The organism is Prescottella soli (genome assembly GCF_040024445.1).
In the GTDB taxonomy this organism is placed as follows: Bacteria; Actinomycetota; Actinomycetes; order Mycobacteriales; family Mycobacteriaceae; genus Prescottella; species Prescottella soli.
This window is the reverse complement of the sequence record NZ_CP157276.1, coordinates 1826142-1883228: the sequence shown is the minus strand read 5'-3', so window position 1 is coordinate 1883228 and position 57087 is coordinate 1826142. Positions and strand designations below refer to the sequence as shown.

Below are 57087 nucleotides of genomic sequence, written 5' to 3'. Positions count from 1 at the left end.
GACGATTCGGATTCGGATTCGGATGCAGGGAACGATATCCCCGGGTCGCACGAGGCAATCGAACTGGAACCCGTCACGCACGCATACACCGACAACGAAGCACCCGCCGAATCGGTCCGGACGCAAGGATTCTCGATGCAACGCAATCTGTCGGCGCGGGCGATGATTGCGCTCGGTATCGCGGGCGTGACCGCCCTCGGCGCCTCGACGGTCGGCACAGCCGCGGCCTTCACCGATGGCGCCACTGCTGCAAGCTCGTTCAAATCGGCAGCGAATTTCTTTCCGACGCCGCTGGTGTCCAGTGTCTCGTGCTCAACCTCGGGTTCAATCGGACTCCGAAAAGCGAACCTCTCCTGGAGTGGCTTGGGCAACTCCCCATTGGGCATTCCGTATACGTATCGGGTAGTTGTTCGCCGTGATAACAACCCGTCGGAAGTCATCCAGTCGACGAACCAGGCGGGTACATCGATACAGATCAATGCGGGCACAACCGGCAGGGGCTACATCGTCGAGGTCCACACGGTTAACGGGCCCACAGGTAGCCCGAACGCTGTGTCGACTGGCTGGAAGGGGCAGGGCATCTGGTCCGGTGCCGCACTGGATACGTACTGCTCGGGCGGTGCGAACAACCAGGACAATCCGCCCTTCGAGAACGATATCTATGGTGGCATGGGCGCGGCGAGTGCAGGGATCGATGCCTTGGGCGTCGATGCTCGTGGTGTTCCATCTGCGGAGACTCTTGCGACGAACGAGTCGTCTGTGACGCCCACGACGACCACCACGATGACTCCGAGTCTGACAACCACGACTACGGCTCCGACGACCACGACCACGACCACGACTACGAGCCCGACGACCACGATTACGAGCCCGACGACCACGACGGCTCCGCAGTCGACGACCAGCGCGACGAACCCGACCACGACCACCGCCACGACGTCAGCGACGTCGACTACGGCGGAGGCAACCACCGCCACAACGACGACTACGACCGCACCGCGGCCGGCAAGTGCGCAGGAGTCGCCCTCGGGGACTTATGTCGCAGGGAAGTCCGGGACGAACGCTGTTGTCCAGGATTCGTCCGGTGAAGTCGTGTTCTCCAGGCCGGTCTCGGAAGATGCCACCGTGCAGTGGGATTCGTCGGGCGACACACTGTGGATCGTGGACGGCCAGACGATCTACCGAGTTACATCGGGTACGTGGAGCGCTGTTCCCGTCGACCCGATCTCGGCGACCGTGCCGGCCAAGATCGCCGCACTGATCAAGTAGACGAGCCTCGAAGCGGGGCACGATCGACACAGAGTCGATCGTGCCCCGCTTCTCTTTGTGCAGAAGCTCGCGATCAATGCATCGTCGTTCGACTGTGGCGCTCCGCCCCGGGTTCATGTCGAACCGATCGAGGTAATGTGGCGTGTTCCGTCCGCAGCGTCTGGTCGAACTCTGTCGGGCCCCTTCACTGTTCGTGACACCTGCGCGGCCACTGAGAACGTAGAGCGCCAGACCGGAAGTCCGCGACGAGGCTGGAGGGGCCGTGGCATCACAGCCCGGAAACAGCGGCGCTCCCCGGTCTCGAGGCGAGACCGGGGAGCGAACGTGAATCAAGTCAGGGCCACCGGCGGGAGGGGGGACCGGCGGTGGCCCTGAGGCTGGGGGGAGTTAGGAAATGACCTGCTCGAGATGCACGCCGATGCTCTGGAAATTCGCCGTATCGGACTGTCCGACAGTGCCGGCCGTCTGCGGGTCGAAGGCGAACTTCGCCGTCACCTCGACGGTCGCACCGTCCTGGGCGGTCGTGACGATGTTGCCCGCGGGGAGGGGGAGACCATTGATCGTGGCGCTCACCTGAGGCTGCAACTTGGCCTTGAGCTGACCACCACCGGCGAAGGTGACGTTGTCGGTGGTGAGGCGCGCCTTCAGGTTGGTGCCCTGGAGAGTGATCTTGAAGGTGCCGCGGTAGGTGAGCACGTCGCCCGGGACGATCCGCATGGTCGTGATGTCGATGGGGCCGTTCTGATCGCTCCACGTGGGCTGCGACAGGGCAGTGAGTGCCAATGAGCCGGAACCGTTTCCGCCACCACCGATGGTGGTGGTGGGCGGCGCGGTGGTGGTCGGAGCCGTCGTAGTGGTGCCGCCGCCCGAGCTGCCGGCGCTGCCGGTGCCGATCGGATCGCAGGCAGTGAGCAGCATGGCGGCGCACAGCGTGGCTGCTGCGACAATGCCCTTGGTCCGTGTCTTCATCGGTCTTTCTCTCATTCCCCTCAGGTCGCGATCATCGGACCCATTCCGTGCCTGCGCTCGTCCTGAAGTGGAAGGGCGCCGGGTGTTGGTGCGGTTACTTCGAAGTGGCCGGCGTGGAGCTGTCGATGTCGATCACCGGGATCTCGACGGTGGCGGCGTCGTCCTCGATCGGTTGTTGCCGACGCTTGCGGGCCTTGTCCCTGCCTGCGCTGACGAACATGGTCACGGCATAGACCAGAAGGCCGCCGACGACCACCATCAGGAGGACCGAACGCTGCTTACCAGTTATGTAGTTGTTGACGTACCCGACGTACGGAACCGAGTACCAAATCTTGCCGCGCACCTGCTCGGGCACAACGGGTCTTGGATCGGGTGCCGAGTTCGCATCACCCTGCGTGGTCAAACGAAGCTCGCCGTTGGACGTGTACTGCACAGCGACGATGCGATGCGTCACGACCTCCGGCTTCCCGGACTCCCATTGGAACGTGATCGCGTCGTCGACTCTCAGCGACGCGGGATCCTGCGGCTTCACGACGATCAGCGTGCCCGGCGGATACGTCGGCTCCATCGAACTCGTGAGAACTGTGTACGGGGTGGCACCCGCAAGCCGCGGAATAACGATAGTCAACGCGAGGACGCTGAGCATCGCGATAAGCAGCAGCCAGGACACGACGGACTTGACCCACCACCAGACGGTGGTGGGTTGCTCCTCGGTCTTGGCCGCGTCGCTCATCCGACTTCAGCAGCGAAGGTGAACGTCGCGGTGGTGCTGGTATTCGGCGCGGCCGACGAGTCCAGGGTGCCGCGCATGCACAGGACCTCGGAGGCGCCTGGGGCGAGCGCGCGCAGCTGTGGCACTTGCGCGCCAACCATTGCGCCGCTGTACAACTGGGTCGCACCCGACGGATTGCCCGTTGCCGGGCACGCGGCCTCATTCGGCACCGTCGACACCGTCAGCGTCAGTGGGACAGCCGGATTCGACTGGTTTGCGTTCTGCAGCCGATACCGCATCGCCACATTGCCCGAGTTGCGCACCGTCAGCGGAGCCTGGGCGAATGCGCCTGGCGTCATACCGGACTTCGCCAGCGCCGTGAAAGGGTAGCTGGCCTGAGTCGTGCCGCCTGCGCCGACAGCGATGTCGAGGGTTCCGGAGGTGATGGATTGACCTTCGGCGATGTTCTCGGTGTCACTCCACAGGGCGCCGGTCTGCTGGGTCGAGAAGAAGATCAGACCCAGGACCGGCACCGCTGCGAGTGCCCACCAACGGTGGTTCTTCGACAACGTTCTACTGCTGCTGCAGCTTGAGTGTCATGTTCGCGAGTGAAGCCGACAGGTTCTGCGTCGTGTTGTCGGCTGCGGAACTGAACGTGAACGAGACCGCGACGTCGACGACATTGCCGTCGTTCGCTTCGGTGATCGTGGTGACCGGGTTGGAACCGATCTTGGCGGTGACGGTCGGGGTGCCAAGAGAGGCTGCGAGCGCGCCCGTGATGCTGGCGGGATCGACCGTCAACGATGCGTTCAGATTCTTGCCCACGGCACCGATCGTGGCCTGTGCGTTGTAGGTCAGGACGTCACCCGGCACAGCCTTGAAGTTTGCCCAGTTGTTAATCACACCGTGCGAGTCCGACCAGGTCGAACCTGTGGCGGTGAGGGTGAGCTTGCCGGAGTTGACGGAGCCGCCGTTGAGGTTGGCCTGGGCATTCCACGTGGCGAATGTGCCGGCACCACCGGCGAGGAGCAGAGCCGCTGCACCGGCGGCGATGGCGCCCTTGGTCTTCTTGTTCATGCGGAGGTTCTCGTTTCTTCTCGCCCCGCGAACGGGGTCGTTGCAAGAGTGGTGCGTCGGCACGAGACACCTCGACCAGTCAAAACTTTGTTTCACGCGAGCATCTGGTCAGCGCTGTGCGGCGCAGTAAAGCTGGTGGAAACGTGCCGCAGCCCCCGTGCTGCGCCGAGTAGTTTGTAGCACTTTCGTGACCTGATTGAAGGCAAAACTGGTCAATCGTCCAAAAGGGAACTGCTACGGGATCGGTTCAGTCGGGGAGGCGCGCTGACTCGAGATCGAAAATGCGCACGTCAGTGTCCCTTGAACGCCTCCGCCAGCCACCATGCGCCGCCGTCGGAGCTGACCTTCGCGTCGATCAGCAGTGGCCGAATCCGCGGGCCCGCCACCCATTCCCGGACGGCGTCGAGATCGCGCACCGACCGTACCGTCACGGCGTCGGCGCCGTAACCCCGGGCTATCGCGGCGATGTCGGTATCGGGGAAGGTGACCGCCGAGTGGTCGGTGCCGGGGGCGTCGAAGTGGTGGACCTCCGCACCGTACGCGCTGTCGTTGTAGACCACCAGCACCATCGGCAGCCCCAGTCGGACGACGGTCTCCAATTCCGAGATCCCCATGAGGAATCCGCCGTCGCCCAGCGCCGCGACCGGCAGCCGGTGCGGCTGGGCCAGTGCCGTCCCGATCGCGGTGGCCAGGCCCAGCCCGATCGACTGGAACGCCTGCGTGAAGCAGAAGCCGAACTCGTCCGGCACCGACAGGTACGCGCTCGGGTAGCCCATGAAGTTGCCGGAGTCCACCGACACCGTCCGCTCGCGGGGCAGGATCGCGTCCAGCTCGCGCGACAGCATCCGCGGGTCGATCGTCGCGTCGGTCGACAGGTCGTCGAAGGCGATGTCGTTCCAACGACCCTGCGCCGCAATGCGAGTCCGCACGTCGTCGGTGCGGTAGCCGATACCCGGCGCGGCCACGGCCTCGAGCGCGACGACCGCGGTCTCGCGGCAGTCGCCCAGCACCCCCAGGTCGATCGGGCGGTTCGCGCCCAGCGCCGCGTCGTCGACGTCCACCTGGACGACGGTCGCGCCGGCGCCGATCAGCGAGCCGTGCCGCATGGTCCACATGTTCAGCGCGCACCCCCAGCCGACGATCAGGTCGGCGTCGGAGATCAGCTCCGCGGCGAGCGGGGACGAGAACCCGCCGGAGATGCCCAGCGAGAACGGGTTTCCCTCGAACAAACCGTTGGCCACCGCCGACGTCGCGACCAGCGCGCCGGTCCGCTCCGCCAGCGCGGCGAGCTGCGGCCCGGCGTCCCGCGCGCCGCGACCGGCGACGAACACCGGTCGCTCCGCCCGTCCCAGCTGCGCCACCAGCGAGGCCAGGGCGTTCGCGTCCGGACGCACCCGCTGCGTCGGCGGCAGCAACGGCACCGCCCACGACTCCGGGGCCGGGTGCTCCTGCACGTCCAGCGGCAGGCTCAGCACCACGGTGCGGCGCTCGCGGACCGCCGTGCGGTACGCGCGGACGGTGTCGGCCACCGCCGACGCCGCCGAATGCACCCGCTCGGCCACCGCGCCGACGCTGCGGGCCAACGCGTCCTGGTCGATCCGGAAGTTCGAGCGCACCGCCGCCCCCGCGGTGTCGGCGGTCAGCACGATCAGCGGGGTGCGGCTCTTCGCCGCCTCCCCGATTCCCGTCAACGCGTTCGTCAGCCCGCACCCCTGATGGGTGGTCACGATCGCCGGGAGGCGCGACATGCGCGAGTAGGCGTCGGCCATCGTGGCCGCGCCGCCCTCGTGCCGGGCCGCGACGAACGGCACGCCCGCCGCGATCAGCGCGCCCGTGACCGCGAAGTTGCCGCTGCCCACCACGCCGAACGCGTGCCCGACGCCGAGGTCGGCGAGCGTGCGGCCGACCAACTGCGCGACGGTGACACTCATGGGTGCTCGACCAGCGCGAACACGCGTGCCGGGCTGCCGGTGCCGCCGACGATGGGCAACGGCGACGCCACCAGCACCGCGCCGAGGGTCGGCAGCCGGTCGACGCCCCGCAGCTGCGTCAGGCCGTACTTGTCGTTGCCGAGCAGGTAGTAGTGCGCCGGGAACATCGGGTCGAAGGTGCCCGCGATGCCGGCGTCGATGCCGACCGTCTCCACGCCCAGGCCGGTGATGGGGCTCTGCTCGGCCAGCCACTTGGCCGCCGCCACCGAGACACCGGGGGTGTGCGGGCCGTCCGCGTCGGCGTTCGCGAACCGCGCCGGATCGGAGCCGCGCTCGGCCCAGCCGGTGCGCAGGATCAGCCACGCGCCGTCCGGCAGCGGGCCGTTCTCCGCCTCCCACGCCTCGATGTGCTCCACCTCGAGCACGAAGTCGGGGTTCCGCTCCACCTCGGCGGTGACGTCGACGACCGCGACCGGGCCGATGAGCCGCTCCGGCGGGATCTGATCGACGCTCGCGCCGTCGCGGCCGGTGATCCAGTGCGTCGGCGCGTCCAGGTGGGTGCCGGTGTGCTCGCCGGTGTGCAGGTTGTTCCACGCCCACATCGGGCCGTCGTCGTCGAAGTTGCTGACCGTCTCGAGTTGCGCCGGGATGGTGTTCGCGAACGGCTCCGGCAGGTGCAGCACCGGCGTCTGCGCGCTCAGCGGGGCGGTGAGGTCGACCACCTCGATGCTCTTGGAGCCGATCTTGGTGAGCAGGTCGGTCAGCGTCGTCACGGTGTGGTCCTCCTGTCGTCGGGATGGTCCAGCACCGGATCGCCGACCATCGCGACCAGTATCGGCTACGGACCGACCGACTGGTCTGTAGACCTCGGACACCGGGAAACGTGGGTGCCGGGCCACCGTTCCGACGGGTACACTCGGGCATTCACGCGTCCCGCACTCCACGTGGGGCGCGTTGTTTTGCATTATCCACGCGCGCGCTCAACGGAGAGCGCGGCAGGCAGATGAGCAGGTGAACGCGGTGCCTACCGGCAAGGTGAAGTGGTACGACGTCGAGAAGGGGTTCGGCTTCCTGTCGCAGGAAGAGGGGGAGGACGTGTACGTGCGCGCGGCCGCGCTGCCCGACGGCGTCGAGGGCCTCAAGGCCGGCCAGCGCGTCGAGTTCGGCATGGCCGCCGGTCGCCGTGGACCGCAGGCGCTGAGCGTCAAGGTGCTCGACCCGGCGCCGTCGGTGCGCCAGGGCGGCGGCGCCCGCCGCGATGCCGCCGTGCCCCGCAAGCACACGCCCGACGAGCTGCACGGCATGGTCGAGGACATGATCACGCTGCTCGAGGCCACGATCCAGCCCGACCTGCGCAAGGGCAAGTACCCGGACCGCAAGACCGCCCAGCGGATCTCCGAGGTGGTGCGCGCCGTCGCCCGCGAACTCGACAGCTGAGTCGCGAACCGCACTGACGAAAAGAGGGAGCCCTCCGGTGAATCACCGGAGGGCTCCCGTCGTTCGTAACGGCGCCGGTTACTGCGCCGGGGCGACCACGCCGCCGCCCGGCAACGGCATCGTCTGGATGGCCCAGATCGGGGCCAGTCCGCCCTTGGCGGGGAGCTGGATGATCGCGCTGATCAGCTGCTCACCCGGGTTGCCGGGGACCGTCACCGCGTACGCCTCACCGGGCTTGTAGTCGCGGTAGCCCTCGAAGATCTCGCCGGTCTTCGGGTTGCCGATCTGGACGTTCAGCCGCCAGTCCGAGTCCGCGACCTCCTTCGGCAGCGACAGCTGCAGCGGGTAGCCCTCGGGCACGTGGAGTTCGACGATCTCGAGCCCCGCACACTGCAGCGACGCGTCGCAGAAACCGGGCTGGAGCTGCGCGGACTCCTGGTGCGCGTACGCGGTGATGGTCGGCAGCTGCTCCGGTGCCTTACCGACGAGGTAGGCAACGACCCCGGCGAGACCTGCCGCGACTACCACCACTACCGCCGCGATCAGCGCAACAATGTTCTTCGTCCGGGGTTGCATCATCGATTCCGTTTCTCGTTCGGTGGATCAGTCGGCACGAGGGCTGTGGCCGACGGCGGTCTCGGGGTTGACGTGCTCCGGGCGCCTGCCGCCCAGCCCCGGGAGCAGGGTCGCTCCGCGGTAGGTCAGGATCGTCTGCACCAGGCCGATCGTAAGCACCACCGACACGACGGTGAAACCGATCCACAGTTCGGTGGGCAGCAGCACACCCAGGGCCCCGCCGATGACCCAGCTGAGCTGGAGGACGGTCTCGGACCGGCCGAAGCCGGACGCGATGGACTCCTCGGGCAGGTCCTGCTGCAGCGACGCGTCCAGCGAGACCTTCGCCAGCGCGCTCGCCCCGGACGCCACGAGCGCCGCGAGCGCCGCCGCGAGCAGGTTGCCGGTGACCGCCACGAGGATCGCCACCACCGTCACCGCGATGGTGCAGCGCAGCACCACCAGCGCCGGGCGACCCAGTTCGAGGCGGGCGCCGGTGGCGTTGCCCGCGAAGTTGCCGATGCCCGCCGCCGCGCCGACCAGACCGAGCGTCGCGGCCTGCATCAGCGCCTCGTGGTTGGTGTTGGCCTTCGCGACGAACGCGATGTACAGCGTCAGGAAGCCGGTCAGGACGCGGATGGTGCCGTTGCCCCACAGGCCCGTGACCACCACGCGCCCGAGCGGTTGCCGCTTGGTCGCCTTGCCTTCGCCCGCCGGGGCGCGTCCCTTCGCGCTCACGTCGATCAGTTCGGTGGGGGAGTCGTCACCGTGGAACGTCAGCGTCGCGGGGACCTCGCCCTCGGTGACCTCGACCCACGCCGGGATCCGCATGCTCAGGTAGGCGCCCAGCGCGGTGATCACCGCGGCCAGCCACAACGCACCCGTCGACCCGGTCACCAGCGCCAGCGCTCCGGCCAGCGCGCCGGCCCCGATGGTGCCGCCGATCAGGCCGAACACCGTCAGCCGCGAATTGACCCGCACGAGGTCTATCTCGGGTGGCAGCACGCGTGGCGTGACCGCGCTCTTGAGCACCGAGAACGACTTGCTGAGCACCATCATCCCCAGCGCGCACGGATACAGCGCCCAGCTGTCGAAGTTGAAGACCAGCACGATCGCCAGCACCGTCCGCAGCGCGAACGACGACGCCAGCGCGATCCGTCGGCCCCGCTGCAGCCGGTCCAGGGCCGGCCCGATGAGGGGTGCGATCACCGCGAACGGCGCGATCGTGATCAGCAGGTACAGCGCAACCTTGGTCTTATCCTCGCCCGTCGCCGCCGAGAAGAACAGCGTGTTGGCCAGTGCGACGGCGATCGCGGCGTCGGTCGCGAAGTTCGCCATCACCGCGTACGTCAGCGCCGTCAGCCCGGACTTGTCGGCGCCGTCGGCGGTCGCGGCGCGGCGGAACGTCGCGATGCCCTTGTTCGTCAGTTCGCGGCTGCGCATCGCCGCGACCCGGGTGACCGTCAGCTTGCGGGGCATCGGCGGCGGCTTCGGGGCGCCGGTGTCGGCGCCGCGGGCCGTCTCGCCCGCGCCCGCGCCCGCGCCTGCGCCGGCGTCCGGTTCGGGCATCGGTCGCGTCGGGGGCGATGCGGGTGAGTCGGGCGTCGGGGGCGTCGGCGGTGCGATGCGCTCGGTGTGCGCCGACCGGTCCACCGGGTGCAGCGGCGGCAGCGGCGCCCGCCGTGCGGCCGGGCGCTGGGACGGCGGGTATCTGTCGTAGCCGGGATGTCGCCGCGGCGCGGGATCACGCGGTTGCTGCCCACGCCTCGAGGCGTCGTGGGGTTCGCGGGGGCCGGTCACCCCTCAATTCTGTCCTAGTCGTCGGACAATGCACGACACGGGCGGTCCGTTCCAGCTCGCCCGGACGTGTCGGACCCAGGTAGCAGCGCTCAGGCGACGAAGCGGACCTCGTACATCCGCGGCCACAGCTTGCCGGTGACGAGGAACCGGTCGGTGCCGGGGATCTGCGCGATTCCGTTGAGGACGTCGATGCCGCCGCGCTCGCCGGCGGGCAGCGCGGCCTTCAGGTTGTCGGCGTCGATCCGCCCCACCACGGCGCCCGTCGCGGGGTCGATCTTCACGATCAGGTCGGTGGTCCACACGTTGGCGTACACGAAACCGTCGCTGCCGCACTCGAGTTCGTTGAGCTGGTCGAGCGGGCGGCCGTCGAGGGTGACGTCGACCGATCCGGTCGCGTCGAACGTCGCCGGATCCCGGAAGGTCAGGGTGTCCGAGCCGTTGCTCATCACCAGCCGGTCAACCTGCGTGCACAGCCCCCAGCCCTCGCCGTCGTACTCGACCTGCCGCCGCTGGGTGAGGGTGTCGCGGTCGCGGGCGATCGCGACCCCGTCCTTCCAGGTGATCTGCCAGACGGTGTCGCCGGCGACGGTGATGCCCTCCCCGAACATCGGCCGCGCCAGGTCGGCGCGGGCCAGCTCGGTGCCGGTGTCGAGCGACGTCGCCCGCACCCACGACTGGCCGACGCGGCCGGTGCTCTCGTAGAGCGTGCCGTCGGAGATCTCCAGGCCCTGGGTGAACGCGCCGGGGTCGTGCGGCAGCTCCCGGACGATCTCCGGCCTCAACTGTGCGGCGATCACCGCACCCTCCGGCGGGGCGGTGGAGGCGCTCGAGGAACAGCCGGCGAGCAGCGCGAGGGCGAGAACGGACACTCCGATTGCAGTGGGTTGCGGGGCGCGACGCCGATTCACGGGACCAGCATGACAGCCCGCACGCGCACACACGGGACCGAGTGCGGCAAGATGGACAACGTGAGTGTTGCGTCGTCTCCAGAGAGCGCCGTCGTGCGCCCGGTCCTCGCTCGAGCCGTCGACCGCGCCCGCGAGGCGCTCGTCGAGCTCCATGAAGGCGGCGTGGGTAAGCATCTCGGCGTCGCCGCGGAGGACTACTGCTCCGCCACACACCGGTTCGAGGCCGACCTGCCCGGCTATCACGGCTGGCAGTGGGCCGTCGTCGTGGCCGCCGCGCCCGAGTCCGATCACGTGACCATCAGCGAGCTCGCGCTGCTGCCTGGTCCGGACGCCCTCGTCGCGCCCGAGTGGTTGCCGTGGGACCAGCGCGTCCGGCCGGGTGACCTGTCGCCGGGCGACCTGCTGGCACCCGCGCCGAACGATCCGCGGCTGGTGCCCGGCTACGTCGCGACCGGTGACCCCGAGATCGACGAGGTCGCGTTCGAGGTGGGCCTGGGCCGCAAGCAGGTCATGAGCCGCGAAGGCCGGGTCGACTGCGCCGAGCGCTGGCACGAGAGCGACTACGGACCCGACTCCGACATGGCGAAGGCCGCGCCGTCGACGTGCGAGCTGTGCGGCTTCTACCTGCCGCTGGCCGGTTCGCTGCACGCCGCGTTCGGCGTGTGCGGCAACGAGATGGCGGCCGACGGGCACGTCGTGACCGCCACCTACGGCTGCGGTGCACACTCCGACACGACGCTGCCGACCGGCGCCGGCACCCCGCGCTACGACGCCTACGACGACGCCGCGATCGAGGTCGTCGAGATCACCGCCGAGGCGCCCACCGATCCCGAGCCCCCGCTGGATCCGGCATCGGACAGCTGACGGATCCCTTCGACACCGCCGCGCTACGCGAGGGGACGCTTCTCGCATGGCGCAGCTCTCCCACGCGTCTGCGGGAGGACGCCGCCGCCGAGGCGGACCTGGTTCGGGCCGGCTACCGTGACCGGCTCCTGACCGAGCTGGCCCAGAACGCGGCCGACGCCGCCGCGAAGGCCGGGGTGCCGGGGACGCTGCGGGTGCAACTGCACGGCGACGTGCTGCGCGTCGCGAACACCGGTGCCCCGCTCGACCGGGACGGTGTGCACGCGCTGACCGCGCTGCGGGCATCCGGGAAGACCGGAAAGTCCTCGGGGGTGGGGCAATTCGGCGTCGGCTTCACCGCCGTCCTGGCGGTGAGCGACGACGTCGAGCTGCGCTCGGCGAGCGGCTCGCTGCAGTTCTCGGCCGACCGGACGCGCGACGCACTCGCCGCGGCCGGGCTCGCGGTGCCCACCGTCGGCGCGCCGGTGCTGCGGCTGGTGTGGGCTACCGACGAGCGTCCGCCCACCGGCTTCGACACCGAGGTGGTGCTGCGGCTGCGCCCCGACGTGCACGGCGCCGGCGCGGTAGCCCTTCTCACCAGGTTCGCCGCCGAGGCCGTCGACCTGCTTCTCGAGCTGCCCGCCCTGAAATCCATCGAGATCGACGGGACGGTGCTGCGCCGCACCGAACGCGACCTCGGGGACGGGCTCGTCGAGATGACCGTCGGCCACACCACGTGGTGGCAGTACGCCACCGAGTCCGCACGCTGGCTGGTGCCCGTGCTGGACGGGCGGGTGCGGCCGGTCACCGGCGACGTGCTGCGGGCGCCCACCCGCTCCGACGAGGAACTGTCGCTCCCGGCGGTCGTGATCGCGGACGTCCCGCTGCAGCCCGACCGACGGCGCATCCTGCCTGGGGCGCCGCTGACCGACGTCGCCCGCGGCTACGCGCGGTTCCTCGCCGCCCTGCCGCGCGACCAGCGCCTCGAACTCGTCCCGCAGCCCGGATTCGCCCGCAGCGAGGTCGACGCCGCGCTCCGCGAGGCGGTGCTGCAGGAACTGCGCACCCAGCCGTGGGTGCCCGCCGCCGACTCCGACGGCGCCGACCTGGTCCCGGCCCGGGCCACGGTCGTCTCCGGTCTCACCCCGGAGCTGGCCGACGCCCTCGCCGACGTCGTGCCCGAACTCGTCGACCCGGAGCTGTCCGGTCCGCTGTTCGCGTCGGCGCTCGCGGCCGTGGACGTGCACCGGATCGGGTTGGCGCGCATCGCCGAACTGCTGGGGGGCCACGACCGGGAACCGTCGTGGTGGCACGCCCTGTACGCCGCGCTCGAGCCGCTCGTCGTGGACGCGCTGGCCGTGGAAGAGCTTGCCGCCGTTCCGGTTCCGCTCGCCGACGGCCGAACCGTCACCGGCCCGCGGACCACCGTCACCGGCACCGACCTGGGGTCCGTGGTCGGCGACGCCGCGTCGGCCCTCGACTGGGTGCGCCTGGTCCACCCCGACGCCGCGCACCCGCTGCTGCACCGGCTCGGTGCCGAGCGCGCGACCGCCGGGGACCTGCTGTCGGATCCGGCGCTGCGGGCGCGGATCGAGGACGTCGACTACGACGATCCCACCGCGGCAACAGAATTGGCGTCCGTCGTGCTCGCGCTCGTCGGCGCGGCCGCGCCCGACGCGCGGCCCGCCTGGCTCGGTGAGCTGCCGCTGCCGGACGCCGACGGCGAACTGGTGCCGGCCGACGAGCTGCTGCTGCCGGGGGCGCCGCTCGCCGGCCTCCTCGACGAGGACTCGCCGTTCGGCACGGTGGACCCGGGACTCGTCGAACGGGTGGGGGAGGAGCCGCTGCGCGCGCTCGGCGTCGGCTGGGGCTTCGCGGTGCTGCGCGCCGAGCTGCCCACCGGTCCCGAGCACGACCTCGACGACGAGGGCGCCTGGTGGGACACCCTCGCCGACGATCCCGAGACGCTGATCGCCGTCCGCGACCTTGACCTGGTCGATCCCGCCCACTGGCCGCAGGCCCTGACGCTGCTGGCGGACGACCCGGACACCGCGGCCGCCCTGGCCGACCGCGACGGCTACACCGCGTGGTGGCTGCGCCGGCACGCCGAGATCGACGGCCGCCGCCTGGGCCTGCTGCGGGCGCACGACGACGACACGTTCGCCGGCCTGCTCGACGTCCTCGACCACCCGGCCGCGCCCGCCCTCGCCGTGGCCATGGCGCCGACGTCGGTCGACGACACTGAACTGGCCGGGGTGCTGCTGGACCGGCTCGCCGACCCGGAGCGCACCGTCACCCCCGACGTGGTCACCCGCACGCACCGGCTGCTGGCCGCGGCCGCCGCCCGCGGGGTGCTCGACCTCGACGAACTCGGGCTGCCCGCGCGCGTCCGCAGCCTCGCCGGCACCGTCACCGAACCGGACGCCGCGCTGGTCCTCGACCGCCCGCACCTCGGGGCCGTCGTCCCGCCCCAGCGGATCGTGCTCGGTGCGTTCGACACCGCCGCCGCCCTCGCCGACCTGCTGGACCTGCCGCTCGCGTCCGCCGCCGTCCAGGCGGAGGTCCTGGGCGACGGCGCCGTCAGCGCGTGGGACCGGGAACCCGACGCGGTGCTCACGTGCACGACGCTCGGGCTGCCGCTGCCCACCGGTCCCGTCGTCGTGCACGACGACCTCGTCGTCCGGCTGCACGGCGCGGTCGACGGCGACGCCGCGGTCCCGTGGTGGGTGGACGACACCGGCCGCACGCACATCCGTCGTCGCCGGATCGGAGGAGGCGCATGACGAGCGTGAACGTCGACCAGTCGGTGCTGCAGTGGATGCTCGACCGGCGCACCCCGTGGCTGACCGACATGTTCACGGTGATCACGCACAGCGGCGGCACCGTCGCGGTGTTCCTGATCGCCACCGCCGTCACGATCGCGCTGCTGTCCCGGCGCCGCACCGCGGAGGCGGTGATGATCGCCGGGTCGATGCTGTCCGGGTGGGCGGCGATGAGCCTGCTCAAACATTTGTTCGCTCGTGAGCGTCCGCCGGTGCCGGACCGGCTGGTGGCTCTGGACTCGTATGCCTTCCCGTCCGGGCACGCCATGATGACCGCGATCCTCGCGTGCGTGCTGGGCGCAGTGGTGGTGCGGACGGTCGGCCCGGGCATCCGCCGGACCGCTCTGCTCGTGCTGCTCGCGTGCTACACCCTCGCGGTCGGGATCTCGCGGGTGTATCTGGCCGCACACTGGCTCACCGACGTCCTCGCCGGATGGGCGTTCGGTGTGGCGTGGGCCGCACTGTGGATCTGGGCGATCAGCCGCCGAAATGCACCGACAACACGCACGAACAGCGTGTGAAATCCCTCACCGGCCGGAACCGGCTGGCGTGACCGGTCGTTTTCCTCAGTCGAGTCCGCGCTGCGCGCCGCGCCTGCCGCGCCTGGCCGCGCGGCGCTGGACGAGGAACAATCCGAATCCCAGGACGCCCAGGGCGGTTCCGGCGTAACAGATCGGCAGCGCGTCGCTCCAGCGGTCGCCCGACAGGAGGACCACGACGGTCGCCACGACCCAGGCCGCGGTGGCCACCACGACCACCGGACGTGGGTCGGACAGACGCTCCACGAGCGTCGGCGTGCTATGGATTTCGGTCACACGATTAAGTTACCCGCGCGTCGGTGGCCTAATCTGCCAGGTGCGAAACCCCACTTCCCGGCGATTGGACCGAAATTCGACATGGCGGTTACCGAAAAGACCCCCGAGCCCACACGGCAGTCGGCGCCCTCGCGGATGCTCGACACCTACTTCAAGATCGCCGAGCGGGGCTCGACCGTCAGCCGAGAGGTCCGCGGCGGCGTGGTCACGTTCGTGGCCATGGCGTACATCGTCGTCCTCAACCCGCTGATCCTCGGTAGCTTCTCCGCCGACGACGCGGCCGCCAAGACCGACGTGCTCGGCAACATCCTGCCGGTCAGCCAGGTGGCCGCCGTCACCGCGCTCGTCGCGGGCCTGATGAGCATCCTCTTCGGCGTCATCGCCAACTACCCGTTCGGCATCGCCGCGGGTCTCGGCATCAACAGCCTGCTGGCGGTGTCGATCGCGCCGCAGGTGACGTGGCCCGAGGCCATGGGTCTGGTCGTCATCGACGGCATCATCATCGTCGTGCTGGCCGCCACCGGCTTCCGGACCGCCGTCTTCAACGCGATCCCGCGGGAGCTCAAGGCCGCCATCGCGGCCGGCATCGGCATGTTCATCGCGTTCATCGGTCTCGTCGACGCCGGCTTCGTGCGCCGCATCCCCGACGCCGCCGGCACGTCCGTCCCGGTCGGTCTCGGCATCAACGGTTCGATCGCCGCGTGGCCGACGGTCGTGTTCATCTTCGGTGTCCTGCTCATGGGCGTCCTGGTTGTGCGCAAGGTCCGCGGTGGTCTGCTGATCGGCATCGTCGTCACCACGGTGCTCGCCGCGATCGTCGAGGCGGTCTTCCACGTGGGCGCCTCGAAGGGCGTGGACCCCAAGGGCTGGAACCTCAGCGTCCCCGCCGTGCCCGACGTGGTCGCGCAGCTGCCGGACCTGAGCCTGGTCGGCGACTTCAGCCTCTTCGGCGCGTTCACGCGCATCGGCGTCCTCGCCGCGAGCCTGCTGGTCTTCACGCTGGTGCTCGCCAACTTCTTCGACGCGATGGGCACGATGACCGGCCTCGGCAAGGAAGCCGGTCTCGCCGACAAGGACGGCAACCTGCCCGGCATCGGCAAGGCGCTCATCGTCGAGGGCGCCGGCGCGGTCGTCGGCGGTGGCGCGTCCGCGTCGTCGAACACCGTCTTCGTCGAGTCCGCGTCCGGCATCGCCGAGGGCGCCCGCACCGGCCTCGCGAACGTCGTCACGGGTGTGCTGTTCCTGGCCGCAATGTTCCTCACCCCGCTCTACTCGGTGGTGCCGATCGAGGCGGCCGCTCCGGCTCTGGTCGTGGTGGGCGCGTTGATGATCGGTCAGGTGCGCGACATCGACTTCAGCAAGTTCTCGATCGCGCTGCCCGCGTTCCTGACGATCGTCACCATGCCGTTCACCTACTCGATCGCCAACGGCATCGGTGTCGGCTTCATCTCCTACGTGGTCCTCGCGGCCGCGGGCGGCAACGCCAAGAAGGTGCATCCCCTGCTGTGGATCGTTGCGGCGCTGTTCGTCGCGTACTTCGCCGTCGGCCCGATCACTGACGCCGTTACGTGATTGACAGGGCGCGAGTTCCCGTATTGTTTGGTTCTGTGACATCGGATACTCGCGCCCTGGCCAGCGACCTGTCCCTAGCTGTGGTGCGACTGACGCGCCACCTGCGGGGACGGCGAAGCGAGGCTCAGGTGTCGCTGACACAGCTGTCGGCGCTGGCAACGCTCAGCGCCGAAGGTTCCATGACTCCGGGTGCGCTGGCGGCCCGCGAGAAGGTCCAGCCGCCGTCGATGACCCGGGTCATCGCGTCCCTCGCGGATCTCGGACTGGTCGATCGCACACCGCATCCCACCGACGGGCGGCAGATCATCGTCTCGCTGTCCGACTCCGGGCACGCGCTCATGGAGAGCGAGACTCAGGCTCGGGAGGCCTGGATGACCGAGAAGCTGTCGCACCTCGACGGCAAGGACCTCGAGACCCTGCGCGACGCGGTCGCCATAATCACGTCGCTCGTCGAGAACGACTGAACCAGAACCCAGACCTGGGCCCGAACGTGTTCGGGTCCAGGTTTTTTCGTTTCGTGACCGGCGAGGTCATAAGGTGCCGGGACGCCCGGCCCGGTGGGCATCCGTGGTTCGCGACTCCACCGACACGGTTCGTGACTCCAGTTCCGCACCGCACTCGCTGCACGCGAACCGCGGGGTGAATCCGTCACCACATGTGGTGTGCGTGAACGTGATCGCATCCCCCTCGGGGGCGGGGAACCACCGCTGACCCCACACGATCATGGACACCACCACCGGGAAGAACGCCCGGCCCTTCTCGGTCAGGTGATAGGTCACCCGGTCGACACGTTCGGTGCTGGGAGACTCGCTCAGCACGCCGAGTTCGGTGAAGGTGCGCAGTCGGTCCGCCACGATCGTGGGAGACGACTGCATCCGCTCGGCGAACTCGCTGTAGCGCCGGGCACCGAACAGCGCCGAACCCAGCATCGCGGCCGACCAGCGGTTGCCGATGAGTTCCATGGTCTGCGGAAGCACCTGTGGCAGACGCGCGGCGCCGCTCGATCGCCGTCGGCTCGAGGCCGCGGGGACACTGCGGGTCCAGCCGCCGCTCGGTCCCATCTCGGCGATGACGTCGCGGGCGCCGGCGGGACGCCCACACGAGACGCACTCGAGGCGCGGGGTGAAGTGCCGGCCGCACACGGTGTGCCGCATGAGCGGGAGCACGCCCTGATCGGGCGCCCACTGCAGTTCCCAGGACCACACCGACAGCAGGACCGACCACAGTTCCCGGCCGCAGGCGGTCCGCCGGTACTCGTAGCGGGGCGGCCTCTCCTGATACTGGATCCGGTCGAACAGTCCCGCGTCGGTGAGCGCGGCCAGCCGCGAGGACAGGACGGCGTGCGAGATTCCACCGGCCGCCATCCAGTCGCGGTAGCGCTTGGCGCCCTGGAAGGAATGGCGGAGGATCCACAGGTTCCACTCGTCTCCGAGGAGACCGAGGGCGACCGCGATGGCGTTGTCGCCGCCCGGGGCGAGCATGCGCCCGGCGGTCGGAGTCGCGGCCGCCGCGTCGGGTGCATGCTCGTCGGACATCCCCCGAACTATAGTCCGGGGCGGTCGAGACCCATCGCCTCCGCGGGGTCGTCGCTCGTCCGCCAGCCGGGCAGCGTCGAACCTGGCGCCCACGTCGAGTGCGTGCCGCTGGAGATGCGCTCCGGCAACCGGATCCGCGCCACGGGGCCGTCCGCGACCCGGGCGGCGTCGAACACCAGACACTCCGACAGATCCTCCTCGACGTTCGAGACGATCGTCACCAGGTACCCGTCGTCCTCGCCGTCGGCGCCGACGCGCGGGGCCATCGCGGTCTCGCTGCCGAACACGCCCTCGCCGAACGCGTAGCGTTCCTCGGTTCCGGTGACGGTGTCGTGCTTGACGAGGCCGTCGAACAGGAACCACCCGGGCAGGCCGGTCGCGGCGTAGGTGTAGCGGTGGGGCCGACCGGCGTGACTCGGGTTGATCATCCCGAACTCGGTCACGGTCTCGGAGAGCCGCTCCTCCCGGACCTCCCCGGTCCGCAGGTTCAACCGCCACCGGTGCAGGTGCGTGCCCATCCGGTCGAGTGCCAGGAAGCGGAACATCCGCTGGTAGACACCGCCTTCGCCGGTGTCCTCGGGTTCGGGGTTCTCCTGGTGGAATCCCTCGAGGACGATCTCGTCACCGCTCTCGTAGGCGTTGGTCCAGTGCAGGACGTAGGTGGGGTCGGCTTCGAACCAACGGATCTGTTCGGAAGTGCCCCGGCGCGGGATCACGCCCAGCCGCAACGGGATGTCCGGATGGAACCGCGAGACGTACCTGCCGGCTGCGAGTGCCTCGGGCAGCCAGAACAGCGGGCAGTCGTTGAGGATCGCGTAGTTCTCGGTGAACGCCATGTCGTGCGGCAGGCGGGGTCCGGGCAGTTCGATGTCCACGTAGTGGGCGAGGCGGTCGTCGGAGTCGACGACGCCGTAGTGCATGTACGGGGCGTCGGTGCTGTAGTTGAAGAACAACAGTTCCCCGGCGCGGTCGTCGACCTTCGGGTGCGCCGAAACCCCCAGGCTCGTCGGGAACTTGCCGTCCCACGTCGCCTTGCCCACCGTCTCGAGCGTCGTCGGATCGAGTCGGTAGAGGTCACCGCACTGCCAGAAACTGGTGAGCGCCGTGCCGTTGTGCACGACGACGTCGGTGCTGGACGCGTCCTTCATCCGGCCGCGAGCGCCCCAGCCGTCCTGACGGATCGAGCGTTCCGGGTGTTCGGCGATGCCCGCCCACAGCGGACCGCCCGCCGCCTGCTCGGCCAGGAAGCCGTCGGTCTTGACGAAGCGGTTGCGGTAGAAGGCCTTTCCGTCACGGAAGCCGACCGCGTGGATCATGCCGTCGCCGTCGAACGGGTGGTAGCGGCCCTCGAGGGCGGGATGCACCGGATTCTCGGTGTTGCGCAGGTAGACCCCGTCGAGGTCGGCGGGCAGTTCGCCGACGACGTCGAGATCGTCGGCACTTCGCTCGACGGTCTGCGGGCGCCACGCGCCGGTGCGGTAGGGATGGTCGTCGTCCGCGGGCAGTGTCGTCAGCGCGCGCCCGAGCACCTCGATGTCCATGTTCTCCTCCTCTTCCGATCAGTGTCCGACGACGAAACTGGCTGTCGTCGAAGTGCTTCCGCCGAAGTTCAACATCGCCGCACGGCGGGCGCCGTCGACCTGGTTCGCGCTCGCCCGGCCCGTCACCTGGCGGTGGCAGTCCAGCAGCATCCGCACACCGGTCGCGCCGACAGGGTGCCCGACGCCGAGGAGGCCGCCGCTGGGATTCATCGGGATGCGGCCGCCGACCTCGAGGTCGCCCGCCTCGACGGCGCGCCAACTCTCCCCGGGCGGTGTGATGCCGAAGTGGTCGATGGCGAGGTACTCGCTGACGGTGAAGCAGTCGTGCGTCTCGATCAGGTCCAGGTCGTCGACGCCGGAGATCCCGGCGCGGGTGAAGGCGTCGCCGATGGTGTCGCGGACGTGGGGGAACACGTACTCGTCACCGGCGCTGCGCGCGAGCTTCTCGGCCAGCGGGAGTCCCACGGTCCGGTGGCCCCAGCCGAGGATGCTCGACTGCCGCGCCCGATCGCGCTGCGCCGCGGGGTGGTCGGCGCGTACCAGGACGACGCCGGCGGCACCGTCGGTGAGCGGCCCGCAGTCCGCCTTGCGGAGACGGCCCTCGACCGGAGGGTTGGCCACCGGGTCGGCGCTGAACGACGCGGCGTCGCGCGCCCAGTCGCGAGTCTGCGCACAGGGGTTGCGGGCGGCGTTGCGCGCATTCAGCTCCGCGATGGCCCACAGGTGCCGGTCGTCGAGACCGAACCGTCGGTCGTACTCGTCGGCGACCTTGCCGAACATATACGGCCACATGAACTTTGCGTCCGTGCCCTCGCGTCCGGCCCAGGCCGCGGTCCCCATGTGCCGGGCGCCCAGGTCGCCCGGCACGGTCTTCTCGAGTTCGGCCCCGATCACCAGGGCGCAGTCGTATCGGCCGGACTCGAGATCCGCCATGGCCGCGAGCACCGCGAGGGACCCCGACGCGCACGCGCCCTCGTGCCGGGTGGCGGGCGCGCCCCACAGGTCCGGGACCACCGACGACGGCATCGCTCCCAGGTGTCCCTGGCCGGTGAAGAGCTGGCCGAAGGCGTTGCCGACGTGGACGACGCCGATGTCGCCGGCGTCGAGTCCGGCATCGGCGAGGGTGCCCTCGACGACCTCGCGCACGAGGTCCGCGACATCGAGCCCCTCGCGGGGGAAGTTTCGTGCGAAATCCGTTTGGTAGCCGCCGATTATTCGAATCGTGTCAGTAGTCATGTAAGCCGCTCTCTGCTCGAGGTCTTGCGGTTCTCCGGGGTCCAGACTACAACTAGCAGAGTGATGCAGCCCACTCAACTGTTCGGAAGGCCGGTGGTGAGATGACGCGGGCGTTGGTCTTCGACGCGGTCCGGCTGCCGCGGGGGCGGGTACGCCGGGACGGCGGCACCCTCGCGCAGATTCCGCCTCACGCGCTGTTCGCGCAGCTTCTGGCCGCCCTCGAGCGGCGCGGCCTGCGCGCCGCGGACGTGGACGACGTCGTCGTCGGGATCAGCACGGTCACGGGGGAGCAGGCCGGCAATCTGGCCCGCGCCGCCGCGCTGTCCGCCGGGTGGCCCGACGCCGTCGGCGGTGCGGTGGTCTCGCGGCTGTGCTGCTCGGGAATCGAGGCGATCGGCACCGCGGCGGCGAAGGTCGTTGCGGGACAGGCCGACATCGTCGTCGCCGGTGGTGTCGAGTCGATGTCGCGCGTCCCGATGCTCTCCGACGCCCCCGCCATCGCCACCGACGACGACCTGGGCGAGCTCACCGGATTCGTGACCATCGGGGTGTCCGCGGACGCGACGGCCGCCGCCTTCGGATTCACCCGTGACCAGCTGGACGAGTTCGCGGCGCAGTCGCATCGGCGGGCCGCGGCGGCCCCGCCGTCGGACGCGGTGGTGCCCGTGACCCTGTCGGGCGAGGTGATCCTCGCGGCCGACGAGGGCGCTCGCCCCGACGCCACCGCCCAGCAGTTCGCGGAGCTGCCGGCCCTGTTCGGCGACGACCCGGCGTGGGAGCGGGTGCTCCGACGGCTGCCGGAGCTGACGAAACCCGAACGCGGCCTGCATTCGATCGCGACGGCGCCGCAACTAGCCGACGGCGCCTCCGCCGCCGTGATCGCCTCCCCAGACGCCGCGGACGGCCGGCTGCGCGGCCGCGAACCGATCGCGGAGATCCTCGCCGTCACGCACCGGTCCGTGCGCTCCCCGCTGCTGAGCGCACCGGTCGACGCGGCCCGAGACGCGCTGCACCGGGCGGGGATCGGAGCCGGCGACCTCGACGTCGTCGAGGCCAACGAGTCCTTCGCCGTCAGCCCGCTGCTGCTGATCCGAGAGCTCGGCCTCGACCCGTCCCGGGTCAATCCGAACGGCGGCGCGCTCGCCGTCGGTCACCCGCTGGGCGCAACCGGCGGCAACCTCCTCGTCTCCGCCCTCGACGGCCTCCGCCGCGTCGACGGCGAGCACGCCCTCGTCACGATTCCGGCCGCACTGGGACTGGGCTCCGCGCTGGTCCTGCGCCGGTTGCGGTGACGCCCTCCCCGCTTCGACCCCCTCCAGACACCCGTCCGCCTCCAGGAAGGTAGCCATGTCCGAAGTGTTCACCGCGCCCGGGGTTCCCGACTCGAACCCGCGCCGCGCCGTGCTCTGCCACCCGGAAGACAAGATCCGCGACTACGTGGCCAGGGGGTGGTGGCGCGAAACCACCCTGCTGGACGAGTTCGACCACTGGGTCCGCGCCCGGCCCGAGCACGATGCGGTGTCGGATCCGACGAACCTGCCGGACCTGACGGGCCTCGCGGCCGAGACGCTGAGCTGGAAGGCGATGTCGGATCGGGTCGAACAGCTCGCCGCCCGGTACTACGAGGGCGGGATCCGGCAGGGGGACGTGGTCGTGGTCCAGCTGCCGAACTCGATCGCCCTCGTCGCGACGTATCTCGCGCTGTGGCGCCTGGGCGCGGTGGTGAGCCCGGTTCCGGTCGCGTACCGGCAGCACGAGTTGTCGAACATCTGCCGCGTTACCGCGGCGAAGGCGGTCGTCACGGTGACCCGTCTGCTGGACCGCGACCTGGCGGCCGACGCGTTGGCCCTCGCCGAACCGGCCGACGGTGTCGAGAGCGTGTTCGTGTTCGGGCCCGAACCGGACCCGCGTGCGGTGCCGATGGACCTCGCGGCATCGTCGGTCGCGGTGGAGGAGGCGCGACGCTACCTGGACGGCGTGGTCGTCACGATCGGTGACCGGATCACGATCTGCTGGACCAGCGGGACGGAGGCCGCCCCCAAGGGTGTGCCGCGTTGTCACGCAGACTGGTTTGCGAGTGCGCAGGCGGCGCAGGACGGGCTCGAGACCGACGAGTCGTCCGTGATCCTCAACCCGTTCCCCATGGTGAACATGGCGGGATTCGCGGCGGCCTTCCTCCCGTGGCTCGTCGGTGGCGGGCACCTCGTCCAGCACCAGCCGCTGGACCTGACCGTCTTCCTGGCGCAGATCGAGCGCCACCGTGTCACACACACGTCGATGCCCCCGGCGATCCTGGCGATGCTGCTCCAGCAGGACGCGCTCCGGGAATCGGTGGACCTGTCGTCGCTGCAGCGGGTCGGCTCGGGCGGTGCGCCGTTGCCGCCCAGCGTGGTTCGCCGCTGGCAGGACGAGTTCGGCATCGAGGTCCTCAACTTCTTCGGCTCCAACGAGGGGGTGTGTCTGCTCGGCGCGCCCGCCGACATCCCGGATCCGGCCGTCCGCGCCATGCACCTCCCGAACTACGGTGCCCCGAACCGGGAATGGGCGACGCGGGTCGCGAAGATGACGTCCGTGCGGCTGGTCGATCCGGTGACCGGCGCCGACGTCCACGCCGTTGGCGAGCGGGGTGAGCTACGTCTGAAGGGGCCCAGCGTCTTCGGCGGCTACCTCGAGGGCACCGCGTCGTCGAGCCCGTTCGACGACCAGGGCTACCTGTGCAGCGGCGACGTGTTCGAACTCGGCGGCGAGCGCGGCGAGTACATCGTCTTCGTCGACCGCATCAAGGAGATCATCATCCGCGGCGGCATGAACATCGCGCCGGCCGAGATCGAGGGCCTGCTGCTCGAGCATCCCGCGGTGAGCGACGTCGCGGTGATCGGCTACCCCGACGAGGTGCTCGGGGAGAAGTGCTGCGCCGTGGTGGTTCCCGCCCCGGGCTCGTCGGTCGAGCTCGCCGACCTCGTGAACCATCTGCGGGAGCGGCAGGTCGCGTCGTTCAAGCTGCCCGAGCGGCTCGAGATCGTCGAGAGCATTCCCCGCAACCCGGTGGGCAAGATCGTGCGCCGGGACCTCCGCGAGGCCTTCGCGCCGCCGTCCGTCTGAGTACGGCGCACCGAGCCGGACCCGGTCACGGACGACCGGGTCCGGCTCGACGTGTCCGCTCCGGGACTACCCGGCCGACTTGGCGCGTGCCGGAAACAGCGTGTAGCTGAGGGCGATCACACCCCACACGCCGAGCACGACGCTGAGGGTCCGGATCCAGTCCGACAGCGCCTCGGTGCGGGACGGATCGTCCACCATGACGATCGCGACCAGCAGCAGTCCGCACGCGATGCCCCACCCGACGACGGCCTTGCCGAACTCGCGCCACTCCCGCGCGGCGCGGGCCATCCCGTAGCGGGGCGGCCTCACCGGCGCCGGCCCGCCCGCGAACCGATGCGCGAAGCGGGCGTCGGCCCACCGAATGATGCTGTGCCCGAATGCCACCGAGAAGCCGATGTAGGCTGCCGCGAGGCCGTGGCTCCACGACGCGACGGCGCCGCCGCGGAGGTCGACGGTGGTGGCGACCAACAGCACCACGTCGACCAGGGGGGCGCCCACGAGCAGTGCGGCACCGAGGGCGGGGCGGCGCAGCAGGTAGCGGGCGGCCAGGCCGGCCCCGAGGAACACCCAGAACAGGACCTCGCACACGACGATCAACTGAACGATCATGCCCGCCCCTTTCTAGTACGACTGTGTTAGCAACCGAAAACTAGCACAGCTGTGCTATTTTTGGCCACGTGGTGAAACGACCCGACCCCGAGACGCGACGCGAGGAGATCGCCGACGCCGTGCTGCGGGTGATCCGGCGCGACGGTGTCGGTGCGGCGAGCGTCCGGACCGTCGCCGACGAGGCCGGCATGTCCACCGGTTCGCTCCGGCACTTCTTCGGCACCCAGTCCGAGTTGCTGTTGTTCGCCATGGAACTGGTGACCCGGCGCGTGTACGACCGCATCGCCGCCATCGAGTTCACCGGCGACCCCTGGACCGATGTCCGGGTGCTCGCCGAGCAGTTCGTCCCCCTCGACGACGACCGCCGCGGCGAAATGGACGTCTGGCAGGCGTTCGTGGTCGCGGCCCGGACCGACCCGACGCTTGCGCAGGTCCGCGACCGCACCGATCAGGAGATGTACGGCGGCTTCCTGCGGTCCACGTCCGCGCTGAAGGAGGCGGGCCTGCTCGGGCCGGGAACGTCCGCGGAGGTGGAGGCGATGCGGCTGCACGCCCTGGTCGACGGCCTCGCCGCGCACGGCGTCAACCACCCCCACCGCGTGAGTGCCGACCGGATCCGCGCGGTGCTCGACGCGCACTTCGGCTCGCTGCTGACCGCCGACGGGAGCGCCCGCTAGACGCCCACCGGCATACGGCACGATGGATCCGTGGTTCACGTCATCGACATCGCAGACCCCGCCGATCCCCGGCTGGACGACTACCGCGACCTCAACTCGTCGGATCGTCGGCCCGACCTGCCGGACGGGAAGGGGCTGGTGATCGCGGAGGGCGTGCTGGTGGTGCAACGCATGCTCACCTCCCGGTTCGCGCCGACCAGCCTGCTCGGTGTGGACCGACGGCTGGGGCAACTGTCCGAGGACCTCGAGGGCATCGACGTGCCCTTCTACCGGACGTCGGCCGAGGTCATGGCCGAGGTCGTCGGGTTCCACCTCAACCGGGGCGTGCTCGCCGCGGCCCGCCGCCCGCCCGCGCTCGACCTCGACGACGCCCTGCGCGACGCCCGGACCGTCGCGGTGCTCGAGGGGGTCAACGACCACGAGAACATCGGCTCGATGTTCCGCAACGCCGCCGGCCTGGGCGTGGACGCGATCCTGTTCGGCACGGCCGTGGCCGACCCGCTCTACCGTCGGGCCGTCCGGGTGTCGATGGGCCACGTGCTGAGGGTGCCGTTCGCGCAGGTTCCGGACTGGCCACATGGGCTGAACGTCCTGCGTGACAAGGGCTTCCAGCTCATCTCACTGACCCCCAATCCATCGGCGGTGTCGCTCGCGCACGCCATGACCGGAGAGAAGGTCGCGGTCCTGCTCGGCGCGGAAGGCCCCGGGTTGAGCGAACACGCCATGCGCGCCACCGACGTTCGTGCGCGGATCCCGATGGCGCCGGGCACCGACTCCCTCAACGTCGCGACCGCGGCCGCGATGGCGTTCTACGAGCGTATCCGGACGGCGTCGTGATGGTCGCCGTCGAACCTGCGCCGACCCCGTGGTCGACGGGCCTGCTGGTGAGCGGGTTCGCGGCGGTCTTCACGATCGTCGCGGTGGTCGCCTTCGGATCCGCCCTGGCCACCATTCATCCGCTGCTCGCGGTGGGCTTCAACCTCGTGGTCGTCGGTGGTGCCGCGCCCACCGTGTGGCGCTGGCGGCACGTTCCGGTGTGGCGTTGGGTGGTGTACGGGGCGACGGCCGGCGTCGTATCGGGCTGGGCCGCACTGCTTCTCGGTGCCCTCTGAGGCCTGTCAGTTCTCCCTGTGGAACAGGCGTGCGAACAGCGACCGCCGCTGCGGACGCGCCTGTTCGTGTCCCTGCTCCTGCCCACGTTCCAGTTCCCGCTGCTCTCGTTCCTGCTCGGCGCGGCGCTGCTCCTCGAGTAGCTGCACCGATGCGGGGACCTGCCCGGGTGGGTAGACGGCGAACCGGGACATCGTGATCGACGCCGGATCGAGGTCCTCGCCCAGCCACGCGTAGGGCGCGGCCTCGGCGAACTCGCCCGGGCTGAACGGCAGCGTCTGGGGATCGGGCAGCACATCGAGGAACGGTCGTGCCGGGCGCTCGCCCGCCCAGAAGGGACGCTCCCACACCTGCGGCAGCCCCAGGTTCTCGATGATGTGCACCGGCGTCGCGCTGAACGACCGCTTCAGTTCCGCACCGTCCCAGTGCGCGAAGGCGCCCCACGAACCCGCCTTCGTCACCGGACTCGAGGACGACAGGTAGGTATGGCGGAAGCCGGTCGGATGAATCCAATGCTCCACCAGCGACGACGGGACGGGTGGCAGCGACTCGCCCGTACGGACGACCGACACCCCGGGATAGCAGCCGACGGCGATCTCTCCGTCCTCGAGTGACGTTGCCTCGGAAAGGAACTCGTCACCCAGGTGCGTCGCAACGAGACCCGGGTGCAACTGGACGGCGAGTGCCTGCGCGGCGTCGCGGTCGGGTGTCGCGTCCCGCAGCGTCGTGGCGGGATCGGCGGCGTCGACGTACCAGAGCGTGGAAGCGTTGACCCCCGACACAGGTGTCAGCCGCGCCCGTTGCTCCGAACACCGAGCAGGACGTCGTCCCACGAGGGCAGTGCCGGCTTGCCGCGCTTGTCCTTGCCGGGCGTGTGCTGCGGTGCCGGCTTGGGCTCGTGCTCGTCGAGATCGTCGAGTTCGTCGAGCTCGGCCCGTTCGGCGGGTTCCGCCGTTGCATCGTCGATCTCGTTGTCCGTCAACAAGATCGACGAATCGTCGGCTGCTTCGACATCGTGCTCGTGGTCCTGCTCGAAGTCCGCCGGGCCGAACACGCCCTGGCTCGGTACGGGAGCGAGACCGCGGAGCGGGCGACCGTGGTCCGGGTCGACGAGCTGGCTGGCGGTGTCGTCGAGCGCGGTGATGGTGCCGCCGTGCGCGTCCGGCTGATAGCGCCAGTGCGCCGCATTGGTGGTCCGTCCGGCCTGCCACTGCAGCTGTGCCACCCAGTGACCGTCCTCGTCCTTCCACGCGTCCCACGTCGCGACGTCCAGATCGTGGCCGCGGGCGCGGAACGCCTGTGCCACGATCTCGGCGAGCGTGTCGACGGTGGGCCCGTCGGGGCGGACCGGGTGACCGGCCTGCGCCATGTCGGCGGCCCGGGAGCGTTCGAGCAGAACCGGATACGCGAAACGGTCCACCTTGGACTGCGGGACACCCGCCTCCTCGGCGACCTGCTCGACGGAGGCGCCGGCGCGGATCCGGGCCTGGATCTCTCGGGGTCGCATCTGGCAGTCCGACTCGATCTCGATCTGGCCCAGGCGCGCGATGTCGCCGCGGGAGGCGGCGCGGAGCTTGTCGTCGGCCGGGATCCGGAATTTCTCACCGGTATCGGGATCCGAACACACCACATGCGCGCCGCCAGGCTCGAGACCGATCACTCGCAGCTCTCGCACGTTGTCCTCCTCATCGCGCCGACTCGCGATCATGTCAAGATCGACTGTAATTCATCTGTGACCCGTGCGCCCGGAAAGACACGCGCGCCCTTTATCACCCTCGTCCCGCGTTGCGCGTCCTAATCGGCGTGCCGCAGGTGTGATGACGACTACACACGGGCAGGTGCGCGGGAACGGCGGGGCGATACGGGACGAGGGGCGGGCACGCGACGCGCACCCACCCCTCGTTCGGGAGTTCGGAGAACTAGCCGAGCTGGGAGACGACCCAGTCGATGCTCTTGGTCAGCTGGCTGATGTCCTCGGGATCGATCGCCGGGAACATGCCGATGCGCAGCTGGTTGCGGCCCAGCTTGCGGTACGGCTCGGTGTCGACGATGCCGTTGGCGCGCAGGATCTTCGCGACCGCAGCCGCATCGACCTCGTCCTTGAAGTCGATGGTGCCGACGACCTGCGAGCGGTACGCCGGATCGGCGACGAACGGCGTCGCGTACTCGGACGCCTCGGCCCACGAGTACAGGCGCTCCGACGAATCCTTGGTGCGCGCGGTGGTCCAGTCCAGGCCACCGTTGCCGTTCATCCACGCGATCTGGTTCTCGAACATGAGCAGCGTCGCGAGCGCCGGGGTGTTGTACGTCTGGTCCTTGGTGGAGTTGTCGACCGCGATCGGCAGCGACAGGAAGTCCGGGGTCCAGCGGCCCGAGTCCTTGATCTCGGCGACACGCTCGAGCGCGGCCGGGCTCATCAGCGCGATCCACAGCCCGCCGTCGGCGGCGAAGCACTTCTGCGGCGCGAAGTAGTAGACGTCGGCGTCCGCGGCGTTGACCGGCAGGCCGCCGGCACCCGAGGTGGCGTCGATCGCGATGAGCGCGTTCTCCGAACCCGCCGGGCGGGTCACCGGCACGGCGACGCCCGTCGAGGTCTCGTTGTGCGCCCAGCCGATCAGGTCGACGGAGCCGTCGGCGACGATCTCCGGCGCGGTGCCCGGCTCGCTCGAGACGACGATCGGATCACCGATGAACGGGTTGTTCTTCGCGACGGACGCGAACTTCGACGAGAACTCGCCGTACGTGAAGTGCTGCGAGCGCTCACGGATCAGGCCGAACGCGGCCGCGTCCCAGAACGCGGTGGAACCGCCGTTGCCGAGGACGACCTCGTAGCCCTCGGGCAGCGAGAACAGGTCACGCAGGCCGGAACGCACGCGGGCGACGACGTCCTTGACCGGCTTCTGCCGGTGGCTGGTGCCGAACACCGAGGCGCCGACGTCGACCAGGGACTGCAGCTGTTCGGGGCGGACCTTCGACGGTCCGCAACCGAAGCGGCCGTCTACGGGCTTGAGGTCGGCGGGGATGATCGGTGTGCTCATCGGTGCGAGTTGTCCTTCTCGGTTGTGGTGACGGTCCAGCTGTTTCTAGCTGTGCGAGATCTGGTCCCAGCCCTCGACGGAGTCGGGGGTGCGGGGCTCGGGGCCGGTGTAGATCGCGGCCGGGCGGACGAGCTTGCCCAGACGCTTCTGCTCCATGATGTGCGCGCACCAGCCGGCGGTGCGGCCACACGTGAACATCGCGGGCATCATGTGCGCCGGAACCTCGGCGAAGTCGAGGATCACCGCCGCCCAGAACTCGACGTTGGTCTCGATCGCGCGGTCGGGGCGACGCTCGCGCAGCTCGGCGAGCGCGGCCTGCTCGAGGGCAGCAGCCGCCTCGAATCGGGGGGCGTTCAGGCGCTTGGCGGTGGCGCGGAGCACCCGGGCGCGGGGATCCTCGGCCCGGTACACCCGGTGACCGAAGCCCATCAGCTTCTCCTTGCGGTCGAGGATGCCCTTGACCAGTGCGCGGGCGTCGCCGGTGCGCTCGGTCTCCTCGATCATCGGCAGCACGCGGGCCGGGGCGCCGCCGTGCAGCGGGCCGGACATCGCGCCGATCGCGCCGGACAGCGAGGCCGCGACGTCGGCGCCGGTGGACGCGATGACGCGCGCGGTGAAGGTGGAGGCGTTCATGCCGTGCTCGGCGGCCGACACCCAGTAGGCGTCGATGGCCTCGATGTGTGCAGGGTCGGGGTCACCCTTCCAGCGCGTCATGAAACGTGCTGTGACGGTGGGGCATTCGTCGATCAGCTTCTGCGGCACGGCGGGCTGGTAGATGCCGCGCGCCGACTGTGCGACGTAGGACAGCGCCATGACGGACGCGCGGGCGGCCTGCTCGCGGGCGGTCTCGTCGTCGATGTCGAGCAGCGGCTGGTAGCCCCAGATCGGGGCCAGCATCGCCAGACCGGCCTGCACGTCGACGCGGACGTCACCGGTGTGGATGGGCAGCGGGAACGGCTCGGCCGGGGGGAGTCCGGGGCCGAATCGACCGTCGACCAGTAGTGCCCAGACGTTGCCGAACGTGACCCGACGGCCGACCAGGTCCTCGATGTCGACACCGCGGTAACGCAGCGCGCCGCCGTCCTTGTCGGGCTCGGCGATGTCGGTGGTGAAGGCGACGACGCCCTCGAGACCGCTCACGAAATCCTCGGGTACTGCAGCGCTGGGTGCCATTGCTCCTGGACTCTCCTCATCCGAGTGCCGCCCGTCAGAGCAGCACTTCCTTGCACTGATTCAGCCTTCGACTACTCGATCCTTCGGTCCGTCCGATTTGTCTGCGCTCGTGCACGCTTCGTCCGTCCTCGGCCCGGGGAGCTACCGCCGGGTCCGCTACCCAAACTCTAGCCGGTCGCACCGGCCGCCTGGTCAGCGCATACCCGGTAGTAGCGTCTGGACCTGTGTCGTCAGAATCCCGCCGCTGGGGCTCCCGGAAGTCCGATCTGTCCGCGATGCGCGTGAGCTACGGCGAGGCCGGGCCGCAGCGGGCCGTCGTCGAACCCGATCTCGAACCGTCCTGGCTCGACGACGGCTGGGCGGCCCTGGCACGGCAGTGGGTCGAGGATGCCGTCGAGGCCGCGCTGCCCGAACCCAACGCGATGGTGCTCGGCACCGTCGACACCGACGGTCACCCGTGCACACGGACCGTCCTGTGCAAGGGACTCGGCGACGACGGTGTGCTCTTCTTCACCAACTACGAGTCCGACAAGGGCCGACAACTCACGTCGACGCCGTACGCGTCGGTGACGTTCACGTGGATCCCGTTGGCGCACCAGATCACCATCCGCGGTCCCGTAGAAAAAACAAGCAAGAACACGACATCGGACTACTGGCACAGCCGTCCGCGGGGGTCGCGGCTGGGTGCGTGGGCGTCGCACCAGTCGCGCCCGATCGCCTCGCGCGCGGACCTCGAGGCCCAGCTGGTTGATGCGGGACAGCGCTTCTCGGTCGACGGTGACGTCCCGGTCCCGCCGCACTGGGGCGGTTTCCGGATCCGTCCCGAGTCGGTCGAGTTCTGGCAGGGCCGCCCCAACCGCATGCACAACCGGATCCGCACCCGCCTGGTCGACGGCGCGTGGATCGTCGAGCGTCTCCAGCCGTGATGCGCGGACTGCTCGCCGACGTCACCCCGCTCCGCAACCCCGACTACCGCCGGCTGTGGACCAGCGGCATCGTCACCGTCATCGGCGCCCAGCTGACGGTCGTGGCCGTACCGCTGCAGATCTACGCGATCACCCAGAACTCCGCCTACGTCGGGCTCGCGGGGCTGTTCGGGTTCGTGCCGCTCTTGGTGTTCGGCTTGTGGGGCGGCGCCCTCGCCGACGTCATGGACCGTCGAAAACTGATCACCATCACGACGCTCGGGCTGATCGGCACCTCGCTGCTGCTGTGGCTGCAGGCCGCCGCGAACGTGAACAACGTCTGGCTGTTGCTGTCCCTGTTCTCGCTGCAGCAGGTGTTCTTCGCGGTCAACTCGCCCACCCGCAGCGCGATCATCCCGCGGCTGCTGCCGATGAAGGACCTGCCGGCCGCGAACTCGCTGAACATGACGGTATTTCAGTTCGGCGCGATCGCGGGGCCGTTGCTCGCCGGTGTCCTCATCCCGGTGGCCGGGCTGTCGACGGTGTACCTGCTGGACGCGATCGCGCTGCTCGCCACGCTGTGGGCGGTGATCCGGCTGCCCGCGCTGCCGCCGACCGGTCCCGCCCGCCGGGCCGGGCTGCGCGTCGTGGGGGAGGGTTTCGCCTACCTCGCGACGCAGAAGGTGCTGCTGGCGTCGTTCGTCGTCGACATCGTCGCGATGGTGTTCGGCATGCCGCGGGCGCTGTTCCCCGAGATCGCCCACGACTCGTTCGGTGACCCGCTCGACGGCGGCGTAGCGCTCGGCCTGCTGTTCGCCGCGATGTCGGCCGGCGCGGTGCTGGGCGGCGTGTTCTCCGGGTGGCTGCCACGGATCCGCTACCAGGGGCGCGCGGTCGTGATCTGCATCGTGCTGTGGGGCCTGGCGATGGTCGGCTTCGGTGTCGTCGTCGGGATCGCGAATCCCGGCAGTTCCGCGGTCCTGCTGTGGCTCGCGCTCGCCTTCCTCGCGTTCGGCGGCGCCGTCGACATGGTCTCGGCGGCCCTGCGCAGCACGATGCTGCAACAGGTGGCGACCGACGACATGCGCGGACGGCTGCAGGGCGTGTTCACCGTGGTCGTCGCCGGCGGCCCGCGCATCGGGGACGTCCTACACGGCGCCGCGGCGTTCGCCTTCGGCACGGCCGTCGCGTCCGCGGGCGGCGGCATCCTGGTCGTGATCGGCGTCGTCGTCTCGGTCCTGGCCTTCCCGACGTTCGTGCGTTACCGCGTCGGTCGGACGGGGGCGCCCGAACATGTCTGACCCGCGAATCCTGGTGTGCGGCGAGGCCCTCGTCGATCTCGTCCCGACCGGAGACGCGGCCTTCGACGCGCGCCTGGGCGGCGGTCCGTTCAACGTCGCCGTGACGCTCGGACGCCTCGGCAGCCCAGTCGGGTTCTGCTCCCGCATCTCCACCGACCCGTTCGGGGAGCGACTGGTCGCGGCGCTGACCGCCTCGGGCGTCTACGTCGGAACGGTGCAGCGCGGGCCCGAGCCCACGACGCTCGCGGTCGCGGGAATCGGACCCGACGGGGGCGCCCGCTACACCTTCTACGCCGACGGCACCGCCGACCGGCTCGTCACCGATCCCGGACCGTTGCCGGCGTCGGTGGACGCGGTGTCGTTCGGGACGCTGTCGCTCGTGTTCGAACCGGGCGCGAGCGTCTACGCGGACCTGCTGCGCCGCAGCCACGACGAGGGACGCCTGACCGTCCTCGACCCGAACGTCCGTCCGGCCGCCTTCCCCGACGGCTACCGGCGCCGGTTCACGGAGCTGCTGCCGGCGATCGACGTCGTCAAGGTCTCCGACGAAGACGTTCACTGGTTGGGACAGGGGGTGGACGGCTCGACGCCCGAGCAGTGGCTCGAGGCCGGTGTCACGGCCGTCGTCACCACCCACGGCGCCGACGGATTGAGCGTGCGAACGCGTCGTGTGCACATGCGCGTGCCGGGTCGCCAGGTGGCGGTTTCGGACACCATCGGTGCAGGTGACACGGTGCAAGGCGCATTGCTGCACCGGCTGGGCGAGCGTGGACTCCTAAGTTCGAATTCGGTTGCGGCGCTCGACGGGGGACAATGGCAAGAGGTTCTGGAGTTCGCCGCTCGAGCGTCGGCTGTCACCGTTTCAAGGCCCGGGGCGGACCCTCCGTGGGCAGTGGAGCTCGCGGGCGACTAGTTTCTACTTGAATGTTACGAAGTTACTCACTGGTCTGAGTTTGAGAGGGATCCTTCCGTGCCCGCTGAGAATGACAACAAGCCCACACTCAGCTACCCCGGTGGCGAGCACACGATGTCGATCGCCAAGGCGACTGAAGGCAACGATGGTATCGAGCTTGGAAAGCTCCTTGCCAACACTGGTTACACGACGCTCGACCCGGGCTTCGTGAACACTGCGTCCACCAGTTCTGCCATCACGTACATCGACGGCGAGAAGGGCATCCTGCGTTACCGCGGGTACCCGATCGAGGAACTCGCCGGTCGCTCGACGTTCATCGAGGTCAGCTACCTGCTTATCTACGGGGAGCTGCCGACGCAGGCCCAGCTGGATGTGTTCACGGACAAGATCCGTCGCCACACGCTGCTGCACGAGGACCTCAAGCGGTTCTTCGACGGCTTCCCGCGCAACGCGCACCCGATGCCGGTGCTGTCGAGCGCCGTCAACGCGCTGTCGGCGTACTACCAGGACTCGCTGGATCCGGACGATCCGGAGCAGGTCGAGCTGTCCACGATCCGTCTGCTCGCGAAGCTGCCCACGATCGCGGCGTACGCGTACAAGAAGTCGGTCGGTCAGCCGTTCCTGTACCCGGACAACTCGCTCAGCCTGGTCGAGAACTTCCTGCGTATGACGTTCGGCTTCCCGGCCGAGCCCTACGAGGTCGACCCCGAGGTCGCCAAGGCCCTCGACATGCTGCTGATCCTGCACGCCGACCACGAGCAGAACTGCTCCACGTCGACGGTCCGCATGGTCGGTTCCTCGGACGCGAACCTGTTCACGTCGGTCTCCGCCGGCATCAACGCGCTGTGGGGCCCGCTGCACGGCGGCGCCAACCAGGCCGTGCTCGAGATGCTCGACGAGATCGCCGCCGGCGGCGGTGACGTCAACGAGTTCGTCCGCAAGGTCAAGAACAAGGAAGACGGCGTGAAGCTCATGGGCTTCGGTCACCGCGTCTACCGCAACTACGACCCGCGGGCCGCGCTCGTCAAGCAGACCGCGCACTCGGTGCTCGGCAAGCTGGGCGGCGACGACAAGCTGCTCGACATCGCGATGAAGCTCGAGGAGGCGGCGCTCACCGACGACTACTTCGTCGAGCGCAAGCTGTACCCGAACGTCGACTTCTACACGGGCCTGATCTACCGCGCGATGGGCTTCCCGACGCGCATGTTCACGGTCCTGTTCGCGCTCGGCCGCCTCCCCGGCTGGATCGCGCACTGGCGTGAGATGCACGAGGATCCGGCCACCAAGATCGGCCGCCCGCGTCAGATCTACACCGGCTACACCCAGCGCGGCTACGTGGATCTGTCGGCCCGCTGACCCGCTGCCCGACGACTACAGATCGGACGAAAAACCATGAGCACCAAGCCTGAGATCGAGTTCCAGGAGGGCCCCGCGCCCACCGAGCTCGTCATCAAGGACATCGTCGTCGGTGACGGCCCCGAGGCCACCCCCGGCGCCAAGGTCGAGGTCCACTACGTCGGCGTCGAATTCGACTCCGGCGAGGAGTTCGACTCCTCGTGGAGCCGTGGCGAGTCCATCACCTTCCCGCTGCAGGGCCTCATCGCCGGCTGGCAGGAGGGCATCCCCGGCATGCGGGTCGGCGGCCGTCGTCAGCTGACGATCCCGCCGGAGCTCGCATACGGTCCGGCCGGCGGCGGCCACCAGCTGTCCGGCAGGACGCTGGTGTTCGTCATCGACCTGCTCGACGTCGTCGTCCCGCCGGCGCCGCCGGTCATCGAGCCCGCCGAGGGCCCGGCCCCGGCCGAGCTCGTGATCGAGGACATCACCGTCGGCGACGGCCCGGAGGCACAGCCGGGTTCGGTCGTGGACGTGCACTACCACGGCGTCGAGTACGACACGAACCAGGTGTTCGATTCGTCGTTCCTGCGCGGTGATTCGGTTGCCTTCCCGCTGGACCGGCTGATCCCCGGCTGGCAGGAAGGAATCCCGGGCATGAAGGTCGGCGGTCGCCGCAAGCTCACGGTTCCGCCGGAGCTCGCGTACGGTCCGGCCGGTGCCGGACATCAGCTGTCGGGCAAGACGCTGGTGTTCATCATCGACCTGCTCGGCACCAAGTAGTCCGCAGCTCAGCAACACTCAGGCCCCGCACCGAGTTCCGGTGCGGGGCCTGAGTCGTCTCAGGACCGGCGGGTCAGTTCGATGATCGGCATCTGCCGGTCGGTCTTCTGCTCGTACTGGGCGAACCGCGGTATCGCCGCCTTGACCACCGCCCATTGCTCGTCGCGCTCGGGGCCCTCCAACTCGCGCGCGGTCACCGGAATCGTCTCGCCGGCCATCTCGATCGTCGCCCGATCGGGGTGCGCCGCCAGGTTCAGATACCAGTTCGGGTTCGAGCGGGCCCCGGCGGCGGAGGCGACGACGATCCAGCTGTCGTCGCTGCCCGGGAACCAGTCGACCGGAGTGGAACGCGGCTGTCCGCTCTTACGGCCGACCGTGGTCAGGATCAGTGCGTCCACGCCCATGAACTTCCCGCTCCTGCGGCGGATCCGGTTCATCGCGAACTTGTTCGCCAAGAGCACGATGCGTCCGTGTGGCGGGCGTCCACCACGGGTTCCTCGGGGGTGGCTGAAGGTCATGACCGGATCCCCTCGTTCGGTTCTGTGCACGACACGAACAGTATGAACCGATTGGGTGGGCCGCCGAGCCGAGACGAGAAAGGGCGCCCCGACCGAAGTCGGGGCGCCCTCTGCTCAGCGTGGTGTGACTACCGCCGGATGACTACCGCGGGGTGCCCATCGCGTCGGCCAGCATCGGCCACGAGTTGTTCAGGTCGTCCTTCCAGTAGCCCCACGAGTGGGTGCCGGCCGGCTTGAAGTCGAACGTCGCCTGGCCGCCCATGCCGTTCCGGTTGACCGCGTCGAACAGACGGTGGGTGCACTCGTTGGTCGCAGCCTCGATGATGCCGCCGACTACCACCTGGTTGGCGAGGGTCTTCACGTCACCGTTGATGCCCTGGCTGTCGAGGGTGTCGTGCGGGCCCGGCAGGCCGGACGCGTTGGAGACGTACAGCTTCGGGCCGCCCTTGAGCTTGCCGACGTTGAGGATCGGGTCGTGCGCGATCCAGTCGGGGCTTCCGACCGGGCCCCACATGTTCTCGACGTCCGCGCTACCGCGGGCGGCGATGACGATCTGGATGTAGGTCTGGCCGACCGGGGTCGCGGTGTCCGCGCAGCCGCTGTACGCGCCGACGGCCTTGTACAGCTGGGGATCCTTGAGCGCGAGGTTGAACACCGAGGTGCCCGACGTCGAGATGCCGGCGAGCGAGTTGACGCCGGTGGTGCCGAGCGCGGAGTCGATGACCGGCGGCAGCTCCTGCGTCAGGAAGGTCTCCCACTTGTTGACGCCGTGCAGCGACTCGTCCGGCTTCTGCCAGTCGGTGTAGTAGGTGAACGCACCCTGCATCGGGGTGACGACGTTGACCTGCTTGCCCTGGAAGAACGTGCCGATGTCGGCCTGCTTCTGCCACGACGCGGAGTCCTCGCCGCCGCCTGCGCCGTTGAGCAGGTACAGCGTGGGAGCGGGCTTGGAAGTGTCCGCCGGGCGGATCACCTCGAGCGGGATCTCGCGGCCCATGGACGCCGAGTAGACCCGGAGCGACATCTTGTTGCCGGTGCCGGCCTTCGCCGACACCAGGCGGGTGCCGCCGTTGGCCTTGGCGGCCGCCTGGATCTTGGCCGCGTCGGACTGGCCGGGGGTCTCCGCCGAGGCGACACCCACACCGACGAAGACGGGCAGCGCAGCAACCGCCGCCGTCGTGGCGCCGATCAACGCTTTGAGCCGGCGGGACTTACTGGTAACACGCATGCTTACTCGCCTTCGATGGTCGGCCGGGGCGTGAGGTCTCGACTCCCCGGTGTTGATCGTGTGTATATCACTTTCGCTATCGGCCAAACGTCCCGGTTTGCTACCGGTTGCTCGAAAATTCTCGAGACGTTCCAGAATTATCGGACACAAACCATCAGACCATGTCGTTTTTCTGCAACCAGCGCAAGGTCGGCCAGCCGCAGAACACCGGCAGCCAGCACGTCAATACGCGGTAGAGCAGCACTGACGGTACCGCGATGCCCACCGGCAGCCCGAATGCGGTGAGTCCACCGATGAGGGCGGCCTCCACCGCGCCCACACCGCCCGGGGTCGGCGCCGCCGAGGCCAGGGTGCCGCCGATCATCGTCACGATCGTCACGGTCACGAACGTGGTGCCGCCGCCGAACGCCTCGACCGACGCCCACAGCGCCAGCGCGGCGCCGAGCGTGGTGCCGGCACTGCCGAGCACGATCAGCATGAACCGGCCCGGGCTCCGGGCCAGCTGGGCCAGGGACGCGAGCACCTCGGTCAGCTGCGGCCGGACCTCGTTGCGGAGCCAGCGGCGCGCCTTCGGGATGAACATGAACGTGCCGATCGCGCCGAGCGCCACGCCCGCGATGAGGTAGAGGATGGTGCCCTTCGGGACGAAGTGCGACAGGTCGGCCTCGCGTCCGGCCGCGACGCTGAAGAAGATCAGCAGCGCGAGGTGGGTGACCACCTGGACCGTCTGTTGCAGCGCCACCGCGGCCGTCGCGCGGACGGCGCCGAGACCGCCCCTCTGGAGGAAGCGCACGCTGAGCGCGAGTCCGCCCACTCCGGCCGGTGTCGTGGTGGCCGCGAAGGTGTTGGCGACCTGCATGATCAGCAGGTGCCGGTACCGCACCAGTTCGGACGCGCACGCCCACAGCGCGGCCGCGGCCCCCACGTAGGTGAGCGCCGAGACGATCAGCCCGGCCAGCGCCCACCACCAGTTCGCGGTCTTCAGCTCGGTGAGGAAGGTGGGGACCTGGCTGATGAACGGGTACGCGACGTAGACCAGGCCGATCAGCAGCACCAGCTGGATGATCTGGTTGCGGGTGAAGCGGGTGACCTGCTCGGGGGCGATCTTCTCGATGTCGGTCTGGTTGCTGACCTCGTCGCGGATCGCGCCGAGCAGCGCCGACGACTCGGGGCCCTGCTTGCGTAGCCGCGCCGGCATCGCGGACTTCGTGAGCCGGCCGGACGCCGCCAGGATCCGGTCCCGTCCCTGCGCGGCGAGCGCGGCGCGGACCGCGGGGGCCACACCGAACAGCGACGCGGTGGTCACCAGCATCTGCGCGGTGTCGGACTGGATCTGCGCCTCGGAGGCGCCGAGTTCGGCGTACGAGAAGCCGTCGAACAGCGCGCGGGCGTCGTCGATCCGGATCTCCGACGCCCGCAGGTCGCCGTGGGTGATCTGGCGGGCGTGCAGCTCGCCGAGCGAGGTCCACGCCATCTCGAGGAGGGCGTCGCGCGGGTGCGGGTTGTCGGTCGCGAGGGTGGCGATCGGGGCGCCGTGCGAGACGGGGCGGGCGTACAGCTTCCACCCCCGGTCGAGCGCGGTGACGGCCATCGGCTTGGACGCCGCGAGCCCCAGGTCGGCGACGGCGATACCCATGAGCGCCCGGTGCTCGACGGCACGGCCCAGCGACGCGTGTACGGGTGCGCTCTCGCTGCTGCGCAGTGCCAGCCACTGCGAGAACTGCCGGATCGCGCCGCGGCTGCGCTGATTCTGCCCGTACAGTTCGACGATCATCTCGGGCTCTCCGTCGCGGGCCGCGCCGAGGATCAGCGGGCCGCCGCCGGCCGGTGCGATCACTCGGAACGCGGTGATCCGGTGGCCCAGGCGCTGCATCGCCTCGACCGCCGACTCGAGCGGCACCTCGAGCGCCGGGGTGCCGACGACCAGGACGATGATCGCGCCGACGAGGTACCCGACAGCGAGGCCGAGCATCGAGCGGGCCGGCACGATCGAGCTGACGATCAGGTGGATCGGTGCGAACAGGAGCAGCAGTGTCCACCACAGGCGGCGCCACCGTTTGGGCAGCCACGGTCCCGAGACCGTCAGGACCGCGGCGAGCATCGCGATCCAGCGGGGATCGTCGAGGAACTGGGAGAGGAACGTGTTGAGGCGGTCGGAGACGTCGAGGTGCCACTGCGGGGCCGCGAGACCGGTTCCGGTGAACGAGAGCGCGACGCCCGCGACGAGCCCCGCCGCCGCGTAGCCGGCGAGCAGCTTCCAGTGCCGGCCGATGATCAGCTGGATCAGGATCGCGAACGGCAGCGCCAGGATCGCGATGCCGTAGAGCAGGTAGACGGTGTCGGACACCTCCGGCGACAGGACGCCGACGATGTCGGACACCGACGTCTCGAGCGCGTCCCACTCGCTGCGGGTGATCAACGATCCCGCGATGACCGCGCCGAGGACGACCAGTGCGACGACGACCCGCAGGATGTCGCTGGTCCGTCGCGCCAGCGGCTGCAGCAGACTGCCGGTGACCGGGATGTCCCGTCCGTCAACTCTCAAGGGTCACCACCAGTCGGACACCGCCGAGCGGGCTGTCCTCGAACGCGGCCGCGCCGCCGTGGAGTTGGGCCTGCTGTGTCACCAGCGCCAGACCCAGTCCGGATCCGCCCTTGGCGGCGCCACTGCCGCGCCGGAAGCGTTCGAACACCGCCGACCTCTCCGTTTCGGGGATGCCGGCGCCGTCGTCGTCGACGGTGATCGTCACGGCGCCGTCCGCGGTGCGGTGCGCGCCGATCGCCACGTGCCGTGCCGCGCCGTGCCGGACGGCGTTGGTGATCGCGTTGTCCAGGGCCAGCCGCAGGCCGATCGGCAGCCCGCGCACGACGAGTCCCGGTGGCGCGTCGACCGTGGCCGACAGCCCCGGGTGCAGGCGCTGCGCGTCCTCGGCGGCGAGGTCGCACAGTTCCGTCAGGTCGAGATCGATGTGGTCCCTCTCGCTGGACAGCTCGCCCGACGCGAGGCGCTCGAGCGCGGTGAGCGTCGCCTCGAGCCGGCCCTGGGTGCGTGCGAGGTCGGCGAGGATCTCGGCACGCTGCTCGTCGGACAGGTCGAGCGTGGTGAGGACCTCGAGGTCGGTGCGCATCGCGGTGAGCGGGGTCCGCAGCTCGTGCGCGGACGCCGCCGCGAAGTCGCGGGCCGTGTCGAGGGCGGCGGCGGTGCGCGCCTGGGCGTCGGAGACGTCCTGCAGCATGGCGCCCGCGGCCGCCGCGAGTTCGTCGGCCTCGCGCACCCCGGACGCGGCCGGCGCGAGGTCCCGGTCGCGTCGGCTCACGCGCTGGGTGAGCTCGACGAGCGGCCGGACCGCGCGGCCGCCGAAGACCCAGCCGAGGCCGGTCGCGGCGACGATCGCGAGGACGCCGACGATCGCGACCTGCTCCTGCTGTTCGGTGGTCGGGTCCTTCGCCTCGGCGAGCGGGACGGCGACCGACAGGAGCGACGACGACCCGGGGGCGAGCGGGGCGGTGAAGGCGCGGAACGGGGTGCCCGCGACGTCGACGGTGTGCGATCCGGGATCGAGTTCGGGCAGCCGGCTCGAGGTGCTCGAGACGACCTGGTCGCCGGAGCGGATGGTCACCGCGAACGCGCCGGCGTCGCCGAGGACGTTCAGGAACGGCGCGGCGGCACCGGCATTGACGATCAGCACCCGGGACGCGGTCTCGAGTCGGCGGTCGAGTTGCAGCAGGTTGTTGCGGGCGATCGCCAGCGCGAGGTACACGCCGACCGCCGCAACGATGATCGTCGCCCCCAGCGCGGTGGCCGCGGCGACACGGGCCCGCAGCGAACGTGGCCGGATCATGCCGGTTCCCGCAGGACGAATCCGACACCGCGGACGGTGTGCACGAGCCGGGGGGTGCCGTCGACCTCGAACTTGCGACGCAGGTAGCCCACGAACACGTCGACCACGTTGGTGTCGGCGACGAAGTCGTATCCCCACACCAGGTCCAGCAGGCGTTCCCGGCTCAGCACCACACCGGCGTTCCGGGACAGCACCTCGATGAGCTCGAACTCCCTCTTGGTGAGGGGAATCTCGTTGTCGCCCAACCAGACGCGGCGACCGGCGAGGTCCACCGACAGCGGGCCGACGACGATCGGCGGATCGGTCACGGCCCCGGCGACGGCCGTCGAGCGCCGACGCAGCATCGCGCGGATCCGGGCGACGAGTTCCGCGAGCACGAACGGCTTGACGAGGTAGTCGTCGGCCCCGGACTCGAGGCCGGCGATGCGGTCGTCGACCGAACTGCGCGCACTCAGGACGCAGATCGGGACGTCGTTGCCGGCCGCGCGCAGTGAGGTGACCACCCCGGTGCCGTCGAGGACGGGCATGTTCATGTCGAGCACCACGGCGTCGGGTGCGGTGTCGGCGACGACCCGCAGCGCGACCGCACCGTCCGACGCGGTCAGGACCGTGAATCCGGACAGCCGCAAGCCGCGTTCGAGTGAGGCCAGCACGTCCGGGTCGTCGTCCACGACCAGAACGGTTGCGGTTGCGGTCACGTGTGCATTGTGCCCGGTGAGCGGTCCGGATCCGTGCATGCGCGTCACCGCTCGGCGTCCGGCGACGCCTGCTGCCGTCGGTGCGTGATGAGGACGTCGGCGACCCGGACGAAGGCGTCGAGGTCGGCTGCGGGGACCCCGTCGAACAGGTCGTGGGCCGCCTGCTCGCGCAGGTGTCGGATGTGGCCGGCGTCGCTGCGGCCGCGGTCGGTGAGCGCCACGATGTGTGCCCGGCGGTCGGTGGGATGTGCCTCGCGGCGCAGGTGGCCGGACTGCTCGAGCGCGTCGACCAGGGCGGTCACCTGCCGGGTGCTGCACCGCAGGACGTTCGCCAGGTCGCGCTGGGTCATGGGCGGATTCTCGAGCACGCACAGCAGCGCTCGGGTGCGCGCGGTCGTCAGGCCGAACGTGCGGGTTCCTGCCGCGATGGACGTCGACAGGTGCTCGGCGAGGAGGTATGCGCGGCCGAGGGCATCGCTGACGTCGGGCGTGTCGGGCACGGCAGTGATGCTAATTCATTGTGAATACTGTTCACGAACCGTGCCCGACGGTCCGGCTACTTCACGCAGCGCTGCACCAGGGCGCCGATGCCCTCGATTCGGCTGGTCACGACGTTGCCTGCGGCGAGGAACCGCTGCGGGTCGCGGCCCACACCCACGCCCGCCGGCGTCCCGGTGAAGACGAGGTCGCCGGGGCGCAGCGTGCACACCGCCGACAGGTGGGCGATCAGTTCGGCGACGGGGAACATCATCTGGGCGGTGCGGCCGGACTGGACCGTCTCGCCGTCGATCTCGCACTCGATGGCGAGGTCGTTCCGGTCGGCGAACTCGTCCGGGGTCACCAGCCAGGGGCCGGTGGCGCCGAAGCCCGGGAACGACTTGGCGAGGGAGAACTGCGGCGCAGGCCCGGCCATCTGGGACGTCCGCTCCGAGTAGTCCTGTCCGACGGTGAGTCCCGCGACGTGGTTCCAGGCGTCGGTCGCGCTCACGTTCGTCGCCTCGCGGCCGATGACGGCCACCAGTTCCACCTCCCAGTCGACGGTGTCGGTGGGCAGCACCAGGTCGGTCTCCGGGCCGGTGAGGCAGCTGGCGAACTTGGTGAACGTGGGCGGTGCGTCGGGGGCGGCGAGCCCGGTTTCGGCGGCGTGGTCGCGGTAGTTGAGCCCGATCGCGAATACCTGGCTCGGCGTCGGCGACGGCGCCTCGAGGTCGCGGGTGGCGAACGGCGTGCCGGTGCCGCTGCCGATGGCGGATCCCGCCCACGCGGTGAACGCGTCCCACTCCGCGTAGACCGACGCCGGGTCGGGGCCGAAGCGTCCGGCGCTCGCGGCATGGACATCGGTCGCCCGGTCGTCGTCGATGAGGACGGTTCGTCCGGAGAGGTTGGCCACGCGCATGGTTCGGGTCCTGTCGTCGTCGGGGCGGGGAGGGTGTCGACCAGTAGAACCGATTGATATCGGAAAAGCAATATAATTTCGAAACTTGACTGTCGATTCGGAACGGCCTGTACTGACGGCATGGCACGAGCGACCGGCACCCGCGCAGACGTGATCCACGCGCGGCTGCGCGCCGACATCCTCGGCGGCGCGCTCGCCCCGGGCGAGAAGCTCGCCTTCGGCCAGCTGCAGGCGCGCTACGACGTGAGCACCGGCGTCCTGCGGGAGGTCCTGCCGCGACTGGTCGAGCAGGGGCTGGCGGTATCCGAGGCTCAGCTCGGGTTCCGGGTCGTGCCGGTGTCGGTGCCGGATCTGATGGAGCTCACCGAGACTCGTGTGTTCGTCGAGTCGGAAGCGTTGCGCCGCTCGATCGCGCACGGCGACGTCGAATGGGAGTCCGCGGTTCTGGCTGCTCGTCATCTCCTCTCCCGGACCCCGACGGTGGATGCCGACGGCCGCGTCGCCGAGGCCTGGCTGGCCGCCCACAGCGGGTTCCACGGCGTCCTCCTCCGGGCCTGCCCCAACACGCGACTCGTGCGGATCGCCGAGTCGCTGCGGGACGTCTCGGAGGTGTACCGCTGCTGGAGCGGACGGGCCGCGGAGTCGTCCGCCCGCGACGTGGACGCCGAGCACGGGCGCATCGCTGCGGCCGCGGTCGAGCGCGACGCCGACCGCGCGGTGGACGAACTGCGCCGGCACATCGAGCTCACCACCGAACTGCTCGTGGCGGGACAGCAAGCGGTGCCGGGTGACTGACTCGCTCGTCTGGTTCCGCCGCGACCTGCGGCTGGCCGACCTGCCGACGTTGAGCGCGGCGGGGGAGCGGGCACTGGCCCTCTTCGTCCTCGACGATCGGCTGCTCGGGCCGTCGGGCGGTCCGCGACGAGACTTCCTGTACCGCAGCCTGTCCGCGTTGGACGAGCAACTCGGTGGCCGGTTGCTCGTGATGCGGGGCGACCCGGTGGAGGTGGTCCCTCGGGTCGCGAGAACCGTTGGGGCACTCGAGGTGCACGTCAGCGCCGATTACGGGCCGTACGGCCGGGAGCGGGACGCCGCGGTCGCCGAACAGGTGGAGTTGGTGACGACGGGTTCGCCGTACGCGATCGCACCGGGGCGGGTGACGAAGAACGACGGCACCCCGTACCGGGTGTTCACGCCGTGGTTCGCGCGGTGGCTCGACCACGGCTGGCGTGCCCCCGCCCGGACCGGTGCGGACAGCCTCGACTGGATCGACCCCGACGACGTCGCCGGGATGCGGGGGCGCGCCGCGATTCCCGCACCGGCCGAGCCGGGACCGGAGGCGGGTGAGGCGGTCGCGATGGCGCGCTGGCGCGAGTTCTGCCACGACGACCTGCTCCGCTACGACGACGAACGCGACCGGCCCGATCTCGACACCACCAGTCGTATGTCGGCGTACCTGAAGTTCGGCAACATCCACCCGCGGACGATGCTCGCGGACCTCGCGGTTGGGCAGGGCCGCGGCGCGCAGCAGTACCGCCGGCAACTTGCGTGGCGAGACTTCTACGCCGACATCCTGTTCCAGCGCCCGGACAGTGCGCGCCGCAACTACGACGCCAAGTTCGACGGGCTGCGCCACGACACCGGACGCGACGCCGACGCGCTGTTCGAGGCGTGGTGCACCGGCCGCACCGGTTTCCCCATCGTCGACGCCGGGATGCGCCAACTGGCGGCCGAGGGATGGATGCACAACCGCGTGCGGATGATCGTCGCGTCGTTCCTCGTCAAGGACCTGCACCTGCCGTGGTGGCGGGGTGCGCGGTACTTCATGCAACGCCTCGTCGACGGCGATCTGGCGTCGAATCAGCACGGTTGGCAGTGGACGGCCGGTTCCGGGACCGACGCGGCGCCGTACTTCCGGGTGTTCAACCCGACCAGCCAAGGGGAGAAGTTCGATCCCACAGGCGATTACGTGCGCCGCTGGGTCCCGGAGCTTCGGGTTGTGGACGGCAAGGCCGTCCACAACCCGAAAGATGCTCGGCCGGAGGGTTATCCGGAGCCGATCGTCGACCACGCGGAGGAGCGGCGTGAGGCGCTGGCGCGGTACGGCGAGCTCGACTGAGGTGGCCGCTCAGCGCCGGACGAAATCGCCCGGACGCCAGGTGCCGTCGAACGCGCTCTCCTGCGGGCCGTAGATCCGGAGGTAGACGAACCAGGACCGCCCGGGGACCGTCTGCACCCACCGGCCCTCCGCTCCGGCAGGAGCGTTCGGGCCGACGTGCAGGGTCACCGAGTCCGAACCGTCGTGCGGCAGTTCGAAGAGCGAGCGCAGGGCCGCGCGGCCCTGATCGGCCTGGACCTGCGAGCGGGTCTGGGCGTCGTAGACCGTCAGCGACCAGAACAGCCCGGCCGGGACGGGCTGCGGCACGGTGAGCGTGTAGTCGACGCCGCCGTCGAGGTACCGGCCGTCCGCATCCCTCGCCGCCAGCCAGTACAGCGAGCCACCGCCCACCTGCCGTCGGAACATCGCCGGGGACGCGACGATGGCCTGCGCGAACCAGCGGTCGCGGGCCTCGAGATCGAGTCCGGTCGGCGTCTCGAAGTCGGCGTTGTCCGGGACCAGCCCCACCCATTCCCATGCGCGGTCGGGCCACGCGACCTGGTCGGGGCGAGTTCCAGCGAAGGCGGACACCAGCATCTGGTCCCGGCCGACGCGCGCCGCCCGCTCGAGGATCGCGGTGATCCGCGCGTCCGGCGCGAACGGTTCCCCCTTGCGGATGCCGAGCGCTGCCAGCAGGCCGTGCATCGGCCGGAACTCCTCCACCACGGGTTCGCGATCGAGGATCCGGTGCAGCACCTCCCAGAACTGGACGCCGTCCTCCCACCGCAGGCACGTGCTGTCGAGCGGCTTGTCGGTGATGTCCACGAACTCGAGGAACTCGGTTGTCCCGAGTCGATGAACTTTTACCTCGCGCAGCGCATTCAGGGCACGGTCGATGTCTCCGCCCACCGGGAGTGCACGGATGGCCATCAGCACCGTGAACGAATTCGACCGTCCCACGTGGTAGCCGCCGGGCACGTCGCCGTCGTAGCCCGGCGGCAGCACCAGGTGCTTGCCGCCCTTGCCCTCGTCGGGGCCGGGGATGCCCATGTCCATCACCCACCGCTGGTGGTGGTCGTCGACGAGGCCGATGTAGGGGCCGGCGGGCAGTTCGATCACCATGGGCCCGTCGGTCAGATCGAGTGCGGCGGCGCCGTACGGGGTGTCGGAGTTGAGCGTGAAGCCGACCTGCAGGGGGCCGGTCGACGCGATGCCCACGGCCTCGTTGTCGGCGATGCCGGCCTCGCGGTTGCCGTTGAAGATCCCCTCGGCCGACACCGTCGGATACCAGAACCGGTATGCGGTGACCGCTCGCTGGAAGTCGGCGTCGTCACGGGCCCGCGCTGCCGTGTCGGGTGTCGGGAATCCGCCCGGTAGGTCGTATCGGTTGTTCGTCCGTTCCGAGTCCTGAACAGTCATCGTCCTGCGTCCCGTCTGCTTGGTTCGACCGGTCCTCCTGAATGAACACCACGGGTCGGTGCGGTGGCCTCATCCGTGCCGGGTGAACACCCCGTGTAGCGGAGTGGAGACGATTCCCAGTCAGTGGACACCCCTACTTTCGATACCGCTGGCTCCGGTATAGCCTCGGCCTCTCCTCGACGGAAGGAACCATGGTGTCCGAGATCGCCACTCCTGATGTGTTCGCACCGGCCAAGCTGGGCCCGATCACGTTGCGCAACCGCATCATCAAGTCCGCGACGTTCGAGGGGCGGACGCCCGAGGCGCTCGTCACGGACGCGCTGATCGAGTTCCACCGGCAGCCGGCCGCGGGTGGGGTCGGCATGACGACCGTGGCGTACTGCGCGGTGCAACCCGAGGGGCGTACCGAGCGCGGTCAGCTGTGGATGCGGCCCGAGGTGGTGCCGGGTCTGCGCAGGCTCACCGACGCGATCCACGCCGAGGGTGCGGCCGCGTCCGCGCAGATCGGTCACGCCGGTCCCGTCGCGAACGAGAAGTCGAACCGGTTGCCGGCGCTGGCGCCGTCGGCGTCGTTCAACCCGATGAGCATGAAGAAGATCCACGCCGCGACGGCCGCCGACATCGCGCGGATCACTCAGGCGCACGCCGACGCGGCCCGGTTCGCGATCGAGGGCGGCTTCGACGCCGTCGAGATCCACTTCGGCCACAACTACTTCGCCAGCTCGTTCCTGAGCCCCAAGCTGAACAAGCGAAAGGACAACTACGGCGGATCGCTCGAGAACCGGGCCCGGATCGTGCTGGAGACGGCGCGGGCCGTGCGCGAGGCGGTGGGCGACCGGATCGCGGTCCTCGCCAAGCTCAACATGGACGACGGTGTGCCCGGCGGTTTCTGGGTCGACGAGGCCATCCAGGTCGCGCAGTGGCTCGAGGCCGACGGCAGCCTGGACGCGCTCGAACTGACGATGGGCAGCTCGCTCCTCAACCCGATGTACCTGTTCAAGGGCGACGCGCCGGTCCGCGACTTCGCGAACGCGATGCCGCAGCCGGTCAAGCTCGGCGTGCAGATGGTGGGCAAGGCGTTCATCAAGACGTATCCCTACGAGCCGCTGTTCATGCTCGAGGAGGCGCGTCAGATCCGAGCCGCGGTCAAGATGCCGCTGGTGCTGCTCGGTGGCGTCACCGACAAGGCCGGCATGGACACCGCGATGGCCGAGGGCTTCGAGTTCGTCGCGATGGCGCGTGCCCTGCTGCGCGAGCCCGACCTGCTCAACCGTATCCAGGCCGAGTCCCGTACGAAGTCGCTGTGCATCCACTGCAACAAGTGCATGCCGACGATCTTCTCGGGTGCCCGCTGCGTTCTGGTCGATCTCGAACCGCCGCGCGTGCGGGGCTGAGAGACGAGCCGGGCTAAGCGCAGTCCCAGGCGAACGCGACGGCCTCGCGGACGTCGCCGGCCTTCTCGGCCCAGAAGTCGCCACCGGCCGCGGGATCGGCGATCTCGCACAGCGAGTCAGTTGCGGCGCGGATGATCTCGAGCACGAGGCGGAGCTGGCAGCTGCCGATCATGGCCATGTAGTCGTAGTCGGTTTCGTGCGTCGAGGCGTCGCGGCCCGTCGCTGCTCCCAGGTCGATGTCCTCGATCAGGTTCGCGACCGCGGGTGGCGGCGCGGGCAGCGCCGGAACGGGGACGGGCGAACCGGTACCTGTCGGACCGATCGCGCGGGGGAGGCCGAGGTCGATGTCCTCGGCGGTCGCCGCCGCCGCGAACCGGGCGCGGGCGTGCGTCGCCGAGGTCGCCAGGTGTCGCGCGACGTCGTTTCCGCGTGCGGATTCCAGTCCGGTGAGGATCCGGAGTCGGTCGGCTGCGGAGCGGAGCAGCGTCCAGACGGTGCTCATCCGACCGGCCTCGATCAGTGGTGCGGTGTCGAGCAGCGTGCGGAGGATCTCGTCGTACTGGGCGATGGCCGCGACGACGCGGACGCCGGACCCGTCGTCGGGTTCGTACGCGCGCAGCGCAGCGAGGTCCGCTTCGAGGCATGCCTGGACCGTGACCGCGACCTCGCGCACGAGTGCGGCCTGGTTCGACAATTCGATGCCCTCGGTGTCGGGGAGGTAGTGGCGACGGGGGCTGTTCGCGACGAACTCGCGCAGGAGGGCATGGACGGACGGAGTGGCGACTACGGACAACGTTCCCCCTTTTGGGCGAGCACGGACGAGCACGGACGAGCGCGGACGAGCATGCGAGCAGGGACAGGCGCGGATGGGTTCCGGTCGACCTCGGTCGACCGGGCGATCATCGCCCATTTCGGACAATTCGAAACAATGGTGACGAATCGTTGGTGCGTCTTTTCCTGTGTCGTAAACGTACCGTGATCTTACCGTGATGGTCAAGCGCCCTGAACCCTTTGACCTGCGGATTCTGGAAATCAACTTAAAGATAGTTTGGCGAGGTTTTTACGTATTATCCGATTGGTGACGATTCATGGTCGCTTTGCCTCGGGTCGACCATTCGGGTGTCCCAGCCGATTCCGTGAGCGACCAGGGTGAGTGCCGCGAGCGGGTGGGTGTCACCGGAGCCGACGTCGGAGAATCGCTCGATCTGACGGAATCGGCTATCGACGGCCGGCTGGGGAACGAAGGGTCGTCGGCAGTTGAACGCTGTCGGGGAGAAGCTCCGGGTTCTCGGGCGGAACACCTGGGGGCTGTGGCCCGCGCTGTCGACGGCCCCGGTCCCGGGCAGTACGGGATCGGGGCCGTTCCGTTCTGTGCTCGTCGTGCCGGTCCAGTCGTGCACGCAAAGCTGGATGCCGTTGCGGCGTCGTGGGGTGCCGGATAGGACGATTGCGGCTATCGCGTCCCGGAGCCGGGCGTTTCCCCCGCCGCGCCGACACCCGATCTTGTGACCGAGCTGAACTCCACAGCCGTACCGGGCGGAATGCCGTCGTACCCGTCGAGAGTGACGACACGCTGGCCGATGAACTCGCCAGTGACGGGATCGATGATGATCTCGGTGCGCCGACCGCCGTCGACGACGCCGACCGCGGTTCCGATCCGTCCGTCGAGGTTGGCCTGCCCCTCGGTGATCTCCAACGTCGGCAGTGTGACCAGCGCACGATAAATGCTGCTGGTTACTTGATTGCTCACGAGACCGCTGCGCAGACCCGAAGCGACGTCGGACAGCAACTGTGCGTCGCTCCCAGATTCGGATCGCAATTTCTCGTACAGTGCCGTCGGGTCGTCGGGAAGTCCGTCGAGGTACTCGACGGTCGGGTTGGCGAAGGACGCCGGCACCGCGCCGTCGGTCCCGTCGTCACCTGCAGTTGGGAAGAACTGTCCGCGCCGACCGCGGAATTCCCCCTCCGGCCATCCCGATCCGAACGCCAGCTCTCCAGCGATCTCTTCGTTGCCCGTGATCCACTGCCGATTCGGCGACACTGAACGCCGTTGCAGCCATTCGCCGTTCGCGTCGGCTGGAATCCAGGTCCGGAGAACGTTCTCGCCCAGGTATGCGAATTGTCCACGCTCGCTATCGCCGGACGCCATCCACCACGCATGCTCCTCGACGAAGGTGAAAGCGGCCGGCGTCGACGGTGCACTCGCCAACTTCTCGGACGACGCGAGCAGCAGGGCATCAACGGACATCCGCGCGGGATCGCCGGCCAGGGGCGACTCACCCGTTGGTCCGGCAACGGACTCGGCGCCGGTCTTGGTCGACACGACTGACGTTCCGACCACCGCTCCGCCCGCGAGGAGGGTGACCGCGGCCGCAACCGCGATCCACACACGAGACTTCGGCGGCTTCGATTCGGTCATCAAGTTGTCGATCCGGTGGTCGATCATCAGATTGTCGATCCGTGCGGCGAGGCCTTCGGGAAGCTCGGGCGCTTCCCCTCCCAGTCGCCGCAGATCGGCGTCCAGCTGCTCGTCGGAGATCGTCTCGTTCATGTTCTCTTCCTTCATCTCAGGGCCTGTCCAGGACCTGGGGATACGATCGCTTGAGTGCTGTCCGCGCGCGGAAGAGCCGCGTGCGCACGGTGGCTGGTGGTAGATCCAGCACTCTCGAGATCTCCAACGGTGTCAGCTCAGCCCAAGCGACCAGCAGTATTACTTCGCGCTCTTCGAGCCGCAGGTTCGACAGAGCAAGTGCCAGTTGCGAATCCAGTGTCCGGACGAGATCTGCAGGGTCGTTCGACACAGTCGACGCTTCCGCGGCGATGTTCCTCGCCGAGGCCTTCAGTCGGCGCGCCTCCGCGCGGTAGTAGTGGCGAATCTTGTTGGTCGCCACTCCGAACAGCCACGATCGACTCTGTGCGACGTTCGAGTTGTACCGATCACGAATTCGCCATGTTTCCAGGAAGGCGTCCGCGACGATGTCCTCGGCCGAGGATTCGCCTACCCGGCGCACGACATAGTGGTAGAGCGACTGTGCGTGAGCGGTATAGAGGTCATGCCAGTCCGCGGCTTCCAACCGTGGCCCTCTCATGTCGGTGTCGGTGTCGCTGTCGGTTTCGATACTCACACTGTCTATTGCCCGCGGGACGCTCCAGCGTTCCCGCATTCGTGAAGAAGTTGTCTCGAACATGCCGAACACCCCTCGAACGACCTGTTGTGGAGACGATTCCACGCGAAGGTCACCAACCGGACAGTCCGCGGTGACGAGCCCCGGTCGGTATGTGGATACCGGGATTCCCGGCCCGCCACTCATGCGAGCATGTAGCCACACGTTCGGGGTGCTGTCGCGCAGAGCGGGTGCCTCGAATCGCCACCGAATTGAGAAGAGGGAGGGATGGGAGCTTCCGGAAGCGACGCACTGTTCGAGGCCCTTTTGGATTCTGCTCAGCGGCTGTCCTTCGAGTCGAGGAGTCCGCTGGTCTACCGGCCCGAACCGGGCGACGACGAACGTCATGGCATGACACCGCAGTGGTCACCCCTTTTCGGCACCCCGTTGTGGGACGGCATGTCCGGGTCTGACCGCGTCCGCCTCACCAGAAGCGAAGTAGCGCAGTTCCTGGGCGTCGGCATCTGGCTGGAGGTGGGTTTGCAGGTGGCATTGCTGAGGGCGAGCCACAGCGCGAATCCGGCACGGCCGGACGTCAAGTTCCTCTTCAACGAATGCGCGGACGAGAACCTGCACTCGTTGATGTTCGTCAACGCCATCGACAGCATCGGATCACACTTCTATCCGCGTGACCGCATGCTGGACTTCTTCGGCTGGGTGTTCCGACACATCGTCTGGGACGAAGTGGCGTACGGAATCGTCCTCGCCGGTGAAGAGATCTTCGACGTCATGCAGCGTGACTGGATGACCGGCGGCGACGTCGCCGCACCCATTCGCCGCGCCGCGTACATCCACGTTGTCGAAGAGTCCCGGCACATGGCGTTTGCGCGTCGGAAGATCCGTGATCGATTGATCGGTCTGTCCCGTTTCAGGCGATTCGTGAGCACCCTGCTCATCGCGACGGGAACGCACCTCATCACGAAGAGTTTGATCAATCGCCGGGTGTACGACGACCTCGGCCTCGACTGGGATGTCGTGAGGTCGAATATCGACGCGAACGAACATCATCGGATGATGTTCCGGAAGGCCGCGGAGCCGTTCATCGAATTTCTGAGCAGAGAAGGGTTGCTGAATTTCGGCGCCCGGTGGATCTACCGAAAGTCGAACCTTCTCTGAGTAGGAGTCGTCGTGGCCCACGTCATCCTGGGACATTGCTGTAAGGACGCCTCGTGTGTGCGGGTGTGCCCGCAAAACTGCATTCATCCCGCCCCCGGGGAGGACGGCTTCGACGCCGCCGAGACGCTCCACATCGACCCCGGCTCGTGCATCGACTGCACCGCCTGCGTCGACGCCTGCCCGGCCTCGGCGATCAAACCCGACCATGCGCTGACCCAGGCCGAGCGCCTGTACGCCACCCGTAACAAGGAGTTCTTCGCGCAGGCTCCCGCCACGCCGCGCACCCGGCCGCGGGCCCTCGTCGAGCTGCCGCTGGCGAGCCCGAGTGACAGACTCGCGATCGCCGTCGTGGGGTCGGGGCCGGCCGCGATGTACACGGTTCGCGAACTCCTGCGGCGATCGACGTCGATCAGTGTCACCGTCTACGAGCAGCACGACACCGTCGGGGGCCTCCTGCACCGGGGCGTGTCCCTCGACCACGTCGGCGTGCGCGACATGATCCGACTCTTCGACGTACCCTTCGGCGACGACCGCGTCACGATCGTTCCCGACACGGAAGTCGGCATGGACATATCGATCGACGAACTCCGAACGAGATTCGACGCGGTCATTCTCGCCTGCGGAGCCTCGCAGCCGCGCCAAGTCGGACCCACCAACGCCGGCGGCGGCATCCACCAGGCCATCGACATCCTGGTCGCCGAGAACTGCGGGTCCCCGGGTGTCCACCCCGCGCCTGCCGGACCAACATGCGTTGTGATCGGCGCGGGAAACGTCGCGTTCGATGTGGTCCGGTGGGTCGCGAAGACGCGCCACCGGGCTTCTACGAGTGATCGGATCGGAGAACTGGTGGTCCTGTCGCGGTCGGCTCCCGAGGACGCCTCGTTCACTCCGTCCGCGTTCTTCGAGCTTCTCGACCTCGAGCACACCGAGGTGCTGATCGACCGCACCGGCCGCGCGCCCCGGCCCGGCGCGGACAGCTCACTGCTCCGCGAGCTGTCGCGCCTGCCTTGCGCCGACGTCCGCGGCGTGCACGCCCGGCCGGCCGACACCACCGGTCCACTGCGCATCGTCCTGTCGTTCGGACAGGAGGTGGCCGACCTCGCCCTCGCCTCGACCGACCTCGGCGCCGTCACGGTCACCACGACCGCCGGTCGGACCTTCTCCGCGGACTCCGCGATATGCGCCACCGGATTCACCACCAAACGGATCGACGGTGTCCCACTCGACGAACGCGGGGTCGTTCCCAACCATCGGGGACAGGTGATCTCGCACGAGACCGGCGAACCGGTGGAGGGGCTGTACGTCGTCGGCTGGGCGAAACGCGGCGCGTCCGGCGGGGTCGGCGACAACCGCACCTGCGCGGCTGAAACCGTCACACAACTCGCCGCGGACCTCCGCTCACGGGCGTGACGGTCAGCCGCGGAGCAGCTTCTCCAGGTCCTCGAGGACCGACGGGTCCTCGATGGTCGACGGCACGGTGTACTCGTCGTTGTCGGCGATCTGCCGCATCGTCTTGCGCAGGATCTTGCCCGAGCGGGTCTTCGGCAGCGCCTGGACGACGGTGACGTCGCGGAACGTGGCGACGGCGCCGATCTGCTCGCGGACCATCGCGACCAGTTCCTTGCGCAGGACGTCGTCCTCGATCTCGATGCCGGCCTTGAGCACCACGTACCCGCTGGGACGCTGGCCCTTGAGCTCGTCGTGGATGCCGATCACCGCGCACTCGGCGACGGTGGGGTGCGACGCGACGACCGCTTCCATGCTGCCGGTCGAAAGACGGTGTCCGGCAACGTTGATGACGTCGTCGCTGCGGCCCAGGACGAACACGTACCCGTCCTCGTCGACGTAGCCGGAGTCGCCCGTGAGGTAGTAGCCGTCGAACGTCGACAGGTACGACCTCACGTACCGGTCCTCGTCGCGCCACAGCCCGGCGAGGGTGCCCGGCGGCAGCGGCAGCGCGATGACGATGTTGCCCTCGGTGCCGGCGGGGACAGGCGTGCCCTCGCCGTCGACGATGTCCACGCGGTAGCCCGGCACCGGCACGGTGGGGGAGCCGGCCTTGATCGGCATCGGTTCCAGCCCGCGCAGATTCGCGCAGATCGCCCAGCCGGTCTCGGTCTGCCACCAGTGGTCGATCACGGGGACGCCGAGCTTCTCGGTGGCCCACGCGTAGGTGTCCGGATCCAGGCGCTCGCCGGCCGCGAACAGCGTCGTCATCGACGAGATGTCGTACTTCGCGAGCTCGACCGCCTCCGGGTCGGCCTTGCGGATCGCGCGGATCGCCGTCGGCGCGGTGAACAGCGCGGAGACGTTGTGCTCCTGGATCACTCGCCAGAACGCGCCCGCGTCCGGCGTGCCCACCGGCTTGCCCTCGTACATGACGGTGGTGGCGCCGGCGAGCAGCGGGGCGTAGACGATGTAGGAGTGGCCGACGACCCAGCCGACGTCCGACGCCGTCCACATGACCCGGCCGGGGCCGATGTCGTAGAGGTTGCGCATCGACCACGTGAGCGCGACCGCGTGCCCGCCGTTGTCGCGGACCACGCCCTTGGGCTTCCCGGTGGTGCCGGACGTGTAGAGGATGTAGAGCGGATCGGTCGCGGCGACCGAGACTGGGCCGGCGTCCTGCGCGTCGGCGGCCAGCTCGTCCCAGTCGAACCACGCGGCGCCGCGATCGCGGTAGTCGGCGGCGGTGCCCGGGATGGTCTCGCGGTTCTTCACGATCACGGTGTGCGGCGGGTGCGCCGACATCCCCAGCGCCTGGTCGACCATCGGCAGGTACTCGATGGTGCGCCCGGGCTCGAGGCCGCCGGAGGCGGTGACCAGGACGACGGGCTGGGCGTCGTCGATGCGGGTGGCCAGCTCCTTGGCGGCGAAGCCGCCGAACACGACCGAGTGCACGGCGCCGATGCGGGCGCACGCGAGCATCGCGATCGCGGCCTCGGGGATCATCGGCATGTAGATCACCACGCGGTCGCCGGCGACGACACCCTGCTCGGCCAGGACGCCGGCGAACCGGGCGACCTCCGCGAGCAGCTCGGAGTACGTGTACGTCCGCTGCGCGGGCACCATCGCCGAGTCCCAGACGAGCGCGGCCTGGTCGCCGCGGCCGTCGCGCACGTGCCGGTCGAGGGCGTTGAAGCACGTGTTGAGGGCGGCGTCCGGGAACCAGCGGTACATCGGGGCGTTCGAGTCGTCCAGCGCGCGCGTCGGCGCGGTGTCCCACTCGACGGCCTCGGCGGCGGCGAGCCAGAAGCTGTCCGGCTGCTCCACGCTCTCTTCGAAGGCGCTGGAGTAGGCGTCGACGTTCGAACCTGCTGCGTGCTCGAAGGTGCTCATCGATTCGTGTCCTCTCGGGTCCTGACCACGCATCTGTGATGCACACGACACCCTATGTGACGTGCACCCCAATGGCGCGAGGGCTGTGGCTCGTACAACAGAAATCTGCGCCCGGCGGTGCCGAACGGTCGGTGAACGGCACGGGTCAGCTACTCCGGAGTAGCCGGTAGTGCGCCCGGGTGTCCGCGTCGAGGTGTTCGGTGGCGTAGCTCAGTGCCGTCGCACCCATCTCCGCGGCGTGTCGATCGAGGAAGCCGAGCAGCAGGCCGCGGTCCACCCGTTTGCCGACCTCCCGGAGCATCCAGCCGGTCGCCTTCTGGGTCAGGTCGCGGCGGTCGCCCAGGACCCGCGCCGCCAGTTCGAGGGTCGTCGATGCGTCCCCGCGCCGGATGAAGCCGAACGTGGTGAGCAGGGCGACGCGCCGCCGCCACAGGTCCTCGTCGGCGCCGAGTACGAACACCGGGTCGCGGGGCCGGTCGTAGAACCAGTCGCCGAGGATGTGCAGCGCCGACAGGTCCACCAGGTCCCAGTTGTTCACCCGGCCCCGGAGAACGGCGGCCAGGTAGCGCTCGGCGATGCGCTCGCGGGCCTTGTCGTCGCGGCCGCGGGCGCGACTCGCCCGGGCGAACCGGTCGACGAGAATGAGCAGGCCGGTCAGCCGTTGCTCGTGCACCGGACTGTCGAGGAGCGCGTCGACGTCGTCGAGCGGCAACGCCACGAACCGCTTGGCCACCGTGCGGACCGCGGGCACCCGGACGCCGATGAACACGTCGCCCTCGCCGTACTCGCCCGGCCCGGTCTTGAAGAACCGCTGCAGTTGTCGCGCGTCGTCGGCGTCGGCGACCTCCGTCAGGGCGGCTGTGACGTCTCCGGCGTCGGGCATGACAGAGACCATCCCACATCGCGA

At 69.5% G+C, this 57087-nt stretch carries 53 protein-coding genes and 1 pseudogene (1 of these 54 cut by a window edge); 23 read left to right on the top strand and 31 right to left on the bottom strand.

The window, feature by feature from the left end; all coding sequences use genetic code 11:
- Positions 1-1269 carry the 3' portion of a signal peptidase I gene (locus ABI214_RS08860; RefSeq protein ID WP_348608843.1) on the top strand. It extends 513 nt beyond the left edge of the window, so 1269 of the gene's 1782 nt are visible here — the last part of the coding sequence; the start codon falls outside the window, past its left edge; it ends in the stop codon at positions 1267-1269.
- Positions 1270-1656: 387 nt separating this feature from the next.
- Here ABI214_RS08860 and ABI214_RS08855 read toward each other — a convergent pair whose 3' ends face one another.
- From ABI214_RS08855 to ABI214_RS08830, 6 genes are all read right to left on the bottom strand, one after another.
- A complete protein-coding gene (locus ABI214_RS08855) occupies positions 1657-2238 on the bottom strand; it encodes an alternate-type signal peptide domain-containing protein (RefSeq protein ID WP_348608841.1) in 582 nt (193 codons plus the stop codon).
- A 94-nt stretch (positions 2239-2332) separates the two neighbouring features.
- Positions 2333-2971: a signal peptidase I gene (locus tag ABI214_RS08850; RefSeq protein ID WP_348608839.1), complete on the bottom strand. Its 639-nt coding sequence runs from the start codon at positions 2969-2971 to the stop codon at positions 2333-2335.
- Positions 2968-3483, bottom strand: a complete 516-nt coding sequence (locus tag ABI214_RS08845) for a hypothetical protein (RefSeq protein ID WP_348608837.1) — start codon at positions 3481-3483, stop codon at positions 2968-2970. Before ABI214_RS08845 ends, ABI214_RS08850 begins: the two co-directional genes overlap by 4 nt.
- A 40-nt stretch (positions 3484-3523) precedes the next feature.
- Positions 3524-4027 carry an alternate-type signal peptide domain-containing protein gene (locus ABI214_RS08840; RefSeq protein ID WP_348608834.1) on the bottom strand — a complete coding sequence of 168 codons (504 nt, stop codon included), beginning with the start codon at positions 4025-4027 and terminating at the stop codon, positions 3524-3526.
- 290 nt (positions 4028-4317) lie between these two features.
- Positions 4318-5958: a thiamine pyrophosphate-binding protein gene (locus tag ABI214_RS08835; RefSeq protein ID WP_348608831.1), complete on the bottom strand. Its 1641-nt coding sequence runs from the start codon at positions 5956-5958 to the stop codon at positions 4318-4320.
- A complete protein-coding gene (locus tag ABI214_RS08830; RefSeq protein ID WP_348608828.1) occupies positions 5955-6731 on the bottom strand; it encodes a cyclase family protein in 777 nt (258 codons plus the stop codon). Before ABI214_RS08830 ends, ABI214_RS08835 begins: the two co-directional genes overlap by 4 nt.
- A 247-nt stretch (positions 6732-6978) precedes the next feature.
- On the opposite strand from ABI214_RS08830, the gene ABI214_RS08825 reads away from it, so the two are divergent.
- Positions 6979-7395, top strand: coding sequence for a cold-shock protein (locus ABI214_RS08825; RefSeq protein ID WP_348608825.1), 417 nt, complete (start codon positions 6979-6981; stop codon positions 7393-7395).
- A 78-nt stretch (positions 7396-7473) separates the two neighbouring features.
- Here ABI214_RS08825 and ABI214_RS08820 read toward each other — a convergent pair whose 3' ends face one another.
- The 3 genes from ABI214_RS08820 to ABI214_RS08810 form a co-directional block, all read right to left on the bottom strand.
- Positions 7474-7974, bottom strand: a complete 501-nt coding sequence (locus ABI214_RS08820) for a DUF2771 family protein (protein WP_348608822.1) — start codon at positions 7972-7974, stop codon at positions 7474-7476.
- A gap of 24 nt (positions 7975-7998) precedes the next feature.
- On the bottom strand, positions 7999-9750 hold the full coding sequence (locus tag ABI214_RS08815) for an MFS transporter (RefSeq protein ID WP_408585873.1): 1752 nt from the start codon (positions 9748-9750) through the stop codon (positions 7999-8001).
- A gap of 89 nt (positions 9751-9839) precedes the next feature.
- On the bottom strand, positions 9840-10619 hold the full coding sequence (locus tag ABI214_RS08810; protein WP_408585874.1) for a glutaminyl-peptide cyclotransferase: 780 nt from the start codon (positions 10617-10619) through the stop codon (positions 9840-9842).
- 90 nt (positions 10620-10709) lie between these two features.
- Here ABI214_RS08810 and ABI214_RS08805 point away from each other — a divergent pair, with 90 nt between their 5' ends.
- From ABI214_RS08805 to ABI214_RS08795, 3 genes are read left to right on the top strand one after another with little or no spacing between them, the layout of a single operon-like run.
- On the top strand, positions 10710-11522 hold the full coding sequence (locus ABI214_RS08805; RefSeq protein WP_348611443.1) for a DUF3027 domain-containing protein: 813 nt from the start codon (positions 10710-10712) through the stop codon (positions 11520-11522).
- The gene (locus ABI214_RS08800; RefSeq protein WP_348611440.1) at positions 11519-14284 is read left to right on the top strand and encodes a sacsin N-terminal ATP-binding-like domain-containing protein; all 2766 of its coding nucleotides are present in this window, start codon (positions 11519-11521) and stop codon (positions 14282-14284) included. The genes ABI214_RS08805 and ABI214_RS08800 overlap by 4 nt, the downstream gene beginning before the upstream one ends.
- Positions 14285-14289: 5 nt before the next feature.
- Positions 14290-14844, top strand: coding sequence for a phosphatase PAP2 family protein (locus ABI214_RS08795; RefSeq protein ID WP_348611437.1), 555 nt, complete (start codon positions 14290-14292; stop codon positions 14842-14844).
- Between the two features lie 45 nt (positions 14845-14889).
- On the opposite strand, the gene ABI214_RS08790 is transcribed toward ABI214_RS08795, so the two are convergent.
- Complete coding sequence (locus ABI214_RS08790) at positions 14890-15138, bottom strand: DUF2530 domain-containing protein (protein ID WP_348608819.1); 249 nt, start codon at positions 15136-15138, stop codon at positions 14890-14892.
- An 81-nt stretch (positions 15139-15219) separates the two neighbouring features.
- Between ABI214_RS08790 and ABI214_RS08785 the strand changes: the two genes are divergently transcribed.
- Positions 15220-16710, top strand: a complete 1491-nt coding sequence (locus ABI214_RS08785) for an NCS2 family permease (RefSeq protein WP_348608816.1) — start codon at positions 15220-15222, stop codon at positions 16708-16710.
- A gap of 35 nt (positions 16711-16745) precedes the next feature.
- Positions 16746-17174, top strand: coding sequence for a MarR family winged helix-turn-helix transcriptional regulator (locus tag ABI214_RS08780; protein WP_348608813.1), 429 nt, complete (start codon positions 16746-16748; stop codon positions 17172-17174).
- A 66-nt stretch (positions 17175-17240) separates the two neighbouring features.
- Here ABI214_RS08780 and ABI214_RS08775 read toward each other — a convergent pair whose 3' ends face one another.
- The 3 genes from ABI214_RS08775 to ABI214_RS08765 are packed head-to-tail and all read right to left on the bottom strand — an operon-like array spanning position 17241 to position 21022.
- The gene (locus ABI214_RS08775; protein ID WP_348608810.1) at positions 17241-18245 is read right to left on the bottom strand and encodes a winged helix-turn-helix transcriptional regulator; all 1005 of its coding nucleotides are present in this window, start codon (positions 18243-18245) and stop codon (positions 17241-17243) included.
- An 8-nt stretch (positions 18246-18253) separates the two neighbouring features.
- Complete coding sequence (locus ABI214_RS08770) at positions 18254-19786, bottom strand: carotenoid oxygenase family protein (protein ID WP_348608807.1); 1533 nt, start codon at positions 19784-19786, stop codon at positions 18254-18256.
- An 18-nt stretch (positions 19787-19804) separates the two neighbouring features.
- A complete protein-coding gene (locus ABI214_RS08765) occupies positions 19805-21022 on the bottom strand; it encodes an acetyl-CoA acetyltransferase (RefSeq protein WP_348608805.1) in 1218 nt (405 codons plus the stop codon).
- Positions 21023-21123: 101 nt separating this feature from the next.
- Between ABI214_RS08765 and ABI214_RS08760 the strand changes: the two genes are divergently transcribed.
- Complete coding sequence (locus ABI214_RS08760) at positions 21124-22314, top strand: thiolase family protein (RefSeq protein ID WP_348608803.1); 1191 nt, start codon at positions 21124-21126, stop codon at positions 22312-22314.
- A gap of 55 nt (positions 22315-22369) precedes the next feature.
- Positions 22370-24124 carry a class I adenylate-forming enzyme family protein gene (locus ABI214_RS08755; protein WP_348608800.1) on the top strand — a complete coding sequence of 585 codons (1755 nt, stop codon included), beginning with the start codon at positions 22370-22372 and terminating at the stop codon, positions 24122-24124.
- Positions 24125-24190: 66 nt separating this feature from the next.
- On the opposite strand, the gene ABI214_RS08750 is transcribed toward ABI214_RS08755, so the two are convergent.
- Positions 24191-24733, bottom strand: coding sequence for a hypothetical protein (locus ABI214_RS08750; RefSeq protein WP_348608797.1), 543 nt, complete (start codon positions 24731-24733; stop codon positions 24191-24193).
- Between the two features lie 68 nt (positions 24734-24801).
- Between ABI214_RS08750 and ABI214_RS08745 the strand changes: the two genes are divergently transcribed.
- The 3 genes from ABI214_RS08745 to ABI214_RS08735 are packed head-to-tail and all read left to right on the top strand — an operon-like array spanning position 24802 to position 26522.
- Entirely contained in the window at positions 24802-25410 is a 609-nt protein-coding gene (locus ABI214_RS08745; protein ID WP_348608794.1) for a TetR/AcrR family transcriptional regulator, read from the top strand.
- A 30-nt stretch (positions 25411-25440) separates the two neighbouring features.
- Positions 25441-26247 (top strand): TrmH family RNA methyltransferase, encoded by an 807-nt coding sequence (locus ABI214_RS08740; RefSeq protein ID WP_348608791.1) that lies wholly within the window; start codon positions 25441-25443, stop codon positions 26245-26247.
- Entirely contained in the window at positions 26247-26522 is a 276-nt protein-coding gene (locus tag ABI214_RS08735) for a DUF2537 domain-containing protein (RefSeq protein WP_348608788.1), read from the top strand. The genes ABI214_RS08740 and ABI214_RS08735 overlap by 1 nt, the downstream gene beginning before the upstream one ends.
- Before the next feature lie 6 nt (positions 26523-26528).
- Here the strand turns inward: ABI214_RS08735 and ABI214_RS08730 are convergent, their stop codons facing one another.
- The 4 genes from ABI214_RS08730 to ABI214_RS08715 all read right to left on the bottom strand — a co-directional run bounded on the left by ABI214_RS08730 (position 26529) and on the right by ABI214_RS08715 (position 30731).
- Positions 26529-27302, bottom strand: a complete 774-nt coding sequence (locus ABI214_RS08730) for a DUF6928 family protein (protein WP_348608785.1) — start codon at positions 27300-27302, stop codon at positions 26529-26531.
- Positions 27303-27307: 5 nt separating this feature from the next.
- Positions 27308-28195: a septation protein SepH gene (sepH, locus tag ABI214_RS08725; protein WP_348608782.1), complete on the bottom strand. Its 888-nt coding sequence runs from the start codon at positions 28193-28195 to the stop codon at positions 27308-27310.
- A gap of 244 nt (positions 28196-28439) precedes the next feature.
- Positions 28440-29558 carry a phosphoserine transaminase gene (gene serC, locus ABI214_RS08720; protein WP_348608779.1) on the bottom strand — a complete coding sequence of 373 codons (1119 nt, stop codon included), beginning with the start codon at positions 29556-29558 and terminating at the stop codon, positions 28440-28442.
- Positions 29559-29603: 45 nt separating this feature from the next.
- Positions 29604-30731: a citrate synthase 2 gene (locus ABI214_RS08715; RefSeq protein WP_348608776.1), complete on the bottom strand. Its 1128-nt coding sequence runs from the start codon at positions 30729-30731 to the stop codon at positions 29604-29606.
- 275 nt (positions 30732-31006) lie between these two features.
- On the opposite strand from ABI214_RS08715, the gene pdxH reads away from it, so the two are divergent.
- From pdxH to ABI214_RS08685, 6 genes and pseudogenes are all read left to right on the top strand, one after another.
- On the top strand, positions 31007-31657 hold the full coding sequence (gene pdxH / locus ABI214_RS08710; RefSeq protein WP_348611432.1) for a pyridoxamine 5'-phosphate oxidase: 651 nt from the start codon (positions 31007-31009) through the stop codon (positions 31655-31657).
- Complete coding sequence (locus ABI214_RS08705; protein ID WP_348611428.1) at positions 31657-32937, top strand: MFS transporter; 1281 nt, start codon at positions 31657-31659, stop codon at positions 32935-32937. The genes pdxH and ABI214_RS08705 overlap by 1 nt, the downstream gene beginning before the upstream one ends.
- A complete protein-coding gene (locus ABI214_RS08700; protein ID WP_348608773.1) occupies positions 32930-33850 on the top strand; it encodes a carbohydrate kinase family protein in 921 nt (306 codons plus the stop codon). Before ABI214_RS08705 ends, ABI214_RS08700 begins: the two co-directional genes overlap by 8 nt.
- A 57-nt stretch (positions 33851-33907) precedes the next feature.
- Positions 33908-35206 carry a citrate synthase gene (locus ABI214_RS08695; RefSeq protein WP_127918194.1) on the top strand — a complete coding sequence of 433 codons (1299 nt, stop codon included), beginning with the start codon at positions 33908-33910 and terminating at the stop codon, positions 35204-35206.
- A 36-nt stretch (positions 35207-35242) separates the two neighbouring features.
- Positions 35243-35593, top strand: a pseudogene (locus ABI214_RS08690) (FKBP-type peptidyl-prolyl cis-trans isomerase); the annotation flags it as partial.
- On the top strand, positions 35588-35968 hold the full coding sequence (locus tag ABI214_RS08685; RefSeq protein ID WP_348611423.1) for an FKBP-type peptidyl-prolyl cis-trans isomerase: 381 nt from the start codon (positions 35588-35590) through the stop codon (positions 35966-35968). The pseudogene ABI214_RS08690 and the gene ABI214_RS08685, both read left to right, overlap by 6 nt.
- A gap of 59 nt (positions 35969-36027) precedes the next feature.
- Here ABI214_RS08685 and ABI214_RS08680 read toward each other — a convergent pair whose 3' ends face one another.
- The 7 genes from ABI214_RS08680 to ABI214_RS08650 all read right to left on the bottom strand — a co-directional run bounded on the left by ABI214_RS08680 (position 36028) and on the right by ABI214_RS08650 (position 43650).
- Positions 36028-36429, bottom strand: a complete 402-nt coding sequence (locus ABI214_RS08680; protein WP_348608768.1) for a nitroreductase/quinone reductase family protein — start codon at positions 36427-36429, stop codon at positions 36028-36030.
- Positions 36430-36628: 199 nt separating this feature from the next.
- A complete protein-coding gene (locus ABI214_RS08675) occupies positions 36629-37714 on the bottom strand; it encodes an alpha/beta hydrolase (RefSeq protein WP_348608765.1) in 1086 nt (361 codons plus the stop codon).
- A 154-nt stretch (positions 37715-37868) separates the two neighbouring features.
- On the bottom strand, positions 37869-40259 hold the full coding sequence (locus tag ABI214_RS08670; RefSeq protein WP_348608762.1) for a lysylphosphatidylglycerol synthase transmembrane domain-containing protein: 2391 nt from the start codon (positions 40257-40259) through the stop codon (positions 37869-37871).
- The gene (locus ABI214_RS08665) at positions 40249-41556 is read right to left on the bottom strand and encodes a sensor histidine kinase (RefSeq protein WP_348608759.1); all 1308 of its coding nucleotides are present in this window, start codon (positions 41554-41556) and stop codon (positions 40249-40251) included. Before ABI214_RS08665 ends, ABI214_RS08670 begins: the two co-directional genes overlap by 11 nt.
- Positions 41553-42293: a response regulator transcription factor gene (locus ABI214_RS08660; RefSeq protein WP_348608756.1), complete on the bottom strand. Its 741-nt coding sequence runs from the start codon at positions 42291-42293 to the stop codon at positions 41553-41555. Before ABI214_RS08660 ends, ABI214_RS08665 begins: the two co-directional genes overlap by 4 nt.
- Before the next feature lie 5 nt (positions 42294-42298).
- Positions 42299-42754 carry a MarR family winged helix-turn-helix transcriptional regulator gene (locus ABI214_RS08655; RefSeq protein WP_348608753.1) on the bottom strand — a complete coding sequence of 152 codons (456 nt, stop codon included), beginning with the start codon at positions 42752-42754 and terminating at the stop codon, positions 42299-42301.
- Positions 42755-42810: 56 nt separating this feature from the next.
- Entirely contained in the window at positions 42811-43650 is an 840-nt protein-coding gene (locus ABI214_RS08650; protein WP_348608750.1) for a fumarylacetoacetate hydrolase family protein, read from the bottom strand.
- A gap of 120 nt (positions 43651-43770) precedes the next feature.
- Between ABI214_RS08650 and ABI214_RS08645 the strand changes: the two genes are divergently transcribed.
- Entirely contained in the window at positions 43771-44445 is a 675-nt protein-coding gene (locus ABI214_RS08645; RefSeq protein WP_348608747.1) for a GntR family transcriptional regulator, read from the top strand.
- The gene (locus tag ABI214_RS08640; protein ID WP_348608744.1) at positions 44438-45769 is read left to right on the top strand and encodes a cryptochrome/photolyase family protein; all 1332 of its coding nucleotides are present in this window, start codon (positions 44438-44440) and stop codon (positions 45767-45769) included. Before ABI214_RS08645 ends, ABI214_RS08640 begins: the two co-directional genes overlap by 8 nt.
- Before the next feature lie 9 nt (positions 45770-45778).
- Here the strand turns inward: ABI214_RS08640 and ABI214_RS08635 are convergent, their stop codons facing one another.
- Positions 45779-47167, bottom strand: coding sequence for a DUF1254 domain-containing protein (locus ABI214_RS08635; RefSeq protein WP_348608741.1), 1389 nt, complete (start codon positions 47165-47167; stop codon positions 45779-45781).
- A 191-nt stretch (positions 47168-47358) separates the two neighbouring features.
- Here ABI214_RS08635 and ABI214_RS08630 point away from each other — a divergent pair, with 191 nt between their 5' ends.
- Positions 47359-48561 (top strand): NADH:flavin oxidoreductase, encoded by a 1203-nt coding sequence (locus ABI214_RS08630; RefSeq protein ID WP_348608739.1) that lies wholly within the window; start codon positions 47359-47361, stop codon positions 48559-48561.
- Between the two features lie 13 nt (positions 48562-48574).
- Here ABI214_RS08630 and ABI214_RS08625 read toward each other — a convergent pair whose 3' ends face one another.
- The 3 genes from ABI214_RS08625 to ABI214_RS08615 form a co-directional block, all read right to left on the bottom strand.
- On the bottom strand, positions 48575-49354 hold the full coding sequence (locus tag ABI214_RS08625; protein ID WP_348608736.1) for a hypothetical protein: 780 nt from the start codon (positions 49352-49354) through the stop codon (positions 48575-48577).
- A 660-nt stretch (positions 49355-50014) separates the two neighbouring features.
- On the bottom strand, positions 50015-51112 hold the full coding sequence (locus tag ABI214_RS08620) for a CU044_5270 family protein (RefSeq protein ID WP_348608733.1): 1098 nt from the start codon (positions 51110-51112) through the stop codon (positions 50015-50017).
- Positions 51113-51128: 16 nt separating this feature from the next.
- Positions 51129-51686: an RNA polymerase sigma factor gene (locus ABI214_RS08615; RefSeq protein ID WP_348608730.1), complete on the bottom strand. Its 558-nt coding sequence runs from the start codon at positions 51684-51686 to the stop codon at positions 51129-51131.
- A 267-nt stretch (positions 51687-51953) separates the two neighbouring features.
- Between ABI214_RS08615 and ABI214_RS08610 the strand changes: the two genes are divergently transcribed.
- On the top strand, positions 51954-52841 hold the full coding sequence (locus ABI214_RS08610; protein WP_348608727.1) for an AurF N-oxygenase family protein: 888 nt from the start codon (positions 51954-51956) through the stop codon (positions 52839-52841).
- Positions 52842-52853: 12 nt separating this feature from the next.
- Entirely contained in the window at positions 52854-54251 is a 1398-nt protein-coding gene (locus ABI214_RS08605; protein ID WP_348608724.1) for an FAD-dependent oxidoreductase, read from the top strand.
- Between the two features lie 3 nt (positions 54252-54254).
- Here ABI214_RS08605 and ABI214_RS08600 read toward each other — a convergent pair whose 3' ends face one another.
- Positions 54255-56180, bottom strand: coding sequence for a propionyl-CoA synthetase (locus ABI214_RS08600; RefSeq protein ID WP_348608721.1), 1926 nt, complete (start codon positions 56178-56180; stop codon positions 54255-54257).
- Between the two features lie 145 nt (positions 56181-56325).
- Positions 56326-57063, bottom strand: coding sequence for a DNA alkylation repair protein (locus ABI214_RS08595; protein ID WP_348608718.1), 738 nt, complete (start codon positions 57061-57063; stop codon positions 56326-56328).
- Between the last annotated feature and the right edge of the window lie 24 nt (positions 57064-57087).

Coding starts and splice junctions, on each gene's coding strand:
- ABI214_RS08665 (WP_348608759.1), bottom strand. CDS start 41,556: ATGATCCGGCCACGTTCGCTGCGGGCCCGTGTCGCCGCGGCCACCGCG.
- ABI214_RS08595 (WP_348608718.1), bottom strand. CDS start 57,063: ATGCCCGACGCCGGAGACGTCACAGCCGCCCTGACGGAGGTCGCCGAC.
- ABI214_RS08850 (WP_348608839.1), bottom strand. CDS start 2,971: ATGAGCGACGCGGCCAAGACCGAGGAGCAACCCACCACCGTCTGGTGG.
- ABI214_RS08675 (WP_348608765.1), bottom strand. CDS start 37,714: ATGCGTGTTACCAGTAAGTCCCGCCGGCTCAAAGCGTTGATCGGCGCC.
- ABI214_RS08600 (WP_348608721.1), bottom strand. CDS start 56,180: ATGAGCACCTTCGAGCACGCAGCAGGTTCGAACGTCGACGCCTACTCC.
- ABI214_RS08785 (WP_348608816.1), top strand. CDS start 15,220: ATGGCGGTTACCGAAAAGACCCCCGAGCCCACACGGCAGTCGGCGCCC.
- serC (WP_348608779.1), bottom strand. CDS start 29,558: ATGAGCACACCGATCATCCCCGCCGACCTCAAGCCCGTAGACGGCCGC.
- ABI214_RS08660 (WP_348608756.1), bottom strand. CDS start 42,293: ATGCACGGATCCGGACCGCTCACCGGGCACAATGCACACGTGACCGCA.
- ABI214_RS08765 (WP_348608805.1), bottom strand. CDS start 21,022: ATGACTACTGACACGATTCGAATAATCGGCGGCTACCAAACGGATTTC.
- ABI214_RS08760 (WP_348608803.1), top strand. CDS start 21,124: ATGACGCGGGCGTTGGTCTTCGACGCGGTCCGGCTGCCGCGGGGGCGG.
- ABI214_RS08635 (WP_348608741.1), bottom strand. CDS start 47,167: ATGACTGTTCAGGACTCGGAACGGACGAACAACCGATACGACCTACCG.
- ABI214_RS08715 (WP_348608776.1), bottom strand. CDS start 30,731: ATGGCACCCAGCGCTGCAGTACCCGAGGATTTCGTGAGCGGTCTCGAG.
- ABI214_RS08620 (WP_348608733.1), bottom strand. CDS start 51,112: ATGAACGAGACGATCTCCGACGAGCAGCTGGACGCCGATCTGCGGCGA.
- ABI214_RS08650 (WP_348608750.1), bottom strand. CDS start 43,650: ATGCGCGTGGCCAACCTCTCCGGACGAACCGTCCTCATCGACGACGAC.
- ABI214_RS08805 (WP_348611443.1), top strand. CDS start 10,710: ATGGACAACGTGAGTGTTGCGTCGTCTCCAGAGAGCGCCGTCGTGCGC.
- ABI214_RS08840 (WP_348608834.1), bottom strand. CDS start 4,027: ATGAACAAGAAGACCAAGGGCGCCATCGCCGCCGGTGCAGCGGCTCTG.
- ABI214_RS08700 (WP_348608773.1), top strand. CDS start 32,930: ATGTCTGACCCGCGAATCCTGGTGTGCGGCGAGGCCCTCGTCGATCTC.
- ABI214_RS08705 (WP_348611428.1), top strand. CDS start 31,657: ATGCGCGGACTGCTCGCCGACGTCACCCCGCTCCGCAACCCCGACTAC.
- ABI214_RS08630 (WP_348608739.1), top strand. CDS start 47,359: ATGGTGTCCGAGATCGCCACTCCTGATGTGTTCGCACCGGCCAAGCTG.
- ABI214_RS08835 (WP_348608831.1), bottom strand. CDS start 5,958: ATGAGTGTCACCGTCGCGCAGTTGGTCGGCCGCACGCTCGCCGACCTC.
- ABI214_RS08775 (WP_348608810.1), bottom strand. CDS start 18,245: ATGTCCGACGAGCATGCACCCGACGCGGCGGCCGCGACTCCGACCGCC.
- ABI214_RS08855 (WP_348608841.1), bottom strand. CDS start 2,238: ATGAAGACACGGACCAAGGGCATTGTCGCAGCAGCCACGCTGTGCGCC.
- ABI214_RS08610 (WP_348608727.1), top strand. CDS start 51,954: ATGGGAGCTTCCGGAAGCGACGCACTGTTCGAGGCCCTTTTGGATTCT.
- ABI214_RS08755 (WP_348608800.1), top strand. CDS start 22,370: ATGTCCGAAGTGTTCACCGCGCCCGGGGTTCCCGACTCGAACCCGCGC.
- ABI214_RS08820 (WP_348608822.1), bottom strand. CDS start 7,974: ATGATGCAACCCCGGACGAAGAACATTGTTGCGCTGATCGCGGCGGTA.
- ABI214_RS08645 (WP_348608747.1), top strand. CDS start 43,771: ATGGCACGAGCGACCGGCACCCGCGCAGACGTGATCCACGCGCGGCTG.
- ABI214_RS08770 (WP_348608807.1), bottom strand. CDS start 19,786: ATGGACATCGAGGTGCTCGGGCGCGCGCTGACGACACTGCCCGCGGAC.
- ABI214_RS08735 (WP_348608788.1), top strand. CDS start 26,247: ATGGTCGCCGTCGAACCTGCGCCGACCCCGTGGTCGACGGGCCTGCTG.
- ABI214_RS08750 (WP_348608797.1), bottom strand. CDS start 24,733: ATGATCGTTCAGTTGATCGTCGTGTGCGAGGTCCTGTTCTGGGTGTTC.
- pdxH (WP_348611432.1), top strand. CDS start 31,007: ATGCGCGTGAGCTACGGCGAGGCCGGGCCGCAGCGGGCCGTCGTCGAA.